This window comes from Idiomarina seosinensis (assembly GCF_003987275.1).
GTDB lineage: Bacteria > Pseudomonadota > Gammaproteobacteria > Enterobacterales > Alteromonadaceae > Idiomarina > Idiomarina seosinensis.
Map to the genome: position 1 here is coordinate 57,672 of NZ_PIQF01000002.1, position 56,467 is coordinate 114,138.

The window sequence follows — 56,467 nt, forward strand, 5'->3', positions numbered from 1 at the left end:
TCGTAACGGCCACCGGCACAGACTGTACCCTGAGCACCTAAAGCTGTAGTTACCCACTCAAACACGGTCCGATTGTAATAATCAAGGCCACGGACTAGGCGCTCATTTAAGCTATACTCGATGCCAGCTTCCCGCAAGCGCGCACATAGTTGATCAAAATGCTCACGCGACTCGTCGTCCCAGTACTCCGACAGTTTGGGTGCGTCCACTAATAACGCCTGTGTGGCAGCGTCTTTACTGTCCAATATCCGCAGAGGATTGGTCTCTAATCGACGTTTGCTGTCTTCGTCCAATTGATCCTGGTACTGCAGCAAGTAGTCATGCAAAGCGTCGCGGTAGTTTGCCCGAGCTTGGTTAGAGCCTAGAGAGTTAAGCTGTAACTCAACCTGATCGGCAATGCCAAAGGCTTTCCATAAACGCGCTGACAGCAAAATAACTTCTGCATCGGCATCAGCACCTTCCAACCCAAAGGTTTCGATACCAAACTGGTGGAACTGGCGATAGCGACCTTTTTGCGGGCGTTCATAGCGAAACATTGGTCCCATGTACCAAAGTCGCTGGATTTGATTATAGAGTAAGCCGTGTTGATTGCCCGCCCGCACACAACTAGCAGTCCCTTCTGGGCGCAGCGTAACACTGTCACCATTGCGGTCATCAAAAGTGTACATTTCCTTTTCGACAATATCGGTAACTTCGCCAATAGAGCGCTTAAATAGTGCTGTGCTTTCCAGCACCGGCATACGGATTTCACTATAGCCATAACTGGCTGCTACTTGACGGATAACCGATTCGACTTGCTGCCAGGCCGGACTTTGGTCTGGTAACAGGTCATTCATGCCTCGGATTGCCTGGATGGATTTTGCCACGGGTGGTACTTCCATTATCTGTTTGCTAGCTTACAAAATGAGCGCGTATTATAGGGACTTTACAACCACGGGTAAAACGCGTTGCTAAATTTCTTTTACATCAATTTGATGTTTTTTCACAAATTCGACGCGTTCACGGATTTGTTGCTCTAGTTGATCAACCAGATTTTTGTTATCCAGCCGCAATTTTTGACGCTCGCCTCCAATATAAAGCCCGCTTTTATTTTTTGCCCCAGCCAAACCCACTTCGGCGATTAACGCTTCGCCAGGACCATTAACCACACAACCAATCACGGAAACATCCATCGGCACAGTAATATCTTCCAGTCGCTGTTCCAGCTCATTAACCGTACTAATAACGTCGAACTCTTGCCGCGAGCAGCTAGGGCAAGCAATAAAGTTAATACCGCGGGCCCGGATGCGCAGCGACTTGAGAATATCAAAGCCTACTTTAATTTCTTCCACCGGGTCGGCGGCCAGAGAGACTCGCAACGTATCGCCGATACCTTCGGCTAACAACATGCCCAAACCGATTGACGACTTAACAGCGCCGCTGCGTTTTCCTCCGGCTTCAGTAATGCCAAGGTGCAGGGGTTGCTCAATCTTGTCGGCCAACAACCGATACGATTCGACAGCTAAAAATACATCCGAGGCTTTAACACTCACCTTAAAGTCGTGAAAGTCTAGTCGTTGCAATATTTCGACATGACGCATTGCTGACTCTACCAACGCCTCAGCTGTCGGCTCGCCATATTTTTCCTGCAGGTCTTTTTCCAGTGAGCCGCCATTAACGCCAATTCGAATGGGAATGTTTTTATCGCGAGCGGCATCTACTACGGCGCGAATACGATCTTCACGGCCGATATTCCCAGGATTAATACGCAAACAATCAGCACCGTACTCAGCCACTTTTAAGGCGATTCGATAATCAAAATGGATATCGGTAACTAATGGGACTGGGCTTTTTTGTTTAATTAATTTGAACGCTTCTGCGGCGTCCATAGTCGGCACCGACACGCGGACAATGTCTGCACCTGCCGCAGCCAACTGCTCTATTTGAGCCACCGTTGCCGCCACATCTGTGGTTTCGGTATTGGTCATTGATTGCACGGCGATTGGCGCGCTATCACCAATTGGCACATCACCGACATAAATACGACGTGACGGTCTACGCTTAATTGGAGTGTCGTGCATCATAACAGGTACTTCCTACAACTTAATTACTTAAAGGAATGGTAAATCGAGCAACGCGTGCTTGTCTGAAACTACTCAAATCGACCGTTTCACCCTGATAACTGATAGAAACGGCTTCTGGTTTGCAGACCGTAACAGAGAACGGCGCTTCGCCCGGCACTGGCATTTGGTACCCCTGAGCTTTAACACCAACTGCCTGAGTTTCACCGGCTGCATCATCAACTTTTACCCAGCACTCCTCGTTAAACTCAAAAACTAACTGTGGCTCAACTGCTGGCGAGGGCTCAGCCACCGGTTCGTTAACTTCGGCTAACTCGCTTTCCGTCGCGGCAGCATCGGTAACTGTTGTGGCCGAATCTTGTCCCGAGGTTTGCTGTTCGGGCTCTTGGTCTTCAGCTACTGGTTGATTGACCGACTCCAGAGCAGTATCAACTTGCTCAGTATCAGTAACCGTCATCGGTTGGTCGGATTGTTGTGGTTGTTCCGACCGCGTCTCAGGATCGTTCGCGGATAAGGAGGTACTGGTGTCACTGCTATCGACTTCGGACTCCAACAATGGCTCTGCTCTCTCTTGCGGCTGCTGCTCACCGCTGGATTGTTCAGTTACCGGTTGGTTAATTGTTGTGTTGGTACTGGACTGCGGCTGTTCAACAGCATCCTGAACATCGTCGCTCAATTGGTTAAAGCTTAAATCACTGTCTTGCCACCACCAAATTACCAGAGCAATAACGACCACGATGACGGCATAAGTGATCAGCATCAGTCGATTGTCGCTTTCTTGATGCTTAACTCGGCGGGAAAAACTTTGCATAGCCGTTGTATCGGGTTCTTTGATCCCTAGCTGCCGGTATGCGGCAAAGATTTTTTCATCATCAGCATCTAACAGTTTTGCGTAAGAGCGAAGGTAGCCCTTGATAAAAGTTGGGGTGGAGAATGAATCGTACTCATCGGCTTCGAGCAACTCGATAATTTGCAGTCGCAAACGCAGGCGGTCAGCTACTTCTCGCTGACTTAAGTTCTTCGCTTCCCTAGCTTCTTTTAAAAGATGACCGGGTCCTTTGACAGGTTCCTTCTGCTGTTGTGCGGTGGCTTCTTGATTGGTGTTATCTACCGCGTTTTCCTCAGTCTCATTCGATTGGTTATCAGCAGTCATGTTAATTGGGTATTTCCCTGTTAGTTCGCTACCCCCTTTCGCCTTGGCTTAGCGATGGGAAAGGCACTGTGCGCGGTTAGCTGCAACGGTCTGCTGGAAACGTTCTGCCTGATCAAACATAGCCAGCGCCTGTTGCGTATCACCGGACAAGCACAGCGCGATAGCGTAATTGTTATACAATGCGCCACTCTTAGGTTGCCATGATAACGCTTGTTGGTAAAGTAGCAACGCAGATTTGACGTTTTCTTTGCGTAAATACCACTGCCCTAAGGCTATTATAACGCTTTCTGCGCGCGGCGCATCGCTATAGGCTTTATCAAGATGAGTGCGCGCCCGCTCTAATTGGTCGCGCTTCATATATTCAATTGCCAGCTGCAGCCGGCTTTCTCCGGCTTCGCTAAGCTGCGCGTTTGGGGAACCCGCGCAACCAGCCACTAGCAGGCTCACCACGATAAACTTTTTCATTCAAACAATCCTTGTTCAAATTAAACGGCACCAATTAGAGCACTAGTATAGCTGTTAGGCGCTTTTCACGCCTATTTCGTCGCCGCGGGCAGCCTGCTGACGTTTTAAAATACGCTTGGTCCGGTCGATAACGTCGCCGACCAGTTGACCGCAGGCAGCATCGATATCGTCGCCGCGTGTTTTACGAACCATGACGGTAAAGCCATACTCCATTAAAACCTTGGCAAAACGGTCAATCCGCGAGTTACTGGAACGACCATAGCCGGAACCCGGAAACGGATTAAAAGGGATAAGATTAATCTTGCTGGGCGTGTCTTTTAAAGTGCGCGCTAATGCGTGCGCTTGATCGGTCGAGTCGTTGACATGATCCAACATGACGTACTCGATCGTCACTTTATGTTGCGCTTTTGACTGCTCAACGTAGCGCCGGCTAGACGCCAGAAATTCTTCAATATTATACTTTTTATTAATCGGTACGATTTCATTACGCAATTCATCGTCCGGTGCATGCAGCGATATCGCTAACATCACATCAATTTGTTCACGCAGTTTATCCAGAGCAGGAACTACGCCGGAAGTACTGACTGTAACCCTGCGTTTGGACAGGCCAAAACCGTAATCATCCAGCATAAGTTGCATCGCCGGAACCACATTGTTCAGATTAAGCAAGGGTTCACCCATGCCCATCATCACCACATTGGTTACCGGTTTAATTCCTGTCTTGCCGTAAGCACCAAGTAACTGGTTAACACGCCAAACCTGACCGATAATTTCAGCCACGTTCAGGTTACGGTTAAAGCCCTGTGCACCGGTTGAGCAAAATGTACATTCGAGTGCGCAACCAACCTGTGATGAAACACACAACGTGGCACGATCGCGTTCAGGAATCCACACTGTCTCAACGTCTTGCCCGTCAAATAGAGTCATTACAAACTTAATGGTACCATCAGAGGACTGCTGCTGTTCTCTAATTTCAGGCGCCCTAATCTCTGCAACTTGCTGTAACTTTTGACGCAATGCTTTGTTCAAGTTGGTCATTTCGTCAAAGTCGTCGACACAAAAATGGTACAGCCACTTCATGACCTGGTCGGCACGAAATGGTTTCTCACCGATGTCGCTGAAAAACTCTTTCAGTCCCTCGCGGTTTAGGTTGAGAAGATTCACTTTTTTGTCGATGGTATTGGTCATATAAATCCTGTTGTGGGCCTGCGGCGGTGTAGACTCACGCTTTGCGCTTGCGGTATGGGCTCCGGCTATGCCGTCGCGGCGTGGCGTGCCGCCTTTCGGCGCACGGGTTTAGGGGCTTCGCCCGTCAATAATTAAACACGAGCGTAGCGAGTCTATACCCGCGAAGCGCCACACCGCGAGGGCGCAGCCGGAGCCCACCCCGCGAACGAAGCGGGCCTATCTTTTAGCGTGTACGTGGGCAGATTTCTTCGTCGCTGAAGAAGTAAGCAATTTCACGTGCTGCTGATTCAACGGCATCTGAGCCGTGGACTGCGTTTTCGTCAATAGTTTCAGCATAGTCTGCGCGTAGCGTTCCTGCCAGTGCTTCTGCTGGGTTAGTAGCACCCATAATTTCACGATTTTTTAATACCGCGTCTTCGCCTTCCAGCACTTGTACAACGATTGGGCCAGACGTCATAAACTCAACTAGCGCGCCGAAGAAAGGACGCTCTTTGTGTTCTGCGTAAAAACCTTCTGCTTGCTCTTTGCTCAGGTGCATCATTTTAGCTGCAACAATGCGAAGACCCGCGCTTTCAAAACGAGTATAGATAGCGCCAACTAAGTTTTTAGCAACTGCGTCGGGCTTGATGATTGATAAAGTGCGCTCTAAAGCCATTTTCTTACTCCAAAAAAGGTTTTAACCTGTGATTAAATTTTCCGCGCGAATTATACGGGATATTTGTTTAAAAATCGACTACCGATTGATTGTTTCCAACTGCTTTCTGAGTTAGGATGACATTATTATATAGCCATATAGACGTCCATTTGACGTAAGGAGTTGTAAACATGGCCCAGGCAACATTAGGTGGCGGTTGTTTTTGGTGTATAGAATCAGCCTTTCTACAGGTTAAAGGCATTGAGAAAGTTCAGTCGGGATATACCGGTGGAGATACTGAGAACCCAACTTACAAACTGGTATGTACCGGCACCACCGGACATGCAGAAGTCGCTCAGCTAACCTATAACCCGGAGGTAATTTCTTACCGCCAAATCTTAGAAATTTTCTTTACCCTGCATGATCCGACACAGCTGAATCGACAAGGTAATGATGTTGGTACTCAGTACCGCAGCTCGATTTTTTACCACGACGACGAACAAAAGCATGAGGCTGAGCAAGTTATAAAAGAACTTGAAGAAGACGATGCGTTCGCTGATCCGATCGTGACAGAAGTATCAACGTTAGAAACGTTTTGGGCAGCTGAGGACTATCACGAAAACTATTTTAATCGTAATCCTGAAAACCCCTACTGTCAGGCGGTTATATCACCGAAGCTGGCGAAGTTTCGGAAAACGTTTTCCAGTTTGCTGAAATAGCTTGCGTCGCTGACGCAAGTCAACACTCAAGGCAGTTACGTCTATGACGCGACTGCCTTGAGCTTATTATAAACCTGCAAAATATGTTCTATGGCGTGCTCGACGTCTGCTTCGCTGGTTTGCCGACCAAAACTGAAGCGCAGCGAGGCGTGCGCCAACTGGTCGTTAATGCCAAGAGCTCTAAGCACGTGGGATGGTTCGACGCTGGCAGAAGTACAGGCTGACCCGGACGAAATCGCTAAATCTTTTAACGACATTAATAAGACTTCGCCTTCAACCCCGGCGAAACGCAAATTAACAATGTTAGGTACTCGATATTGGTCGCTGCCGTTAAGCTCAATGCCATCGGTTGCTAGTAGTGGTTGTAAAAACTTAGATCGTAGCTGCTCAAAGTACTCGATATCTTGCTGCATTCTGTTCGCCGCCACTTCTGCGGCTTCGCCCAGCCCCACGATCTGGTGAGTAGCAAGAGTTCCGGAACGCATTCCCCGCTCGTGTCCACCGCCATGAATTTGAGCCTCGATTCGTACTCTTGGTTGCCGACGAACATATAACGCACCAATGCCCTTAGGACCGTACATTTTATGCGCGGACAGCGATAGTAGATCAATTGGCAGGCGACTGACATCAATCGGTAATTTGCCGACGCTTTGCGCCGCGTCGACATGAAATAGAGTGTCATTATCACGGCAGATTTGACCAATCGCCTCAATATCCTGCTGCACCCCAAGCTCGTTATTAACATGCATAACACTGACCAAAACCGTGTCTGATCGCAATGCTGAGCGCAGTTCGTCTAAATCGATACGACCATCTTGATCAATCTCTAAATAGGTAACCTCGTACCCTTCTTTAACCAATTGAGTCGCTGGGTCTAATACCGCCTTATGCTCACTTTTGACGGTGATCAAATGTTTGCCTTTCTCTTTCAAAAAGTGCGCAACGCCTTTCAGCGCCAAATTGTCAGATTCAGTCGCTCCCGAGGTGAAAACAATTTCACGCGCATCGGCATGAATAAGATCGGCGACCTGATTGCGGGCTATATCAACTGCTTCTTCGGCTTGCCAACCATACCGGTGAGAGCGCGAGGCAGGATTGGCATAGACGCCATCGCTGGTAAGAAATTGCATCATCTTCTCGGCCACCTGCTTGTCGACCGGTGTGGTTGCCGCGTAATCCAGATAAATAGGCAATTTCACTGCGCAATGACTCCTTTAGTGTTTATCGGTAGTGCTAAATAACGTTAAGTTCTATTTTATCACTCGCCTGACGTTCGCTCATAAAAGCGACGTCTTTGCTATCCATCAGCTCCGCCAACGTAATGCCATTTAAGAACTCAGCAATGCGGTCGCTCAAACCTTCCCATAGTGAATGAGTTAAGCAGCGTTCACCTCCCTGACAATTGGCTTTACCCTGACAACGGGTCGCATCTATCGACTCGTCCACAGCATCAATAACCGCGCCAACAGAGATTACTTGAGCATTTTTACCCAACTGATAGCCGCCGCCGGGACCCCGAACACTATGTACTAAACCGCGTTTACGCAGTCGTGCAAACAGCTGTTCAAGGTAAGAAAGTGAGATACCTTGTCGTTCTGAAATATCGGCCAGCGGTACTGGATTTTCCTTAGCAAACATAGCTACATCCAGCATAGCCGTTACGGCATACCGGCCTTTTGACGTCAGGCGCATGATCTAATCCTCTTCGCTTCGCGTATTCGCCAAGTTTACTTTCCTGACTAAATTAGTCAAGTATTAGCATTTCTTGTCGATCGAAGCGAGAATGCCGCGCAAAATGTTAAGTTCGCTCTCTTCCGGTCGCGCCCGATTGTACAAGCGTCGCAACTTAGTCATCACTTGCCCTGGATGGCTTTTAACAATAAACCCAGTGTTATAAAGCGTTGTTTCAAGGTGTTGATAAAACCGTTCTAGCTCTTCAGCCCGCGGATAATCGCCGATATCTTGTTGTTGCTGATAACGCGATTGTTCGGCCTCTGCCTCAAGATGCTGCAAACGCAATTCATAACACACCGTTTGCACTGCCATCGCCAAGTTCAGCGAGCTGTAATCTGGATTAGTCGGGATATGCAAATGATAATGGCTCAATTGCAACTCTTCGTTGGTCAGGCCATTGTTCTCACGCCCGAATACAATCGCCACCTTATGCTTTGGAGCCTCCGACAATACTTTTGCCGCGGCCTCCCGCGGTCCTAAAACAGGCCAGTCCAAGGTGCGGTTACGAGCGCTGGTTGCTAATACCAACGAGCAATCACTAATGGCCTCTTGTAGGGTATCAACAGTGTTGGCATTGGCCAGAATATCAGTCGCTCCGGCAGCTAATGCAGAGGCGTGACTGTCTGGCGCTTGCACCGGATCGACCAGCGTTAATTGCTTTAAGCCCATCGTCTTCATCGCTCTGGCTACAGAGCCTATGTTGCCGGTGTGTGAGGTATTTACGAGTACAATTTTAATAGTATCAAGCATGATGTTTGGTCTGTTTGTTGACTGTCTGCTGCTGAATAAAAGTTGTGCATGATAGCGCATTACTGGTATTATCCGCGACCGAAAAATCGTTCTTTGACAGCACAGGTAATTTGAATATGCATCCGATGTTAAACATTGCGGTGCGCGCAGCGCGTGCAGCCGGCAAAATTTTAGTCAAGCAGTTTGATCAAGGTCAACCGATCGACGCAGTCTCGAAAGGCCCTAATGATTGGGTATCAGAGATGGACAAGGCGGCCGAACAAGCAATCATTAGCACTATTCGTAAATCGTATCCAGACCATGGAATTATTGCGGAAGAGAGCGGCCAACAAGCCGGTTCGGATAATGATTTCCAATGGGTTATTGATCCGCTGGATGGCACCACAAATTACCTGCGCGGTATCCCTCACTTCTGTATTTCTATTGCGTTGTTACATAAAGGCTCTGTGCAGCAGGGCGTGGTCTACGATCCGATTCGTGAAGAGTTATATACCGCATCACGCGGCGCCGGTGCGCAATTGAATGGCCGTCGTTTGCGGATTTCTCCGAAAGTTGAATTAAAAGATTCAATACTGGCGACAGGCTTTCCATTTAAGGCAAAACATAAGTTGCCGGAATACCAGCAAATGTTTAATAACCTATTTGAACATTGCGCAGACATGCGCCGTGCGGGCTCTGCCGCTTTAGATTTAGCCTATGTAGCAGCTAGCCGCCATGACGGTTTCTTCGAAATGGGATTAAAACCTTGGGATATGCTGGCTGGCGAATTATTGATTCGCGAAGCCGGAGGTATCATCTGCGACTTTAACGGCGGTCACAACTACGTACAAACTGGCAACGTAGCCGCCGGCGCACCTAAAGTCCTGAAGCAAATGCTGCCATTGATGCGTCTGTAAAAAGACGACTGTAACGTGCGTCCTTGACGCACGTTACAATTAAACCGCGTTATAGACGCGACTTACTGCAGGTCGATTTCTTCTAGATCCAGGTCGTAGGAATAATCGATTTCAGCGAGCTCTTCCCGCAGTTGGTATTTTTCTTTAATTTGTTCTATCTCACGCCACTTGCGCTTGGCTGCGCGTCCTTTAGATGACTTTTCACTGACTTTCTGAAGCTCTTCTGAATGATCCATACTTGCCTCTCAGCTTTTATAATTATCAATTTAGCGCACGCGAACCAATTGTCAGAAAAATGTTTCTGTTAACAATTAATTCACAACTAACTTAATACCATAACAGCGGTGAGATTAAAAGATATTTGTTACGAAAATGTTGCAAATTCATCATCTTTCGATGACCATTTTATTCCGAATCAAGGGAGCGACGAGCGGCATTCCATAGCAGCCGCCGAGGAACACGAATGGCTTCGCCCCATCGGCAAGCCGATGGTCGGATCCGTCGCACCTTTACCCGTCACCCTCGGTGCGGATAAAAAAACCTCCACCCGCGATCCCTCAGAGTCACGTTTTTAAAAACGATTGGTGTTAAATGCTCTGATGTCCATGGCTACCGGGAAGTCCCTTCAGATCTTGGGTAGCCTTCGGCTCGCCGAAGGGGCAGGAGGTCGTCGACAACTCCGATGGTCGGATCCGTCGCACCTTTACCCGTCACCCTCGGTGCGGATAAAAAAAAACCGCCATCCGCTATCTGAGAACCGAATAAAGAGCCTTTTTTCGGCATCCCCGATACCAATAACATCGTTCCCATTGCACACCGCGGACGCGAATAGCGGCATTCCAATTGGGCCGCCGAGGAACACGAATGGCTTCGCCCCATCGGCAAGCCGATGGCTACCCACGATATGAACAATATCCAGCAATCCCGAAATATCGATTTTTTAAAAACGATTGGTGTTAAATGCTCTGATGTCCATGGCTACCGGGAAGTCCCTTCAGATCTTGGGTAGCCTTCGGCTCGCCGAAGGGGCAGGAGGTCATCGGCAACTCCGATGGTCGGATCCGTCGCACCTTTACCCGTCACCTTCGGTGCGGATAAAAAAACCTCCACCCGCCCCCCGCGATGCCATCAAGCGCCCCAATTAATCGGCTGACGCCCTACGCTTTGCAGGTAGTCATTGGCTTTGCGGAAGTGGTGAGCGTCGAAAAAACCACGGTGGGCGGATAGGGGCGATGGGTGTACCGTTTTTAGAATGCAATGTTTAGAGCCATCAATCAGCTCGGCTTTCTTCTGCGCGTGGGCTCCCCACAACATAAACACGATATGCTGATGCTTATCAGCCAGTTTTTGAATCACCGTATCGGTGAAAGTCTCCCAGCCCCATTTTGCATGACTATGCGCTTTGCCCTGCTCCACCGTCAGTACCGTATTCAGTAACAAAACACCTTGCTCTGCCCAACGCGTCAAATCGCCGTTTTGCGGAGGCTGACTATCCGGGTAGTCAAGCTGAATGGCTTTTAAAATATTGCGCAGCGATGGCGGCAGCTTTACACCCTCTGGCACAGAAAAACTCAGCCCGTGGGCCTGGCCTGGACCATGGTACGGATCCTGACCCAGAATAACAACTTTTACGTTATCCGGCGGCGTCTGCGTTAATGCATTAAAAACGTCTTCTTGTTCAGGGTATACCGTGCCCTGCTGCCGCGCTGCTGCGACTTTTGCCATTAAATCGGTAAAGTACGGCTTGGTTTTTTCATTGCCAAGCAACGGTCTCCAACTTTGCTGTTTCTCTGGAATCACTTAAGCCTGCTTTGTTGTTGTAGTAGACTGATGCCATTATTGGCAATAATCGGACTTCACGCAACGTGCGAGTAATTCATTTTGTAACCGGCGGGTTTTCTGGGGGAGCAACCCAGGTAGCCGCAAACTTGGCGCAAATGCATAACCTATACCCACAAGTTGAACCAATACTTGTGTTACGTAAAAAGGCGCATATGCCAACAGCTAAGGTTGAACACCTTAAACAAATGGGTGTGCGTGTTCATATCGTTAATAACTGGTCGCACATAACCACTATTATGGCGTTAATTAGATTGTGCCTACAGTTGCGACCGGATATTTTTGTCGCCCACGGATTTAGCGAACATATTTGGGGACGCATAGCGGCTATTATCGCCAAGGTGCCTCATATCGTGCAGGTGGAACATAACACTCGGGAGCGCTATACACGCTTACGCCTAGCGCTTTCTCGCTGGTTAAATCGCTATACCGATGCACTGGTTGGTTGCTCGGAAGGTGTGCGCCAGGTCCTACTAAAACGAGGCTACCCGCAAGCTAAGTGCATAGCCATTAGCAATGGCATTAACACCCGACCTTTTGTTGAAACTCCCGCACCACTTGTCGAGCGTAAGCGACAAATCATAATGATTTCGCGGATAGCCAAACAAAAGGACCACGCCACGCTTATTCGCGCTGTTGCCCAACTCAAATCTGCCGGTATAGAATTGCCGCTACTATTGGTTGGCAAGGGCAAAAGTAAAATCACTAAACAGTTAACTGAGCTGACCCAAGCGCTGGGTGTTGACTCACTGGTTCAGTTTTGTGGTTATCGAAGTGATGTACCAAAACTGCTGAATGAAAGCCGCATTTTTGTACAATGCACCCACTACGAAGGTATGCCATTAACACTTATTGAAGCGATGGCGGCTGGCTGTGCGGTTATCGGTAGCGAGGTACCCGGGGTACAAGAAACCATTGAGGAAAACTTTAATGGCCTCCTCCATCGCCACGCTAGTGCCGATGACCTTGCGCAGAAAATAAAGCGATTACTCGATAACGATGATTTTGCGCAGCAGCTTGCTGTTCGGGCCCGTGAGCAGGCGCTTAGTGAGTATTCTCAAGAACAAATGAATCACCGCTACTATCAGTTATTCCAACAACTTATTAGCCACAACGGAAATCCTAATGCATTCTGACGTCCCTATTCTGCTGATCAATTTAGATCGCTCAAAACAGCGCTTACAGTCAGCAACTGAACAATTAAATCAATGGAGGTTGCCCTTTACACGAATTAGCGCGGTTGACGGCAAAAGTCTGGACGAGAATACAGTTAAGCGCGTATTTGATGAGGATAATGCTCGCTGCCGTTATCCCTACGACTTAACTATCGGTGAAATTGGCTGTTATCTGAGTCATGTAAAATGTTGGCAGTACATTGTTGACCACAAACTCGACTTTGCCGTTATTCTGGAAGATGATCTGTGCTTGAACGCCGATACACCCAAGGTGCTTGATCAACTGCGAAAAATAACAACGGAGTGGGATTATATAAAGCTCGCCTCACCTTATAAATTTCGTCCTTATCATATCGTAGAGCAATTAACTCAATCGAATCCCACCATTTCGTTGGTTCGCTATCGCCAAAAAATACCGTCGGGAACGGTAGCGCAAGTGATCAGCTATCGCGGCGCTCAGCGTTTATTACAGCAGCGCCCGCCGTTCTTTAGACCAATTGACGTAGACATTCAGTGGCAACACGAATTAACACTAGATACTTTTGGTCTATTGCCCTACATTGCCGATAATGCAGATGCGCCTAGCGAGATCCAGCAATTAGCCACACGCAAAGCGCTGAAACAACGACGCTGGGTAAAACTAAAAGAATTATTGCGCTTTAAATTAAAGATATAACACTATGACCTATTTTCTGAACAAACTGATAGCACGCAAGTTTCCTCGCAAACTTAAGGCAACGCCTTTACACGCGACTTTTAAAAGCCGTAATGGACTATTTGTACATATTCCCAAGGCTGCAGGCAGTGCTGTTTGTATGTCTTTGTTTGGACATCAGGTGGGGCATAAAAAAATTGCCGATTATTATTTTAGCGATTACCAAGGCACCGCCTCGCTATTTAAATTCGCCTTTGTTCGCCATCCGATAACTCGGTTTGAATCGAGCTTTCACTTTTTACGCAGCAACAGTCCTTTTCTAAGCGATAAAGGCATGCAACAACAGCTCGCTAAATTTGCTGATATTAATGCTTTTTGTGACGCCTTTTTAGCGGATCCCAAAAGCTACAGCAGCTTGCATTTTGTGCCTCAGTATCAATTTTTAAGCTATACAGGTAACCGCAAAGACAAGCAAATTGGGGTTGACTATATTGGCCGTTTTGAGTCTATCGACGAGGACTTTGCAACCGTTTGTCAGCAACTCGGCGTGAGCCGAGAATTACCGCAATTGAATGTCAATAAACAGCTCCAGCGGCTATCGCTGGATGCAGAACGCAGCGAGCGTTTACGAGAGTATTACGATACCGATTTTTATTTGTTCGGCTACAACTTATAAAAAAAGCCCAGTCTGAACAGGCTGGGCTTTTTCTTGAGAACAACAAGCTATTCGTCTTTATATTTATCAAACCAATGCAAAATATATGCGACTTTATTCATCAGGTTACTTGGCCGCGCGTAGATACCATGACCAGAATCCTGAATACGCACCATTGCGGTTTCGACCCCGGCAAGTTTAAGTGCCTGATAGTACTGCTCGGTCTCAGACATTGGCGTGCGGTAGTCATTCTCACCTGTTAGCAACATGGTTGGCGTCGTTACATTGCCGACGTAACTGATCGGTGAGTACTTCATGTAATGTTCCATGTTTTCCCATGGCAGGCCGGGGAACCAATACTGATAAAAGTAATTGTACATATCTGCGGTTAACACAAAGCTGTACCAGTTAATCACCGGCTTAGCGACCACAGCAGCTTTAAAGCGATCGGTATGACCAACAATCCAGGCGGTTAATACACCACCGCCACTACCACCGGTAACAAACAGTTGATCTTCATCGATAAAGCCTTTATCAATAACCGCATCAACACCGTCCATCAGATCGTCGTAATCATGGCTCGGGTAATTTTGGCTGATTTCATTCGCAAATTCGTCGCCATAGCTGGTGCTACCGCGCGGGTTGGTATACAACACCACATAGCCGGCTGCGGCAAATAACTGCACTTCCGCCGCAAACCGAGGTCCATAATTAGTATGCGGTCCGCCATGAATTTCTAGCATCAAAGGATATTCTTTGCTGGGATCAAAATTAGGTGGGTATGCAACCCAGCCTTGTAAATCCAGCCCGTCGACGCTCGATTTATAGTTAATTTCTTCAACCTTAGCCAGTTGCTTGTGGCCCAGCGCGTCTTCGTTCAGCTGTGTTATCTGCTGCGTATCACCGTCGTCCCAGATACTTAGCTCGGCAGGAAGCAGTGGGTTTGATAGTGTATAAAGAATTTCATCATTATCGGCTACTGAAAAGTCTCCACCACCGTAGGGACGACTATAGGACAAACCACCCACCCGGTCGGTCAGTGTTTCCATCTCGCCATCTAAATCGGTACGGGCCAGATAACCAAGGCCATGGTCGTCATAGCTAAAATAAATACCGTCGCCATCGCTATCCCACTCAAAGCCGGTAACGCTACGATCTAAATCTGCCGTGAGTAGCTTGCTGTCTGAACCGTCGGCGGCCATCACATAAAGCCGGGTTACCTGAAAACTTTTGCCATTGTCGTCATTTCCCAGGTAAGCGATATAGTCACCATTAGGAGATACTGAGGGCGAACGATCCGGTCCCTTACGATCGGTGACTTGCTTAATTTCACTGTTGCTTACGGATACTTGATACAACTCACTGTTGGTTGGTTGACGGAATGCATCCTCGCGGCGGTTAGCAGAGAACAAAATAGAATTACCGTCGGCACTCCAGTCCAACTCACCACCGTGGTTATAATCGCCTTCTGTTAGCTGCCGAGGTGTTCCACCTTTAGTCGGTACTACGTATATATGCTGGAAGCCATCGCGGGCATAACCACCGCCATCATAGCGATAGTTGTCTTTATCGATATATTTGGGCGACTCTGTCCAGTCCGCACCCTCGGGTTTCCCCGGCAGCGAAACAGGGGCCGGCTTCGCTTCAGGAGTGAACATAGAAAAGGCTAAGTGCTGACCATCCGGTGACCAGGATAAACCTGAGGGGGCCTGGGTTAAATCGGTGACCGCGGCGTGCTCGCCGCTATCTGCCCAATATATATGAATTTGCGGACTACCCGTTGCCGTAGAAACAAACGCCAGCCGCTTGCCATCGGGAGACCAGACAGGCTGGCTCTCATTCGCTTTATCGCCGGTTAACGGTCGAATATCGCCGTCGGGTAAGATTTTCCATAACCGACCCACTTTACGGTCATTATTAATATCCATCGACTGGCGAACAAACACGCTCCAGTCACCGCTTGGATGAATGGTTGGTGATGACGCATATTCCAGCGTGAACACATCTTCAAGTTGTAAGTGCTGTTGATGATCATCCGCCGACGCGGATGCAGACAACAGTACTCCCGCCAATATTGATAAAGTATATTTCATGGTGTGCCCTTTTATGACAGTGGAGCCAGAACTCTGCTTAAACATTTCATCAGTTGTAGCCTTCTATGTCTTTTTTAGCAAGGGACCAACAGAAAATTTCGATGGAACCACAAGCGATGTCGATTACTGGTACGCTGCCGCTATTTGTTGTTTTGAGAGGCTTCGATCTGCTGAATTTTTTTCCATAGCTCGTCAGCTTCCTGACTGATCATAGAGCTGCCTCGAATATCACCGTTGCGTTGCAAGTTCATCGACTTTTCCTGCAAACTTTGCAGTTCTTTTCTGAGTTTTTTGGTGGGATTTTTTTTGAATAAACCAAACATGTGATTATTCCATAAAGGTGTGGAGCCTTTGATTACGGAATATTTCGCCGTTTAGATTCAAAAAAGCCACGTTTTAGCGTGGCCTTTTTAAGGTACTTACTACAGCAAGAATTAGAAAGCGTAAGAGAAACTGACAGACGCGAAATCGCGGTCGGTTGTCGCGTCGTAATCGCCGCCACTAAATTGCGTGTAGCCTAAGCTCACTTTATAAGTAGTTAAGTAGCTCGCCGTCAGGTTAAGACCTAACGATTTACGATCTTCGATAAAGTTGCTGTTCGGTGAATAACCATCAACGTCGTGATTGAACTGAACCACTGGTGTTAAGCCCCAGCCCTGCCATACGTTGCTGTACTCAAACTGGAAGCGAGTGCGATAGCCCCATGAGTTTTCAGTGACAAAGCCGTCGCAGTTGCCCGCTGCCGCTGGACCCACTTCAGAAGGCAACAAACATTTACCAAACAAGGGTAAACGCCCATAACGTTGCTCTTCCAGCCCTGGCATGTCATGCACCTGATTCATCGCCAGTTCACCGACAAAGGTCATGCGGTCAGAACCCCATAAACGATCCAGGAAACGCACGAAGCTTGCTTGTGCCTGACTGACGTCTAAACGATCGTAACCATTGGCTAAACCACCCAGTTCAGTACTTTGAACACGGTCACCAAAAGTGCTTGGCACGTTAGGACGCAGACCTGCGGTCAAAATTTCTGTGGTATTAATTTGTACTGGCGTATCTTTACGGAAGCTGTATTCACCGGAAACCGACCACAACCCAAGATTCGTGCTAAAGCTCGCGCCATAGACTTCGGTATCTTCAGGGTATTCGATAACCAGACGCGGCCCGTCAACCGGATAGCCGTTAGGTGTTGCGTAGGTATAACCTGGATTCATCCGATCTTCGGCTGACATATACTGCTCTGGATCAACGGTCCAGTTATACGCCGAGATAATGGGTGTATTGTTGTGCAGATTTAAGAAGTAGAAACCGAATTCAGTGCCCAGATCCAGCGAGTAATAACGGAAGTTAACACCCCATTGACCGCTGTCGGAGGCTTCTAACATTGGATTACTGCCAATGTAAGCACCAGCCATTACCGATTCACGGTCACTTAATTCACTGCCAGGCTCATCCAATTGTGGGTTAAGAGTAACTTTACCGCAGCCAGGGCCGCCAATGATATCAACACTTGAGAAATAGGTACCACAGCCATCAAGCTTAGTGTTATCCCACTCGTACTGATAAAAGGCTTCCATGTTGATGTCATTGGTTAAGCCCATATTCACGCTAACCATACCAACCGGTAACAAAGCTTCTTTAATTTCAGCACCAGGGCGGCGTGCTGCGTTCACATCAAGCGGATTAATGTCATTGATACCGTTAAAAACGAAGGTGCTTTCACCCCAGCTCAAAACCTGCCGACCGACTCGCAAACTGGTTGGGATATCACCCATATCGAAGTTTGCCCAGACGAAGGCATCAAGCAGCTCGGCGCCGCTACCCTGAGAGTAATCATCAAAGATTTCATCATTTAGGGTGGTGTTAGGAATATAGTTATTGCCCGGATGTCCGTGTGCCATTTCTTCTTCTGACACCACATAGTCGTACCAGTAGTTAAAACGGATAAAGGCACCGTAGTCACCGCCATCGATACTCAAGTCGTGCACGCCCTTAAATACCGAGCTGACCAGATCGCCTTTATCGAAGTTCAGGTTGCCGTCGTCACCAACACTTGAGCCGGCGGTTCCACCAGCACGGTTGCCCGGATGGATTAAATGCAGAGACGGATCTTCCATGCGCCATGCGGCACCATAGGACAAGATAGAATCGAATTTGATATCGAAATCACCGACTTCAAAATCTGCTGCCTGGGTCGGCAGTGTAACGGCCAGCGCAATGGCCGACGCTAGAGGTAATTTTTTTAGCATAGTTGTTCTTCTTTTCATTGTGAGCCACCTACTATTTTTAACTTTTACGGCGGTTATGACTGAATCATGTCCGATGAGTTAAAAATATGCAAGTGTATCGGCGCGAAAAGTGAGGAAAATGACGCTGCCTTTTATCAGAGTTTTAATACAGGCAGCGTCTTAACAGGCAGGAGAAGTGCGATTACAGCTTTTGCTCTAATTCTGGCAGCACTTCAAATAAATCAGCGACTAAGCCATAGTCGGCAACCTGAAAGATGGGTGCTTCTTCGTCCTTATTAATAGCAACGATGATTTTAGAGTCTTTCATGCCCGCTAAATGCTGGATAGCGCCGCTGATACCGACAGCAATATACAACTGAGGGGCGACAATTTTACCGGTTTGTCCAACTTGCATATCGTTCGGTACAAAGCCCGCATCAACCGCAGCTCTTGATGCGCCAACCGCAGCACCGAGCTTATCAGCGATATCTTCAAGCAGTTTGAAGTTCTCGCCATTTTGCATACCGCGGCCACCGGAAATAACGATTTCAGCCGCGGTCAGATCAGGCCGCTCTGACTCAGCCAGCTGTTCGCCGACGAACTCAGACTTATCGTTATCAATCGCATTATCAATACTTTCGACGTTACCACTACCGCCTTCGGCCGCCACAGCGTCAAACGCCGTTGCACGGACAGTGATGACCTTAATCGCATCTTCAGACTGCACCGTGGCAATCGCATTACCTGCGTATATCGGACGCTTAAAGGTATCGTCACTTTCAACGGAGATAATGTCAGATACCTGGGCTACATCCAGCAGCGCCGCTACGCGTGGCATAAAGTTTTTACCCGTTGTGGTGGCCGGCGCAAGCACATGGCTATAACCCTTGCCCAATTCTGCAACCAAAGCACCCACGTTTTCGGCTAACTGATGCTCATAAACAGCATTGTCGGCCAATAATACTTTGCTGACGCCTTCGGCTTTGGCGACATTTTCTGCAACTGTTGAACAACCCATGCCAGCGACCAAAACGTGAATATCACCACCAATTTTTTGTGCGGCTGCCAAGGTCTTCAGCGTTGCCGGATCAACGGCGTTATTGTCGTGTTCTGCAACTACTAAAATACTCATAGTACTTTGGCCTCGTTTTTCAATTTTTCGACAAGTTCATCGACGTCAGCCACTTTCACACCTGCACTGCGTTCTGCCGGTGTCTCAACTTTAAGTAACTTAACGCTGCGCTTAACTTCGACACCTAGATCGTCAGTGCTGATAGTTTCCAGAGGCTTACGCTTGGCCTTCATAATGTTTGGCAACGAAGCGTAACGTGGCTCATTAAGGCGCAAGTCGGTAGTAACAATGGCTGGCAGGTTCAGTTTAACCGTTTGCAGACCACCATCAACTTCGCGCGTGACGTTAATAAAGCCGTCACCCACTTCTACTTTTGATGCAAAAGTACCCTGCGGCATACCAGTTAATGCACCCAGCATTTGTCCGGTTTGGTTGTTATCCGAGTCGATCGACTGTTTACCCAGTATTACCATATCCGGGCCTTCTTTCTCGACCACACCTTTTAAAATCTTGGCTACTGACAGCGAGTCCGGCATATCATCGGTCTCGACTTGAATAGCGCGGTCAGCGCCCAACGCCAATGCAGTACGCAGTTGTTCCTGAACTGCTTTAGGCCCAATCGACACCACCACAACCTCATCCGCTGTACCCGCTTCTTTAAGCCGTACCGCTTCTTCTACCGCGATTTCGCAAAACGGGTTGAGGGCCATTTTGACATTGGCCAAATCGACATCTGACTGATCTGGCTTAACGCGTACCTTGACGTTGTAGTCAATAACGCGCTTCACCGCGACAAGTATCTTCATGTTAACTTCCTTTTGTTGGAACTTTTGTAAAAGTTACTCTTGTGATTTGCTGTTAGATAGTCGTTATTATCCTTAACTAGCATCGATCTCACAAGTTATGCGACAATTTAGTTTATCGAATGTAAGGGAGAGTTTACGTTTTGAACTGGGAACAGCAATACCGCCGCTTAGTAAAACTATCACGAGAGCTCTCTCCATACCCGGACTCCGCTAAGGATGACGAGCACCTTGTCAGCGGTTGCGAGGCTAAGGTCTGGTTATACGTGGACAATTCTGATCCGGATGCGGTGGTGATTCGGTTTGATAGCGGATCGCGCATTATTAAAGGTCTGTTAGCCTTGATTCAACAACGCTTAGACGGTAAGCCCCAACAAGCTATCCGGCAATTTAATATCGATGCTTTATTTCGCGAAGAAGGCCTCGAAGGCCACCTAACCCCCTCACGCACAAACGGCCTCACCCAGGTCGCCCGCGAGCTTTCGCGACGGGCTTGATTGACGGGGTGGCCGATGACCTCCTGCCCCTTCGGCGAGCCGAAGGCTACCCACGATATGAAGGTGTTTTCCGGTAGCCGTGGGCATTGGTGCATTTAACACCGATGGTTGTTCAAAAACGGGATTCTGAGGGATCGCAGATGCCGGGTGGAGGTTTTTTTATCCGCACCGAGGATGTCGGGTGAAGGTGCGACGGATCCGATCATCGGGGTAACCGATGACCTCCTGCCCCTTCGGCGAGCCGAAGGCTACCGACGATATGAAGGTGTTTTCCGGTAGCCGAGGGCATCGAGATTTTAACACCGACCTTGGTTCAAAAAGCAGCATCCCCAGCCATCCTGGATATCGTTCAGATCGTGGGTAGCCATCGGCTTGCCGATGGGGCGGAGCCATTCGTGTTCCTCGGCGGCCGCTATGAAATACCGCTATTCGCGTCCACGATGCCGATTTTTATCGGGTATCACAGCCGACGTAAGATAACGGCGACGGCGTGCATGGCGAAGCTGCAGGTGACGGTCATGGCGGCGCCGAAGCCGCTGGAGCAATTCATGGGTGCGCTCCCGCTACCGGGCTTTTGCAGGGTAACTTCTCCGGCTTGCTCGCCACTGACGATGGGATAGCGCAGTTGCTCCTCGGAATATATGCAGTCGACACCCCATTTGCGTTTGGGGTTCTTTGAAAAACCATAATTACGGCGTAGATCGGAACGAACCTTGGCTAATAATGGGTCCTGTTTAGCTTTGGCCAAATCTGAGACCCGGATTTGAGTGGGATCGATTTGCCCACCAGCGCCACCACAAACCACCAGTCGTATTTTTCGACGTTTACACCAGGCCACCAACGCCGCCTTGGTTTTAACACTATCAATGGCATCGAGCACAGCATCGGCGCCAGTCAGGTGTTGATCAAAATTGTCCGCTAATAAAAAGTCATCAATAACGGTCACCTGGCATTGAGGATTGATCGCCTTAACACGCTCAGCTAGCACTTCTGTTTTTAGTTCCCCTACCGTATCGAAGGTTGCTGGCAACTGGCGGTTGATATTACTGACGCAAATATCGTCCAGATCGATGAGAGTAAGCTTTCCGACGCCACTGCGCGCCAGCGCCTCAACTGCCCACGAGCCAACACCGCCCAGGCCAGCCACCACAATATGGGTTTGGGTAAAAGCAGTTAATGCGGTTTTGCCGTAAACACGTTCGGTACCGCCAAAGGCTTCTGCTGTTTTATCGCTCACGAACCTGCTCACTCACATCATAAAGAATTAAACACACCTGATAGACCTCGCCGCGGGTATTATGCAGCGGAATAATAGTCAGATTTTGATACATCCACTCGCTATACCCGCTGACCGGCCGACTGTTGCGAAAGCGAAACACATAAGGCCGCTGTTCCCAGGTAATAAATACCCGTGCATCAAGCTCCCAGACTCGCTCTACTTTGCGCTCCAGCCACGCCTGATCGACTTCAGGGCACATTTTAAATAGGTTTTTATCGCGCACCTGACTGGGCCGCAGACCGCTGTGGTTCTGCATAAACTCATTCCACATATTAATCCGATAGTCCCTGTCCAGCACGACGATGCCGACATCAATCGCACCGAGGATACTCATTTTGGCGTGCAACTCATCCATTTCGGTCATGTTAGTCCTCCTGCCCCGCCAGCCAATGTGCTAATTGCTGATCAAGCACTTTAACAGCGTCAGCCGGGAACAATAACAGTAAATCAAAACCTACCTGATGTTGCTGCAGTTGATAACCAATTTCGATGGCCAGAATATTTTGCCAACGCTGCTCTGACTCTTTCAACAGTTCGCTAACCGCTTTATGTTCACCCAACAACACAGGTTGTGAGGCGGTAAAGTCGACATGTAATTGTTGCCCTAGACCATTCAGGCAAGCCGACGAGATAATAGAAGCAATATCCATTAGTGCTTCTATTCGTTGCTGCCGTAAAGAGCCACTAAGCTGACTACCTAATAGCTGGCAGACATCGTCAATCGATGTGTCACTAAATAAGGTGAGTGCTTCGCCAAGAATACCGCTGCCCGCAAAGCCCTGGCTAATGGCTGACACGCGTTCAGTGTTGTCGATAGTTTGCAGCGCCATATGTAATTCCGACGGAGCAATAAAATTGACATTAGGCACCGGTAATTCAATAAAAGTATCTAAAACTCGCGCTAAATGGTCACCAGCCTGGCCCATCGCCACGTTACTGACTTCGCGATAAACATCCAGCGGATTCTCGGGCTGGTCTTGTTGCTCGTCCACCAGTTGCAAGTGACCGGAAGCTGGCTGGTACAGACCGAACTGCTGCAACAACTCACGCAGTTCGCCACCTCCCATCGGCTTTTTCACGAACGCCATGGCGCCCAACTCTGTAACACGACTATGAGCTTGTGGCTGAATGTCGCCGGACACCACAATCACCAGACACTGAAGCTGCTGCTGTTGAATGGCTTCTAATGTTTGGTAACCATCCATCACCGGCATATTTAGGTCCAGGAACAAGACTTCGGCGTTACCGGCCTTGACTCGATCTAATGCCTGCTGCCCATGCTCAGCCTGATAGACTTGAGCATCCCAATCCTTAGGCAGGGTTCGTAGTAATTGCTTGCGCGCCATCCCTGAGTCGTCGCAAATAGTGACTCGCAATGTCATAACTTTCTCTATACTGCAAACGGATATTTAATCGGCGGGTGAGACTTATAATCGCTGACTGAAAAGTCATCGCGACTGACCCAGGTCTCAATATCCTGCAACGATTTAATTGCTGGATTAATGGTCAACTTTGGCGCCGCATAAGGCTGCCGCTTAAGCTGTACATCACGCATCTGCGATAGCTGGTTCTCATAAATATGGGCGTTAACAATTTTATGGTACGCCATGCCCGGCTTGTGACCGGTGATTTGAGCCACCAGCGCCAGCAACACAAAGCACTGTATTTGATTAAAATTAAGACCTAGCGGCACATCGCAACTACGCTGGTAAGACGTTAAGTGCAGAGTATCGCCTAATAACGAAAACGTGTGTGTGTGCATGCACGGGCGCAGACATCCTAGCTCAAATTCGCCGGGGTTATAAAAGCTGATAATTTCGCCTCGATCATCGATTCCTCGGGTTAAATTATCGATAACTTTTTGCAGCTGATCTAAGTGGCTACCATCAGGCTTTTGCCAGGAGCGTCCCTGCACGCCATAAACCCTCCCCATATCATCTTCGCCTTTACGGTGAGGATTATTCAGCCACGCCTGGTTTTCGTTGGCATTAGCATTCCAGGTGTTACAGCCTATCTCGCGAAACTGGGCTGCGCTGTCATAGCCTCTTAAGTAGCCTAATAATTCTGCTATCGCGGCTTTGTAAAAGCTTTTTCGGGTAGTAATTAGCGGAAACTCGTTATTGCCAACATCATATTCCAGATCGGCATTTACAACCGTTAGGCAATTAATTCCCGTACGTTCATTATTAACCCACGTACCTTGTTCAACAATGCGGCGGCAAAGCTCTAAATATTGATGTTCAGGGCGATTAATCATAACTGCTCAGCCTGCTGTTTTTTGCCCGCGTTAACAATTAACGCAATACCCAAGATAATCATTGGTATGGTCAACCACTGACCCATGGACATACCGAGGGATAGCAACCCAAGATGGGCATCTGGCTCACGGAAAAACTCGACGACAAAACGTGCTACGCCGTAGCCGAGCAGAAATAATCCACTGACCGCGCCGACTCCACGAGGCTTTTTCTGATACCACCACAATAAGCCAAATAATAACAAACCCTCGAGTATAGCCTCGTAAAGTTGTGACGGATGACGCGGAACAGGGCCACCACTCGGGAACACGATTGCCCAGGGCACGTCTGTTGAGCGGCCCCATAGTTCGCCATTGATAAAGTTACCGATACGGCCGAAAAATAGCCCCATCGGTACCAGCGGTGCGATAAAGTCGCTGACCTGTAGAAACTTCCGTTGCTTAAAGCGGGCGTAAAGATACATGGCGCCAATGACACCGAGCAGGCCGCCATGGAATGACATCCCCCCTTCAGTGATCATGAACAAATAAAGAGGATCCTGAATAAAGCGTTCAAATTGATAAAACAGGACGTAACCAAAGCGACCGCCGATAATAACGCCTAAAAAGCACCAAAACAGTAAATCCGAGAACTGCTGTTTATTCCAATGCTGACTGCGTTCAGCCTGACGATTACCCCACCAATAGGCAAACGCAAACCCCGCCAAATAGGCAAGCCCATACCAACGAATAGCAAGTGGGCCAAAACCAATGATAACCGGGTCTATTGCTGGAAACTGCCAAAAATCCGTCGGGGGCACTGTTCTCTCCTACTTTATTAATAAGTTAATAGCGACCACCACTAAAAAAGCGGCAAAGAAGCGACGTAATAATTTAATCGGCAATCGGTGCGCCAATTTTGCACCGACCGGGGCCAGTAGTACCGAAGCCATCGATAGAGCAACCCAGGCCTGCACATTAATTAAGCCTAATGCACCATCGCCGGCGTTAGACACCCAGCCACTGACAATAAACATGACCACCGAACTACAGCCAATAACGAAGCTGCCCAGCGACGAGATCGCTATCGCCTGATGTACCGGTAGCCTAACTCGTTGCAAAAATGGCACCGTAAGCGCACCACCACCAATACCGACCAACCCTGACAAGGTACCAATCGCTGTTGCCCCTACTGCCAGCAAGCGTTTTGATACTGTTGTCTTAGGCTCGCCCTCAGGAACTGGCACCAACATACGAATCGATAATACCACTAACACCAGCGCGAAAATCACTTTCAGCCAGTCCGGATTGACGACCGTAACCAGATAAGCCCCAAGCACAGCACCAACTGCTAGCCCTGGCAGCACTCTAATTAACCAAAAGTTATCCAGCAAGCCGGTGCGCGCGTGTGTTAGTGCTGCCGATGCAGTGGTCATACAAATCGTTGCTAAGCTGGTTGCGATGGCACTAGGCACCACCAGCTCTGGACTGACCCCAACAATTGGCAGCAAGTAAATCAATAACGGAACCACCACCAAACCACCGCCGATACCAAGCAATCCAGCCAGCAGCCCCGCCAGAGCGCCGCCCCCCAAGTACCAAAGCCAAAGGCCAAGTTCCATCTTATTTACCTGCCCTTACAAAGCCACCGAGCCCAATACTTTCCATTTTATTCGAAATCATTTTTCGAATCTGTTCGGGATGTCGAGCTTGCAGTGCTTTTGCCAACATAACCTGCAAGGTACTTGAGCGGACGTTGCGTAAGATCCAACGCACTCTATCGATGTTATAGCTGTTCATACTGAGCTGACGATAACCCATTGCCACCAATAGCAAGGCTCCGCCTGGATCGCCGGCCAGTTCACCGCAGACGCTGACTGGCTTACCCAGTTCCTCACACCGCCGGGCGATTTCGTCGAGACTGGCCAATACCGCGGGATGGTAGGCATCGTACAAATTTGCTACGCGTCGGTTATTACGGTCCACCGCTAGCAAATATTGCGTCAAATCGTTAGAGCCGACGGAGAAAAAGTCGACTTTACTAGCCAGTGCAGGTAACTGATAAATAATCGCCGGAACTTCTATCATCACACCAAGCTGCGGCTGCACGAGATTAATACCGACCGCACACCCCTGCTCTTCAGCCACTTCAAAATAGGCCTGTTTAATTAGCCGCGAGGCTTCTTCGACTTCGCTAACACTGGTCACCATTGGCAGTAAAATACGTAAATTACTACGACCAATACTGGCGCGAAGCATGGCTCGTACCTGCACCAAAAATATTTCCGGATGATCGAGTGTTAGCCTAATGCCGCGCCAGCCTAAAAAAGGATTGTCTTCTTGCAGCGATAAATACGGTAAGGGTTTGTCTCCGCCAACATCAAGCGTCCTCATCACCACTGGCTTATCGGGAAACTGCTCCAGCACTTCGGTGTACATCTCGACCTGCTCATCTTCGGTCGGCAACTGGTCACGCATCATAAAAGGTATTTCAGAGCGATACAGACCAATGCCATCGATGTTCAGTCCTTGTAAATAGGACTGTTTCAGATCTAACCCAAGGTTCAGGTGTAAACTGACACGTTGGCCGTCCTGAGTTTCGGCGGGCAAGTGCGCATGTTGGCTAACAACCTGCTTAAGTTCTTCTTCCTCTTCAGCCAGGTGCTGGTATTGCTCTCTCACCTGAGGTGGAGGGTTTATGTATATTTCTCCGGTGTAGCCATCAACAATCAGCTGCTTCTCAGCAAAAAAGTGCAGTTCGATGTCATCCACACCAAGCACCGCTGGTATACCCACGCTCCGGGCCATAATAGCTGCATGAGAGTTGCTCGACCCCCGCAGCGAAATAATACCTGCGATCTTTTCCTGAGGTAACTCAGCCAGCATTGACGCTGTCACTTCATCGGCAATTAAGATGCCATCTTCGGGAAATTGCCGAGCCTTGCGCTGTCGTTTTTGCAGGTGCAGTAAAACTCGCTGACCAATGTCGCGCACGTCGGTGGCACGCTCGCGCAAATAGGAGTCGTCCAGAGCTTCAAACTGGTCAATAAACTGCTCAACTACATGCTTCAGTGCCGTTTGCGCACGCCAGCCATCGTTGATCATTGACTCAACAGCATTACCCAGGCTGGCGGCGTCCAGCATTCCCTGATAAACATCGAATATCGCCAGAGTGTCATCCGGCACTTGTCCCAACATCCGTTCTGACAGATGTTTTAAATCGGCTCTGGTCCGCGCTACGGCCTGTCGAAATTTCCGAATTTCATGTTGGGGTTTGTCTGTGCGCTGCGGCGATATTTCTTTAAGTGTGACTTCCGGTCGCGATACATAAGCATCACCAATAGCCACTCCGGGCGAACCGGGCAGTCCTTGCAAACTATGAATCCAGGGCGAGTTTTCGTTGGCCAGCAGGCCTTTAGAGCTAGCGTGTGCAATAACCACTGCTAACTGAGCAGCCAGTGTCACTACAAAGGCTTCTTCTTCTCGGGTAAAGCTTCTAGCCTCACTTTGGTGGACCACGATAATACCCAGCACTTTACGCCGGTGAATAATCGGTGCTGCTAATAACCCTCGGTATTCCGATTCATTCGTTTCTGTCAGTTTTTTGTTGGCTGGATGCCGACTGGCGTCGGCAATATTCAGTGGTTCTTCTCGCTGTGCCGCCAACGAAATAATGCCTTCACCAAAATCGACTCTGACTTGCTCACCCTGCGCGGCACTGAGTCCATCACTGGCGGTCATAACAAACTGATGAGTATCGTCATCGGCAATAAACACGCTGCAGCTATCTGTACCCAGAGCTTCTCGAACTTGACCCACCATCGTATGCAGCGCCAGCTTAAAATCTGGCGACTTATTGACGGTTTCTACGATTCGCTGCAGTGTTATCAACATAACTTAGCGTCTTCGTTTATTAGCACGGTGGTGACGTGACGAGCGTCCGCCGCTGGAAAAAGGCATCGCGTGACTGACAAATTCTTTCATCACACGCCGATAGACATCGCGCTTAAATGACACTACCTGCCGCACGGGGTACCAAAAACTGACCCAGCGCCATCCGTCAAACTCCGGGTGACCGGATTTTAATACGTCAACGTCTTCCTCACGGCATTTTAGCCGTAATAAAAACCATTTTTGCTTCTGACCAACACACATGGGCCGTTGTTCGCGTCGAATAAGCCGTTTTGGCAATCGGTAGCGCAACCAGTGACGGCTGGTGTACAGAATTTCAACCTGCTCTGGCTTTAACCCGACCTCTTCCCAAAGTTCGCGGTACATCGCCTGTTCAGGAGTCTCGCCGTCATCAATTCCACCTTGTGGAAATTGCCAGCTGTGCTGGTTAATTCGGCGAGCCCAAAATACCTGCCCATGCCCGTTACAGATGACGATTCCCACATTTGGCCGGAATCCTTCTGCATCTATCACTCGAGCATCCTCAATTATTCTCTGTTAGCATTGATTTTTCCATAAAGGCCCGCGTTGGGCAAACGATTTACGGGTAAATATGACAATGGCTCTTTCTCGTCCTGACACCATTGATGAATTATTTGAGCGCGCCAGTGCTCTGGCTGGCCAGCGTTTTGCTGATCTGGCGGCAAACGCGCGGCTACCTATTCCAAAAGATCTGCGCCGCGACAAAGGGTGGGTTGGGATGTTACTTGAACATTATCTGGGCGCCACCGCTGGTTCAAAACCGATTCAGGACTTTCCGGAACTGGGCGTTGAGCTCAAGACCCTGCCCGTCGACGCAGCCGGTAAACCGCTGGAAACTACGTTTGTTTGCGTTGCTCCCTTAACTCAGCTTGATGGAGTAAACTGGAACACCAGTAATGTGCGTAATAAATTACAATGTGTCTTATGGTTACCCATAGACGGACGTCGTGAAATACCGTTGGCCGACCGAGTGGTCGGTAGTGCGTTTATCTGGCAGCCATCGGCTGAGCAACAGTTGGTACTGCAAAATGATTGGGAAGAGCATATGGACCGGATAGCGCTGGGTCAGGTCGAGTCGATAAGTGCACGCCAGGGCACGGCCCTACAAATAAGGCCTAAAGCCGCCGACGGTTCCGTAGTAACCGACGCTATTGGTCCTGATGGTGGCCTAATAAAGGTACGCCCACGCGGTTTTTATCTGAAAAAGAGCTTTACTGAACAAATTATCCAACAGGTGTTCAATGCAATTTAATGTCACTCCATACGCCAAGCGTAACGCCATTGCCTTTTGTGGCATCGGACTATTGTCGTTGGTGCTACTTATGTTTATTCATTTAGTGCTGGAGCAGGTACCTACCGGTATTACCGTCATTTTTGGAGCCACTGCTTTCATCTTTATGCTGTTGGGAGTGGGTAAACTGATTGAGCCACCGGTGTCGTTGGTCATCACTCCTGATCAGATTCGTTACTTGCATCGGCGTGGCAGTTGGGAAATCAGCTGGGACAATATTATCCGTTATGACGTTCCTCGTTTGAGCCGTATTCTGGACTTGGAAGATGCGCCATTCTTAGGCTTTCGTCTGTACAATGTAGACGAAGTACTGAACTCGATATCACCACGTCTGGCGTCTGCCTTATTGTTTGAGCAACGTCAGCTGCTAACTATGGCATTGCGTCATGAACGCCCTGACCAAAACGACTATTCTCAATATTTTGATATTCCCAATCAATACGTCAGTCCCTCAGGTACAGTTTATAAGGGTCTGATTGCATCTTTTGGCTTACGCATGGAACAAATGCGTGACCTGTTAGGTTATGACCTGTATGTCAGTGCAACGGCGTTGGATAGGGAGGTCTATGAGTTTAAGGCGCACCTACAGAAATTGCAGGCCAGCCGCAATGAAGCGACTGACGCTACTCCGGACTAATCATACTGTGGAATCGTAAAGGCTTCTATCTGAGGCCGCTGAAAGTAGTAACCCTGCATTAACTCAACACCGCTATCGCGTAGGTACTTGTATTCATCTTCGGTTTCTACGCCCTCGGCGATTAACAAAATGCCTAACTCTTCAGCCAGACCGTGCATTGCTTTGAATAAGGCCTGTTTAACACGATCTCGATGGATATCGCGAACCAGCTTGATATCCATTTTTAAAATATCAGGCTGGAAATCTGCCAATAAGTTGAGTCCCGCATAGCCTTCGCCAAAATCATCAATAGCAGTTAAAAAGCCGTGCTTACGATATTCTTTAAAGATATCGACCAAGAAATCATTGTCTTTTACCCGTTCGTGCTCGGTCACCTCAAAGATAATTCGCTCACGCGGGAACCCCGTTTTGCGTGCGGTTTTTAAGGTTTTCGACAAACAGGTCTCAGGATCGTAAATGGCATTTGGCATGAAATTTATGCTCAACATCGACGGCAGTTCGATTGCCGATGCTGTCTCTATTGCCCGCATCCGACAGGTTTGATCAAAAGTGTATTTGTTGGCTTCAGTAACGCGCGATAGAACTTCACCAGCCCCTTCACCGTTACTGCCACGGACCAAGGCTTCGAACGCAAATACGTCCTTGGTTTTAACATTTACGATGGGCTGAAAAGCCATTTTAATATCAAAACCCAACGGGGTCTCGCAATCACATGATGGGCACGCCGCCATTTATTTCCTCCTCGCTCGTGCTCAATTTATAAACACGTTACTGTATGAAACGAACATTATACACACGAAGATCAATTTAACACTTTAGAAAAAATAGGATTGCGCTAATCTAAAAATAGTGGCATTAAGCGACTGGATTTTCTATTTGCTGGAGATTTTGATGCAAACATTGGGATGGAAAGAATGGGGGTCGCTTCCGCAACTGGGTATCGAACGTATTCGCATGAAAGTAGATACCGGTGCCAAGACCTCCTGCTTACACGCCTTTAAATTAGAGCCTTTTGAACGCGATGGACAGCAATGGCTAAACGTTTATATGCATCCTCATCAGGACTCATTGTATGAGCATTCGTTTCAGGTTCCTGTCTACGAACAACGTGAAGTTACCGACTCTGGGGGACATACCGAGGTCAGGTATGTTATTCGTTCACAATTAAAACTCGGCAAGTTTGACCAAACCGTCGAATTAACGTTAACTAACCGGGACACCATGAAATTTAGAATGTTGCTTGGCCGACAAGCTATGCGTCATAACTTTATGGTTGATCCGGCAGCCGCCCACTTACTAGGAGAATAGCCATGCGAATTGCCATTTTATCGCGCAACAGCAACCTTTATTCCACTCGCCGTCTGGTTGAAGCAGCCCATGAACGCGGCCATGATGTGGACGTGATGAATCCGCTAAGTTGCTACATGAACATTAATGCGCGGGAAAACTCAATTCACCGGCATGGTAAAGAACTGCCTCACTACGACTGTGTGATCCCACGAATTGGCGCATCGATCACTTTTTACGGTACGGCCGTATTGCGCCAGTTCGAGATGATGGGTACCTACCCACTTAACGAATCCGTAGCAATCTCACGTAGCCGTGACAAACTGCGTTCTATGCAGTTACTGTCGCGCAAAGGCATTGGTTTGCCGATTACCGGCTTTGCTGATCAACCCAAAGACATTCCCGATCTGATCGACATGGTCGGCGGCGCGCCTTTGGTCATCAAATTACTGGAAGGTACTCAGGGCATTGGTGTTGTGTTAGCAGAAACAGCCCAGGCAGCAGAAAGCGTCATCGAAGCTTTCATGGGTATGAAATCGAACATAATGGTGCAGGAATACATTCGCGAAGCCGGCGGTGCAGACATCCGCTGCTTTGTCATTGGTGATAAAGTTATCGCCTCCATGAAGCGTCAGGCGAAAGAAGGTGAGTTTCGATCTAACTTACACCGAGGCGGTAGTGCCAGTCTGGTAAAACTTACCCCTGCCGAGCGTCAAACGGCAATAAAAGCCGCCAAAACGATGGGCTTAAACGTTGCCGGTGTCGACATCTTACGCTCTAATCATGGACCGCTGGTCATGGAAGTTAATTCTTCGCCTGGGCTGGAAGGCATCGAATCAGCCTCTGGCAAAGACGTGGCCGGACAGATTATTACTTTTCTGGAAAAAAATGCAAAAGCGCATAAAACGCGCACTAAGGGTCAAGGTTAATGGTGCCGCGCAGCCCCAGTCGCAAGCCAGTTACTGCTTTTGAACTGGCTGGAGAGCGAATCGAGCCCGGCTCACACCAGCATATTCTGTTACCGGCGGTGCGGCTTTATAACGACGCGCCGTTGGATCTTCGCATTGATGTGTTTCACGGCACCCGGCCAGGTCCAGTTATGCTGCTGTGTGCAGCCATCCATGGTGATGAACTGAACGGTATTGAAGTGTGTCGGCAAATAATTGACCAGACCGACGCATTGAAGCTGCATGGCACGTTAATTGTGGTTCCCATCGTTAATCTATTTGGTTTCATTCAGCAGTCCCGTTATTTACCGGATCGGCGCGACCTTAACCGTTGTTTCCCCGGTTCTGAACGCGGAGCCTTAGGCTCACGCATGGCGTACTTGTTTAGCGAAGAACTGGTCAAAAAATCGACTCACGTATTGGACCTTCATACCGGCGCAATTCATCGCAGTAATTTGCCGCAAATTCGTGTTGATGTAGAAAACCAGTCAGCTCTGGACATGGCAAAAGCCTTCGGCTCGCCGGTTATTCTGCATTCGAAAGAGCGAGATGGCTCCTTGCGCGCTTTCGCAAATGAATTGGGTATCCCGCTGATTTTATATGAAGCGGGCGAAGCCTTGCGCTTTGATGAGTCTTGTATTAACGCTGGTGTTACTGGTGTGCAGAACGTTATGAAGTACTTAAAAATGCTTAAAGGACGACGTAAAGGCAAGCGAATTACACCCGTTATTGCCCGCCGCTCGACCTGGGTACGGGCGGAGAAAGATGGCTTAGTATTACGCAAAGTTGAGTTAGGCCAGACCATTCAAAAAGGCCAGGTATTAGCACATAGCGTCAGTCCTCATGCAAAAGGCGCCGACGTTATTAGTTCACCGGTACGGGGAATTATTATTGGGTGCAGTAATATTCCTGTAGCAAATGAAGGTGAAGCGCTATTTAACGTCGCCCAGTTTGAAAAGGAAGATATTTCGGAGGCCACCGAAGTGGTTGGCTCCTTCACCGAAGAGTTTGACAATAAAACGAACTAATGAATACCGCTATCGATTTTAATCAGGGCTTGCGTCACTGCGATAATCAACTCAGCATTTTTAGCGCTGTACTGGAACAATTTCGGCAGCAATATAAACTGGGTCTCAACATCCAGTCGATGTTGAATGATGCTCAGTACGCGCAACTTCAATTGCATACACTAAAGGGCTTAGGAGCAACCATTGGTGCGCAACAGTTAAGCGCAGGAGCGCTAGGTGCGTATCAAAATTGGTCAACGCTGGAGCCGGATGAGCGACAAAAAAACCTGTTAACACTCGAAACTCGGTTACAGCAAGTGATACAACAAATTGATCTGTATCTAAATAGTAATTTGTCGTTAAAAAATTAACCACAGACGGCTTATTTTTCGATAAACTGAGCCGATATAACAATAACTATAAAACATTTAACAGGTGTTATGTCTGGTAAGCCGTCCGAAAACGTTCGCTTGCAGCGTGATGGGAACGATATTTATGTCTTTATTCCGGCATCGAATAAATCCATCAAGCCAGAGCATTTAAAACAGGCCTTTCAGTTGTCTGAGTTTGCCAGTGCGCGACTGTTGGACACCAATATTTTTGAGGCCGTTGCCAAGCATTTTTCTGAGTGGTTGCAGCGTGAACAATCCCCTGAAAAAAATTACAGCGAAGAAATCGCCCAGGTTATCGACGCTGAACTGTCAGTTACCTTAGACGATGACGACATGCAGGCCACCGCTGAAGTAACCACCCCATATGGTGGCGAACCAGTTAGTCGACCGCAACTACTAGCAGAGTTAAAAGCTTGCGGCATATCCACCGGGATCCAGCGCAGTGGTATCGATCAGGTTTTACAGCATTGCATTGAGGCGCCTCCCGGCACCACTATTGAAGTTATTATCGCTCGTGGACGTCCGCCTAAAAATGGTAAAAACGCCCGCTTTGAACGATTAGTTGAGGATGCCAGGCAACGGGTGCTGCGGCCGCAGGAGCGGGCTGACGGTACCGTTGATATGCGCGACCTCGGCAAACAAATAACCGTTGATGTCGGTGACCCGTTGATGCGCCGCCTTCCGCCGGAGGGAGGCCGTGACGGTTTTACCGTTAAAGGCGAAAAACTGCTGGCCGAAGCGGGTGATGACCAGGCGTTGGTTGAGGGGCAAGGATCGCAGTTCAGTGAAGAGCAACCGGATATACTGATCGCAACAAAGCGCGGGATGCCCTGGTTTACTCACAACTCGGCCAACGTAGACGATGTTTTGACCTTAAAATCCGTTGATGTTTCTACCGGCCATGTCGACTTCAAAGGCTCGGTTATTGTTTCGGGTAGTGTTACTGAGGGAATGCGCGTTACTTCCTCCGGCGATATTACTGTCGCCGGATATGTCGATTCCGCTGAGCTAAGAGCAGGTGGCAATATCACCGTGCGTAAAGGCTGTATTGGACACATCTCTAAAGAAGACGAACAGCTGGTATTAGACAATGAAAATTTTATACCAACACTGTCCAGCAAATTATCCAGCGAGGGATCCATTTGGTGTGCCTATGCACAATATGCCTATCTGGAGAGTGGCACCGGGCTAACTGTCGATAAACAGCTAACTCACTGCCATGTTATTACCTCGGGTCAGGCAGAAATAGGCGGTAATGATAAACAAGCCAGAGGAAAAATTATTGGTGGTACTTTTGAAACCTGTGCTCCGGTATTTGCTGGTCAGCTAGGCGCGCGAGCAGGCACCCGAACCCGTTTTGTGTTATCACCTCCGCCCGCGGACGAGCAAACCTTAGATGCACTCTCTAGCCTGACCGAGAGCTTTAAGTCGACGTTGAACAAACTAAAACGCCTGCAACTTGGATTAAAACGCTGTCAGGCGTTAGAAGATGACAGTAAACGAAAACAGCATAGCCAAACACTGATTAAGGCGATTCGCATAGAGCAAAACAAACTAAAGGCTTGCAAGGACGACATTGCGGTCATTAAAGCAAGTACCGAAAATCACCCCACGCTTCGGGTTATAGCCGGAAAAGAAGTCTTCCCGGGCGTTAAATTTGTCTACAACAATAAAAAGCTGCAGATGAAAGAACGGCGTGGTGGTACACTCTTTATGCTTCAGGATCATCAATTAAGAATGGATATTTTACGCTAACCTATGCCTGCACAAACAACCTCTCAGGCGGTCGCCAAACTATTACAGCGGCAGCCTCAGCAGCCGTGGTTATTTGATCAACAAGACGGTCATCCACTGCTGGTTATAAACCCCGACGGTCAAGCGTTGACCGACCTGCCCGCTGCTGCCTGGTGTTTCCATGCCGGTCACGCACAACACTGGTCAGTGCATTACTGCCAACCTGAGCCGCCAGCATTAGAAAGTTATCAGGGAGTGTTGTTAATTGTCGCTAAAGAGCAGCCGCTTAACCAATACGTATTGCAACAGCTATTATCGTTGGCACCAGGCCGTCCTATCTGGTTAGCTGGCGAAAAACGAGGTGGTGTCGCATCATTGGTCAAAAAGCTTCCAAAAGGCTACCAAGCGGCACAAAAAGTTGCCTCTGGTAATCACTGCCAGCTTTATCAAACCAGTATTTTGGAGCCAACCACAGCGCCGCCACTAGACAGTTATTTGCACTCAGTCAATGTAGAGCTGCCTGATTGTAAACTGCAGCTACAAAGCCTGCCCGGTGTATTCAGTCGCGAGCGACTTGATGCCGGTACCGAGCTATTACTTACTGCATTGCCGGCCAAATTACCAGGACCGATTACTGACTTTGCCTGCGGCAACGGCGTAATTGCGGCGGTGCTGCAGCAACGCCAACAACCGCAATTAACTTTAACCGATGTTAATCCAATGGCAATTGCCGCCGCGCAAATTAATTTAACCGGGGCAAACTGTACATTTTACCTCAATGACGGATTGCCTGAAGAATTACCACCGCAGAACTGCATCGTCAGCAACCCGCCCTTTCACACGGGTCTAAAAACAGATTACAGTATTGCTCGTCAGTTCATTCAAAGTGCTTATGCTAAGTTGCGAAATAAGGGTCAGCTCTACATCGTAGCGAATCGATTTTTACCCTGGCCTGACGCTATTCAGCAGGTGTTTGGAAACTGCCAGACAATTGCTGATAACGGTAAATTTTGTGTTTACCATGCACACCGCAAGTAATCGAAGGGCAGCGTCATTTAACGGGTGCAGATCACTTAACCATTTGATAACATGTCGCTATAAATTAACGGACTGATTACGCCGGTTTCCATGCAGACGATCTCCCTAAAACGCGGACTCATTGCAGTTGTTTTAATTGTAACAACGGCAGCGTTGGCTGTGGGCTTCAGCATTAATGTAATCAGTCAGGTATCGCAATACAAAAATTCAATGGTCGCGCGCGTTTCTTCCTATGCAAAAATCGTCGCCGGCAACGCCACCGAGAGCGTGGCACTAAACGACAACAATGATGAGTCACAGCGGTTAGCGCCATTATCCCATAGTAAATTTGTGCAACATGTCCATATCTACCGGGTTGATCCTGGTAGCGGCGAGTTGTCTTTCTTTTCCAGTTACAACAAGGAAGGTTTAGCCCCAATTCCGGCTAAATTTTCTAAAGTTGAGCAACTTACAACGCCAAATATCAAAGACGCCTACATCGAGGTTTCTGAACCCATTATTTTAGATAACTCGGTGATTGGTTACGTTTATCTGCGCGGCGCTACCAGCGAAGTCCGTTTATTTATGTGGCGGGCCATCGCGATTGCCGTTGGCGTATTTCTAATAACCCTTATCGCTTGCTGGTTAATCACCCTGCAGTTGCGACAACGGATTAGTCGCCCCCTTGACCGCATTGTCGATATAGCCAGCCAAATCGCGCGCGACAAGAATTACACGTTACGAGTGCCAGACTCGACCATTGCTGAATTTAATGATCTGGCCCAGTCACTCAACATCATGCTCGAGCGGATTCAGCATCAGATAACCCGACAGCAAAGAGCAGAACGCGAAGCAAGCCAGTTAAATGCAGAACTTGAACAACAAGTGACCCAGCGTACTAAGGCCCTGCGTGAATCCAATCAGGAGTTACTGGCGACACTGGAGCAGTTGCACCAATATCAAGGACAGTTAGTCGAATCGGAGAAAATGGCTTCACTGGGTGATATGGTAGCGGGCATTGCACACGAAGTTAATACGCCGATCGGACTGTCGGTAACCGCGTCGACGCTGTTGCAGGACAAGCTTGCAGTGATGCAGGAGAAGTTCGATGAAAAACGTATCTCAACCAATGAGTTTGCCCGTTTTCTGGATGACTGCGGCGAGAATTTAGCCATTATTTATCGCAACCTGAACCGTGCGGCAGAATTGGTAACTAGCTTCAAGCAGGTGGCCGTTGACCAATCCTCAGAGATTGACCGAACCATCGAAATTAGAACTTTTATGCACGATGTGCTGACCTCGGTAAAACCCCGACGTTTGGACCATGAGAAATTTCCAATTAATGTTCATTGCCCTGAGCAGCTATCGGTGACCACTAAACCAGGTCCGCTCAATCAAATACTTATTAATTTAATTATAAATTCAATGATACACGGCTTCGACGGCAAAGAGTCTGGTACTATTGATATCAATTTTGAGATGGTCGGAAGCGAACTCGAGATTACCTATCGAGATGACGGCAATGGGGTGCCCTTTGATATTCGCCGCAAAATATTTGATCCCTTCGTCACCACCAAACGCGGTTCCGGCGGCAGTGGTTTAGGCTTACACTTAGTCTATAATCTGGTGACTCAGGTGCTGGGAGGGAACATTCACTTTTTCAGTGAAGAGAAACACGGTGTTGAATTTATCGTCCGATTCCCGGTAACGGTCATTAAAACATCGAATAGATAACGACAATCGATCGCATTTACTCGGCTTTCGCTTGAAAAATTTTGAACGAAAGTCATAATATGACGTCAACAACCTATAATTATTCGTCAGCGCTAGCAGGTTTTACCAGGATAGACGCTAGCCTACTATTTGCCAGGAATGCGGAACGCTATGAACGCCAGATTATTAATTGTGGAAGACGAGGTTGTCACCCGCCAAACGTTAACCCGCTTATTTCAACAAGAAGATTACGAAGTTTTTGACGCGGCTGATGGCCTGCAGATGGAAAACATTATGCGCCAAGAGCGCATCGACGTGGTCATCATGGATGTTAACTTACCCGGTAAAAATGGATTGGAACTAGCGGAATCGCTGCGTGAACGGGACAATATCGGCCTTATCTTTTTGACCGGACGCGATAGCGAAGATGACCGCTTGCTCGCGTTAGAGTTAGGGGCTGATGATTATTTAATTAAACCATATAACCCTAAAGAACTGACTATTCGGGTGCGCAATTTATGCCGCCGTATAGAAGCTTCACGCAACAGTAACCCGGTAGAAACTGACAGTGTTCAATTCCATTTTCATGGTTGGTGCCTGAATAGCGATAGTCGCTGCCTATATTCACCTGATAATCAAATGTTTCGGTTACCAAAAAGTGAATATCGGGCTTTAGAATTATTCCTAAATAATGCGGGACGCATTTTGGATCGCGAAACATTGGTTAAACGAATGCTCGACCGTGAACTGAGACCGAACGACCGGACCGTCGATGTCGCCATTCGCCGTATCCGTCGTCATTTCGAATCGCACCCGGAAACTCCTAACCTAATCACCACGATACACGGTGAAGGTTACCGGTTTATTGGAGAGGTCACGCAGGAAGCTCAATGAGCTTCCTCGTCCAGCCATTGTTGCAGCTGTTGACGGTGGGGGATGACTGAATCTGCCCATTCAATCAACAGCCGCTCTGCCTGTGGCCATTCCCAGCTTTCTTTTTCCAGCTGTTCCATTAACGCCGCCAGTTTGATCAAACCGACCGAGTTACAGGCTCCTTTTACTTTGTGCGCCTGACTGCGCAGCTGCTCTTCATGTTTTTGTTTAGCGGCCTCGTGCAATAAATTGGCGTAGCTTTGTATTATTTGATCAAAGGTTGTAAGCGTCGACTTTAACCCCTCGTCCCCTAAACTTTCGCGGTACTGAGTTAATAATTGCTTATCCAGAATTTCTTGCTGCGCCATTATTGCTGCTCCTTAAAATCCAAAATCCTATCGTGTGCGTAAACTTTGATTCAGTCAACCGATACTGATAATCGATTAATTCTGATTAAATTTTAGCTTCGGGAATGAAATCATCCATGCATCTACGATACAATAGCGGATTCGACAGTTATGCTTGATACTTTACAAACAGATCGGAGTTCTAAACGAATGCCTAATAGCATGCCCGACGTAGCTAACCAAAGCCAGGCGCAGACCGAAGGTACCCTGGATTGGGTTGGCATGAGCAATATTGAAGTGCCTCTAATGGTCGCCGCTTCTGATGCCGCTGAGCGTCCAGTTGCAGCTCATGTGGAGGCATTCGTTAATTTAAAAGACCCGAAGACCAAAGGCATTCACATGTCGCGTCTTTACTTGTTGCTGGATAAATTGTCGACTGACGGTGAACTTAGCCACGCGTCGCTGAAGCAACTACTGCTCGACTTTATTGAGAGCCACAACGATATTAGTGATCAGGCCTTTATTAAGTTTGATTTCGATTATCATTTACGCCGTGAGTCTTTAATAAGCCGCAAAAAAGGCTGGAAAGCTTACCCGGTTACTCTAACTGGTCGCTATGATGCGGGTAAACTCTCATTGGAACTGGCAGTAGACGTACCTTACTCATCGACCTGTCCATGTTCAGCCGCTCTGGCTCGACAGCTGATTCAAGAGGCCTTTGTTGATAAGTTCTCTGATCAAGAGGTGGTGGACAAGGCGACTATCCATGAATGGCTTGGCTCAACTGAGGGAATCGTGGCAACGCCTCATAGTCAGCGTTCAACCGCGCAAGTTAAAGTAAAGCTATCGGAAGAACTGGAAGAATTTCCGATTGTCGCGCTTGTCGACGCCGTTGAAGCGGCCTTAAAAACTCCGGTTCAAGCAGCCGTTAAGCGCGAAGATGAACAAGAGTTTGCGCGTCTGAATGGACAAAACTTAATGTTCTGCGAGGACGCCTCACGCCGACTGAAACATCAGCTTAACCAAATGCCAATTTTTAAAGACTTCTGGCTACGCGTTAATCATTACGAATCGTTGCATGCTCACGACGCGGTAGCTATCGCGACAAAAGGCATCGAAAGTGGTTACCGCTCCTAATTTCTAATAGCGACAAAGACGAGGCCCAGTCACTTAAAAGGTACTGGGCCTTTTTTATGGCATGCCCTTTGCATTTAATTTGATACAAAGTTTGATCTGTCAATTTTTTGCTGAGGTGAGTTATGGAATTCGTGCTTTTATTATTTGTTGTGGTGTTAATTGCCGTAGCGCTTATCGCCAGCCGCATGTCTGAAAATTACGTGCCCTACCCGTACAAGCTGAAAGATATGAGCTTTTGTACACCCCAGGAAGCACAGTTTATGACGCTACTGGATAAAGCGGTTGGCAATGATTTTCGTATTTTTACTAAAGTACGCTTAAGTGACATAGTCGCTGTTAAGAAAGGTGTTTCCGGCAGTGTTCAGAAAGACGCACAGAACAAAGCCAATCAACGCATTCTAGACTACGTGCTATGCGATATCGAAACCATGGAAATTAAAGGCGTTATCGAACTAGAGCCAGCGACTAGTAACCTGCAGCAACAAAAACGTAACCTGTTTTTAAAGAATACTCTGGCCGCTGCTGGTCTTCCGTTCTTGCGCTTTAAAGCCAAGCCTGGTTATCGAGTTGCTGACCTGCACGACTACATTCACGGTAAAATTCGTCAAGCAGAACATATCCGCGCAGCGACACCTACCACCTCGCACGATCAGGACAGCAAAGATTCACAGCAGTCGTCGCCAGTTGCCGCGTAAGCCAATTTTCGGCATTATGAGGCAATGAGTGCGAATCACTGGTATGAATTTTTAACCTCCTCCTGGGTACTGGCGGCTCTGGCCTTATTGCTGGAGCGTTGGTTACCCTGGCCGGAACAATGGCATCCACTGGCCATTTTCCGGCTATTTGCCAACTACCTGCAATACAAAGTTAATAAACCTGGCTATGCCGCTAATCAACAACAAGTTGCAGGGTGGTTGGCTTTAATCACCTTATTAGTTCTTAGTTTAACCCCCACCGCAATCGTTATTTATGCTGCTGAATTTTCACAAATTATTGGCGCATTAGTATTGTTAGCTTGTTTGCGACAATCGAACTACCTTAAAACTCTGGATAAGGTGCATAGACTCGCCACTAAGAGGCAAAAGGGTGCCGCTCGTGCCTGGCTAGCGCGCATTGATTATCGCGACACTCATGAGCTTAGCTTGCACGGGCTTGCAAAAAGTACTCTGGAATTAAGAGCCCTTAGCATTCTTCATCACCGGATGGTGCCGATTAGTGCATTTCTAATCGGCGGCCCTATCTTATGTCTGGGATTAAGGCTAGTTACCGAGTTAAGTCAGCTCTGGCCAACTGAGCAACGTCGCTATCGTCATTTCGGACTGGCGACACGCGCGGCTTATGCCATGACCGTTTGCTGGGTTACCGCTGTAGTGGCGCTGCTAGCGTCGGCTTTATGCGTTGTTAAACCATGCCGCAAACGCCTGTCCCTACAAGCGACTCAGGGCTGGCTCTGGACCACTGGCTGGTGGCTGGATTCACTCAGTCGTCTGCACAACGTTTCATTGGGTGGCCCGATTAAAACTCAGGGAGTAAGAATCGCCCGACAGCGCTTCCCGGGGCGGCCTGCTGAACAGGTCTGGCAGGCTGCGGCGGCGGCCATCATGCGCTGGCAGTGGTTACCAACAATCATCGTAACAACGGGTATTGTCCTGTCGTACATTTATCGACCCTGAGATTCAGTTGGTATATAATATGCGCCTAATTAACAACCCTAAATAGCTATGAAAACCATTGACGTAATTGGTATTGGCAACGCGCTGGTAGATCAAGAGTTCGAAGTGTCGGACGAGTTTCTGCAGCAGCATCAGTTAGAAAAGGGCATGATGGCCCTAATTGAAGAGCAAGACCAAAACAGATTAATCGCTGAATTGAGTAAACTTGGTGATTTGAAAAAACAATGTGGCGGTGGTTCAGCGGCCAATTCACTGGTAGCCTTTGCCCAATTTGGCGGTAACGCTTTCTATTGTTGTAAAGTCGCCGACGACGAAGCTGGTCAGTTTTATCGACAAGATCTAGAACAGGTTGGTATTCGTACTAACCTTGAGCAACAACAGCACCCCGGTACTACCGGTCGTTGTCTGGTGATGGTAACTCCTGATGCAGAGCGCACGATGCGAACGCACCTGGGTATTACCGCCGATTTATCTACTGCCGAACTGGATCGGGACGCTATTGCTGCTGCCGAGTACCTCTATATCGAAGGGTATTTGATTACTTCGGAAATTGCCCGTGGCGCTATTGCTGAAGCAAAGCGCGTCGCTCGTGAAAACAATACCAAGTTGGTGATGACCTGCTCTGATCCAGCGATGGTCAAATATTTTCGCGATGGCATTGACCAAATACTTGATGGCGGTGTCGACCTAATGTTCTGCAACCGTGAAGAAGCCGAATTATTGACCGGTGAAGCCGATCCAGAAACAGCGGCTAAAGCTTTGTTAAAACTAGCTAACACGGTGGCAATTACATTAGGCAAAGACGGTGCATTAATCGTCGATAACGAGCGTCAGGTTCATATACCCGGAGTAAAAGTTAAGGCCGTTGATACTAACGGAGCAGGCGACATGTTTGCCGGAGCCATGTTATACGGATTAACCCAGGGCATGTCGTTGGCAGATGCCGGCCATTTGGCCAGTCATGCTGCTGCTGAATTAGTGACTGAGTTTGGTGCACGTCTCGATAAAGAGCGCCAACAACAACTGATTAAACGCTTATTCAATCATTGAGAGAGCTATTATGAGTTTGAACGATCCAAAGCACACTGACTATAAAGTCGCGGACATTAGTTTAGCCGACTGGGGCCGCAAAGAAATCGCGATTGCTGAATCTGAAATGCCAGCGCTGATGACTATTCGCCGCAAATATGCCGCAGAAAAGCCGCTGCAAGGGGCTCGCATTATTGGCTGTATTCACATGACGATTCAAACGGCTGTCCTAATTGAAACGTTGTTGGAACTTGGCGCGGAAGTGCGCTGGTCATCGTGCAACATCTTCTCCACTCAAGACCATGCTGCCGCAGCAATGGCTGCAGCCGGTGTTCCTGTTTTTGCCTGGAAAGGCGAAACCGAAGAAGAATATGAATGGTGCCTGGAGCAAACCTGTCATAAAGACGGTAAGCCTTGGGACGCTAATATGATCTTGGATGACGGTGGCGACTTAACGTTAATGATCCACGACAAGTTCCCACAGATGTTAGAAAAAATTCATGGCATCACTGAGGAAACCACCACCGGTGTTCACCGCCTGCTGGACATGTTGGAAAAAGGTACACTTCGGGTTCCTGCTATCAACGTGAACGACGCGGTGACGAAATCTAAGAACGATAACAAGTACGGCTGTCGCCATTCGTTAAATGACGCGATAAAACGCTCCACTGACCACTTGATGTCCGGCAAAAAAGCCCTCGTCATTGGTTATGGGGATGTTGGCAAAGGTTCTGCTGCCAGCTTACGCCAGGAAGGCATGATCGTTAAAGTGTCGGAGATTGATCCAATTTGCGCAATGCAAGCCTGTATGGACGGATTTGAAGTTGTCTCTCCGTACATTGGTGGCGTTAACGATGGCAGCGGCAGCACTATCGATAAGGCGTTGTTAGAAAATACTGACCTACTGGTTACCACCACCGGCAACATGGATGTCTGTGACCGCCACATGCTGGCCGCGATTAAGTCGACGGCGGTTGTCTGCAACATTGGTCATTTTGATAACGAAATTGATACTAAGTTTATGCGCGATAACTGGCGCTGGGAAGAAATTAAACCTCAGGTTCATAAAATTTACCGCTCGGACGACGACAAAGATTATATCCTGTTGTTGGCCGAAGGCCGCTTGGTAAACCTGGGTAACGCGACCGGTCACCCAAGCCGTATTATGGACGGTTCTTTTGCAAACCAGGTATTGGCACAACTGCATCTGTTCGGACAAAAATTTGCTGATATGACTTTGGAACAGCAAAAAGAGTACTTGCGCGTAGAGGTACTACCTAAGCAACTGGATGAAGAAGTAGCTCGTTACATGGTCCAGGGTTTTGGTGGCGTTATTACTAAGCTTACTTCTGAACAGGCAGGCTACATCCATGTTGACGTGGATGGCCCGTTCAAAACTGATGAGTATCGCTACTAATGATAGATAACGACATCGTTTATCGCGAAATAACGGCTGCCGATTCGGCGGCCGTTATTGATTTAGCTAACCAGGTTCATGGCGACAATTACCTAAATAGCGAATCGTTGGCAGCACTGCTAGAAGGCGGCACTGTTGGTAACAAAAAGCTTAATTTCTTAGCCGAGAAACAGGGGAAAGTGGTTGGCGTACGTTTGACGCTAGCGCCCGGTAACTGGTCTATTGACCAAGCCTGCACGCCTGAGGAATGGCCCGTTGAACCCGAGCATATTTGTTATTTTAAGTGTGCAGCAGTTGCCGAAAGCGCTCGCGGCTTAGGTATCGGCAAACAGCTTTTGCAAAAAAGTATTAATGCCGCAGCAGACCTTGGCTGTCGCGCTGGACTTGCTCATATTTGGCTGCAAAGTCCGGCAAACAGTGCTTATGAATATTTTTCCCGGTGTGGTGGCGTGCTGGTTAATCGCCATCCCGATCGTTGGTTACAAGCTTCCCTTGAAGACGGCTACTACTGCCCTGTTTGTGATGGCAACTGTCGTTGTGACGCGGGCGAAATGATTCTGATGTTTGATACTTAAGTGTTATGTATGATCCGCTTAGTGATAAACATTTGCCCCCAGCGCAGCATGCCGTAGACAGTTATTGGGAAAAGCACACAAAAGTACGCTGGCCGGACACGGCATCGATGCCGAAACATTCTGATGTGTTAATCATCGGCGCCGGCTATACCGGACTTAATGCTGCCAAGACCCTAGCCGAGAGTTATCAACAACAAGTCACCGTTATTGATGCAAACCGGATTGCCTGGGGATGCTCCAGTCGTAATGCCGGCTTCGTGATGAAAAGTACCGGCCGCCTGGGTCTGTCACAATGGGCCGACCGGCTTGGTGACAAGACGGCAAAGGCTATCGCCGACGAACACCAGACAGCATTAGAGCTGGTGAAGCAGTGGATAAGCCAGTCTCCTGACCAATGTGATGTTCAGCGCGGCGGCTACATTAAGCTGGCACACCGAGCTAAAGCAATTGAGCCGTTACGGCAACAGTATCAGACCCTTAAACAGTTTAACCAGCCAGTGTCCTGGCTGTCCGGCGAACAGCTCAGTGAGCAGCTAAACAACCGCCATGCGCTGGCCGGACTCAAGTTTGATGACTGCGTTAGTGTTAACCCGTTAAAACTAGCTGCAGTGACTGCTCAGCAAACCGCTAAAGCTGGCGTCGACCTAGTGGAAAACTGTAGTGCGTTATCGGTAAAGCGGCTCGCTGACGGCTGGCAAGTAGAGACTACGGAAGGCGCTGTAAGCTGCAGCAAGTTGTTAATTTGTACCAACGCTTACACTGCTAATAAGTTAGTTCCCGCCTTAACAGGCCGCTCTCTTCCCGCCCTTTCCAGTATTATTACCACGCCGCCGCTAACGCAGCAGCAGTTGGCCGATACAGGCCTAACGCCGGCTCAATCTTATATGGATACGCGGATACTAAAATATTATTTCCGTTTACTACCGGATAACCGATTATTGATGGGCGGACGCGGAGCAATACGCGGTAAACAAGCCCACCATCCTAGTTACGCCAAGCAACTCCTAAAAGCGCTCAAGCAATCGTTCCCCGGACTAGCCACAATTGACCACTGGCAACACTTTTGGAGTGGCTGGGTTAGTGTGTCTTTAGATGACTACCCGCGAGTCGGGGCTATCGGCGACAATTTATATGCGGCTATGGGGTATTGCGGAGCTGGAGTCAGTTTTAGCAGCCTGGCAGGAAAACGGTTAGCGCAGGCAGCCATGGGTGAGGAGTTACCGCGACTGCCTTATTATCAAAGCCCGCTAAAACGTTTCCCTATGCCGTCCATGCGTCGTGTTGGTCAGTGGGCATACTATCATTATGCCCGCCTGACCGAATGAAGGAGCGCCATCGAAGCCGCTGTTTAAAGACCGAACACCGTTTTTTCGCTGTTTAGCATGCGACTAATAAATAAAGCTAATAGGTAAGCAAACACCAAGGTCGTTAATGCACTAACGCCAATTCCAAACCAGTTAACAGCTTCTCCACGAATCAGTGATAAAAATGCCTGGTGCTGACCCGTAAGTGGCAGGTAGTACAAAATAGGAGTTTTCAAACGGGCAAATTCAACACCAAAAGACGCAGCCATTGGAATGATTAACAAAAAGCTTATGTAAGTCTGTGCCTCTTTGAAGTTTTTCGCCCTAAATGACACAAACAGCTGCAACGTCGTCGCCAACAGCGCCAGCGGTATCAATAACACGAACATCAATATGATCATGAACGCTGAGAACTCGACACTCATACCGATTTCTTGTAATGGCACAAACTGAAAAATGACCGGTATTAAAATCAGTGACAAAGCTCCCCCAAATATCGCAAAGCTAGCTGCCGCCAATGTTTTACCCCAGACGATCGACTCGGTACTTAACGGTTGCGATAATAATAGCTCTAAAGAGTTGCGCTCTCTTTCACCGGCGCTAATATCAATAGCCACGTTCATTCCTGACCAAAAAACAGAAAGCAAAATAAACACCAAGACACTACCCATGATCAGTGCTGCTTTTGAACCTCGCGTAGCAACGTCCTGCTTACTTAGGTTAATGGGCTGTACCACTCGTGGGTCAAGCCCCCGTAGCAATAAACGATAGTTGGTAACCTTGGCCGCATAACTCTGGACCGCTCGTTCTACTCTTTTGATTTCCGTTTGTTGTTTTTGCGCTGACCAATCGGCTCTTAAAATGACAGTAACCGGTTCTGCTGACTTCAGCTGCTGGTCCCAGCTTTCGGGAATCGTTAACTTAATCGGATTAACGGTATCAGGCCACGGTTCCTGCCGCTGAACAACACCTTGAGTTTTAAGGTGTTCCACCAACTGAGGCGCGTGCTGTTTCCCGTCGATGGTAATCTCAACGTCGGAGGGGTCGGTCAGTTGATTGATTAAAAAGAAAAACGCAACGGCCATTAACATGGGCCCAAAAAATGCGTAAGACATTGCCGCCAATACCGAACGCTTATCACGAAGGGCATCACGAAATTCCTTTCGCCAAATGGTTACTATCTTACTCATTATGCTGCAATCCCCTCGTCGCTACCTATTATTTTGACAAACGCCTCTTCCAGCGCGGATTCGCCGGTCATCTCGCATAACTCTTCGGGGGTTCCCTCGGCGGCAACTCTACCATTTGCCATGACGACTACGCGGTCACATAGTGCGGCGACTTCTTGCATGACATGACTCGAAAACAAAATACAGGTGCCCTGCTGTCGCTGTTCTCGTAGTATATCTCGCAAAATACGAGTACTCATTACATCCAGTCCGCGGCTTGGTTCGTCTAAAATAAGATGCTTGGGGTCATGCACTAACGACTGCGCCAACGCGACTTTCATACGCTGACCCTGAGAAAACCCAGCTGATCGGCGGTCACTTAACGACTGCATATCGAGCTGTTCAATGACTTTATTAACTCGTTGTTCAAGGTGGTCGCCAGATAAGTTGTGCAGCGCCGCGAAATAAGTTAGCTGCTCGCGTACTGTCAGTCGTTCATATAAACCAAACTTATCGGGAAAAATGCCAATTTGCCGACGGGCGTTAATCGGATCCTGGTTCGCATCAATCTGGTTAATTAAAGCCTCGCCGCTTTGTGCCTGCAAAAGCCCGTAGATAATTCTTAAACAGGTTGTTTTACCTGCTCCGTTCGGACCCAACAAGCCAGTAATTTTCCCGTCGGGCGCAGAAAAGGTAAGTTTATCAAGCGCCTGGATATCCTTAAACGATTTACTAAGCTGTTTAACTTCAATCACGATTATAACCCCTCGCCGTTGACATTCAGCACGAACGGCTGTGGTATTCTATTTTTTAAACATTCGGCATTGAGTTGCTGCACGCTACCCTGCTCAATAAAATTAGCTATCAACGTATTGGCGCAGGTATGGCTCGCAATGGTATGACTTGCATGTTCAGCCACAATATGGCGACTGTTTGGCAACGTTCTCGCGGCGATATCTCCCCAGCGCGGCGGAGTTACAGGATCCTGCGTTCCCGATAGCAACAGAACAGGCTTTTCAGACTTTACTGGTTTGTCCCAGTCGTCAGCTACCGGCTTAGACTCCCAGCCCGCACATAGAGCCTTAAAAGCGTCACCAGTGCGGCCACCGATAAAATCGTTATTAGCGTCTTGTTGAAATAACGAATCAGTGGCTCGCGGTAAGTCCTCGCTACATACCACTGACAACATCAAACCAAGGTAAATTGAATTTTGCGTGGCAATGGTGGTACCACCCATCAGCCCTAAAACTGGTTTGAAATTATTTTTTGCGGCCGAGTGAATCGCGTAAGGTAATAATTGCCTCGTCATTGGGCTGTATAGTGCCATTCGAATGATAGAGCTAAACCGCCCTGGTGTTAGTCGAATGGTTAGTGGCTGATGAGACAACGGGTCGGTGGTTTCTAAAATGACTTGCTCATTGCCCAAACGACTCATAACTTGCTGATAGTCATCTCCCAGCTCGGGGAATGCGTCGCTGCACGACAGTTGCTGCTGGCAGTCTTCTAATAACTGGTCAAACGCAAGGCTACCGTGCAGCCCAAAGGGGCCAATAATCACCTGTGGGGGCGCCACTGCGTCCAAAGTCGCTGTGCGAACCGAGTCAGGATAGAGTTGTAGATATTTTAATGCCGCGCGCGAGCCATAAGAGCCGCCGTACAAATTAAATTGCTCAACGCCCAGTTCTTTGCGAACTCGTTCAAAGTCACGAATGCTGTTATGAGTTGAGTACTGTAAGGTATCAGTGTCAGAAAAATTGGCCAGACACTTGCGGGCAGTTTCAGTCAGATTCTGCTCTTCATCGGACTGAATGAGTTCATCGGCGTGCGATATGTCGCATTCCAAAGGATTACTTTTACCGGTGCCCCGTTGATCGATAAGCACAATATCCCGCTGCGGGCGGACAGCATCAAAGATGCGGGAAATCATTGGAGCAAGCTCGGTCGCAGCCTGTCCGGGCCCGCCGGCTAATATCAACAGAGGATCGGGTTTTGCACCCTCGCTAATAGCCGGCAAGATAGCGTAGTGGATCTTTATCTGCTTAGCGCCCGGTTGCTGATAGTTTTCCGGCACCGGTACATAACCACAGGTGAGTTGTTCCTGAATACCATCGATAAAACAGCTACCAGAAGACGGTTCCGCTAAATTATCTGGCGTGGCTTTGGCTACCGCCGACAACAACAATGCCATCGGTACAATGAGTATAAAGCTCCAACGAGTTCGCATTTTCTTTCCCTGTCAATATGCTGCTATTGAGTTATGTTACCCAGCCTGAACCATATAGCAAAGAAGTTATGCGGATTAATTGTTAGCAAATATGAAAAAGGCCTCCCGTAGGAAGCCTTTTTTCATTATTAAAACGTCTCGCCGTTAGTTAAAGGCCAGCACGCTCTTTAATTTCGCTTGCGATTTTGGTGCCGCCGTGGCCATTCGCTTGCGCCCATTCATAATCACCTGACGCTTTCAGATCTTCAACTGACAGGCGACCAACCATAAACGTGCCAATATCTGTTGAGCCATTGCTCATTGCGAACTGAAGCAGGCTTTGACCGTTACACTGAATACCAGAGTACACGTCGCGGATACGAACGCGTGAGTCACGAAGTTTCTTACGCATACGCATAGTGTCGTCGCCTTGCACGTAAGTACACAGACTTAACGCTAATTCATTTGCTTCTGCGGTTTTCGAATATGTTACCCCAGTCGCAGCAACCGCTGCAATCAGCGAGCCTAATAATAGTGCTTTCATTAATGTGACCTCTACCACTCATCAATTGCTCAAATTTTCATCAGAATGATACTACGATTTAACCCCATCATCAATGCCCTGTTTAACCCTAACTCTATGATATATTAACAATTTATTAACTTACCTTTTCGAGAATAAGGGTAGTATAGGCGGGCTGTTCTGGGCTACTGGGGGCAACTTCTTGCCGCTCAACCTCAACCCAATCAGCTATTTGAGTGTAGTCTGGGAAGTAAGTGTCGCCGGCAACATCCAGTTCGATTTTAGTAACATAAAGCCGGTCTGCATACGGCAAAAAAATTTCATAAATTTTTCCGCCACCAATAACCATGACCTCTTCCACCGGTCCGGCAGCCGCTAATGCCTGCTTAACCCCAGAGACCCAGACCACTTGATTATCCTGGCTTTCAGCAAGATGGGACTGACTTGATAAAACAATATTTTTACGGCCCGGTAAGGGTCGCCCCAAAGACTCAAAGGTTTTTCGCCCCATAACAATTGGCTTACCTAAGGTAATTTTTTTGAAATACTTTAATTCACCGGGGATATGCCAGGGCATTTTATTGTCTTTACCAATAACCCGATTATTAGCCATCGCGGCGACAAGTGAAACTTTCATTAAATCTCCTTTTTAGGCTTCGGCTACCCCTCTCGGTGTGGTGTGGGTCCTACGGCCGGTGTGGCTTGCAGCCTTCGGCGCAAGGGTTTAGGGGCTGCGCCCGTCAAACCAAGAGCGCAGCGACTCTACACCGGCCGTAGGCCCCAACCCGCGCAAAGCGCCCAACCCTGCCTTAGGCCCAAACCTGCGAGCGCAGCGAGCCCTAAGCTACCGTTCGTAAACGACTTCGACGTCGTAGTCGTCATCATCAAAATCATCATCGTCGTCATCGTCTTCGGCCTGCTCCATGGCCTCTTCATGATAACTATCCCATTTAAAGTCTACCGGGTCAGCCTCGGTGGCTCTTTCGGCTTCTTCGTGAGGCGACGGCATTGTCTCGATAAACGCCATAACATCACGACACAGTTTGTCCGTATCACGTCCTTCCAAAGCTGCAATTTGATAAACGGGGCCATCCCAATCCAGCTCTTTTACTAACGCATCGACAAGCTCCTGACGTTCTTCTTCAAGCACCAGATCAATTTTATTAATAACCAGCCAACGTGGTTTATCGGCCAATTTAGGACTGTACTTTTCCAGCTCATCAATAATAATTCGCGCTTGTTCGGCAGGGTCAGTTTCGTCGTAAGGCGCTAAATCCACTAAGTGCAACAATAACCGGCAACGTTCCAGGTGTTTTAAAAATTGAATGCCTAGCCCAGCTCCTTCTGCGGCGCCCTCAATCAAGCCAGGAATATCTGCGATAACAAAGCTCTGATGAGCAGCTGGACGCACGACACCAAGATTTGGCACTAGCGTTGTAAATGGGTAGTCAGCAACTTTTGGTTTGGCCGCGGAGACAGAGCGAATAAAGGTCGACTTACCAGCATTTGGCATACCCAGTAAGCCCACATCAGCTAGTAGCATTAACTCCAGCTTTAACTGCCTGATCTCGCCCGGGGTACCGTCTGTTTTTTTCCGCGGCGCACGGTTAACACTGCTTTTGAACCGTGTATTACCTAATCCGTGAAAGCCACCTTTAGCCACGATCAGACGTTGCCCGTGTCGGGTTAAGTCTCCCAGAACTTCCCCGGTATCCTGATCCATGGCACGCGTACCCGGAGGCACATACAAGGTTATATCTTCGCCACGTTTTCCAGTACAGTTTTTCCCCATACCGTTTTGCCCACGCTGGGCACGGTGAAACCGTTCAAAGCGGTAGTCAATTAGGGTATTGAGGTTTTCATCCGCTTCTAAATAAACATCGCCGCCATCACCGCCATCACCGCCGTCAGGGCCGCCTTTAGGAATATATTTTTCGCGGCGGAAGCTAATAGTACCATTACCGCCATCACCCGCTTCGACGCGGATCTCTGCTTCATCGACAAATTTCATTGATTACTTACTTTGGTTAAATGCTTTGTATAAAATTCTAGCACATATGAAAAAGCCCCGCCGATTTGGCAGGGCTTCTATAATCCGACGCTTAATTTAGAAAGCGACAGTTTATCGCAATTTATTAGTCAGAAACGACGCTAATATATTTACGATTTTTGCTGCCTTTTGTTTCAAAAGACACTTTGCCTTCGCTTGTCGCGAACAACGTGTGGTCTTTGCCCATACCTACGTTGCTACCAGCATGGAACTTAGTACCACGCTGACGAACCAGGATGTTGCCTGCTAAAACAGACTCTCCGCCGAAGCGCTTTACACCAAGACGTTTACTCTCTGAATCGCGACCGTTTTTAGTAGAACCACCAGCCTTTTTATGTGCCATGTCGTTACTCCTTAATTAGCTGTTGATACCAGTGATTTTCACTTCTGTGAACCACTGACGGTGACCTTGTTGAGTACGAGAGTGCTTACGACGACGGAACTTGACGATTTTTACTTTATCGCCACGACCGTGATCGACAATCTCTGCCTTCACTTTGCCACCTGATACGAACGGAGCACCGATTTTTACATCGCTGCCGTCTGAAACCATCAAAACCTGGTCGAATTCAACTACGTCTCCGGTAGCTGCTTCCAGTTTTTCCAGGCGGACGATTTGGCCTTCAGTCACACGGTGCTGCTTACCGCCACTTTGGAATACTGCGTACATAGTAATCTCCACAACCCTTATGGGCATCCGAATTTAAATCAGGCCGCGAATTGTACGCAAAAGCTAAAATGAACGCAAGCAGTTATTTCGGCTATTTGCCCGCGTGGCGGGCGGCTTTTTGCTCGCTCCGCTCGCGGCTATTTACAACGGCGCTACGCTTGTTAAGGCTGTTTCGAGCAAAGCAATGTCGTAAATAGCCGGCGCAAGGCGTCAAACAGCCACTTGCGCAGCAAGGTAAATAGCCTTACACACTTTCAGTGTTAAGCGAAAGTGTGTACTATGTCGGCTCCGTTAAATTTTGTAAAAAAACAGATAGCTATGATGGATATGCAGTCCATTAATGCGTTAGCCAAGCAAGACATGCTGGGTGTTAATGCGCTAATTGGTGAACAACTTACGTCGGACGTGGCGTTAATTAATCAGCTTGGGCTTTATATCGTTAATAGTGGCGGCAAACGTTTACGCCCTTTATTAACGGTTATCGCGGCCCGCGCTCTAGGCTACGACGGCGACCACCACCACAAGCTGGCAGCGATTATTGAATTCATTCATACCGCTACTCTCCTGCACGATGATGTCGTTGATGAATCAGAGCTCCGGCGCGGCCGCAAAACCGCTAATGCCGTATTTGGTAACGAAGCATCGGTGTTGGTGGGCGACTTTCTATATACTCGCGCGTTCCAAATGATGGTACAGCTGGATTCCCTGGAAATACTGAGTATTTTAGCTGATGCCACCAACATTATTGCCGAGGGTGAGGTTCTGCAGTTAATGAACTGCAATGAACCGGACACGTCTGAAACCCAGTATTTTGAAGTGATTTACGGTAAAACCGCAAAACTATTCGAAGCTGCAACTCAGCTTGCCGGAATCCTCACCAAACAACCATCTGCAATTACCGCTTCGATGGCCGACTATGGCCGCTACCTAGGTACCGCGTTTCAATTGGTCGATGACTTGCTGGACTATACGGCTGATACAGAGACTATGGGGAAAAATGCCGGTGACGATTTAGCCGAAGGCAAACCGACTTTACCGCTGCTTTACGCCATGTGGCATGGCAATGAGACAGAACAACAGTTGATTCGAAAAGCAATCGAAAATGGTGATGGACGTGAGCACTTACAAACGGTGCTTAGCGCAATGGAGAGAACTGGCGCCCTAACTTACACTAGAGATAAAGCCTTAGAAGCAGCCCAACAGGCAAAAAATGCGTTGGCTGATATTCCGGAATCTGATTACAAACAAGCGTTGTTATCGTTGGCTGATTTATCGGTGAATCGAATTAATTAGCGGTGTGGGGCTCCGCCGGTTTAGGCCTTCGGCGGTTTAGGCGCTTCGCGCGTTAAACCCTCGCGCCGAGGGCAGCAAGCTACACCGCGAGTACGTAGCACGAGCCCAAACCGGCCGAAGGCCCCAAAACGCCGATTATTTAACGAATTCAACACCCTTCTGGATATCGCCTTTCAGGCCATCCAGCATGTCATCCATGCACTTTTTCTCGAAGGCACTGATGTCGCCATACGGCAGAACTTCTTCTGCGCCGTTTTTTCCAAGACGTACTGGCTGCGCGAAGAAAGTCGCGTGATCGCCAGGTCCTTCAACATAGGTGCACTCAATAGTGTCCTGACCTTGCAAGCCTTTAACTAACGACAAGCAGAACCGAGCCGCTGCCTGACCCATTGATAAGGTTGCTGAACCGCCGCCCGCTTTTGCTTCTACAACTTCAGTGCCGGCGTTTTGAATACGGTGTGTTAAGTCTTTAATCTCTTGCTCCGTAAACTCAACATTCTCTACCTGGGATAGTAATGGCAGAATCGTTGTACCACTGTGCCCACCAATAACCGGAACATTCACGTTCTCAGGATTTAAACCACGCAATTCAGCAACGAATGCTTCTGAACGGATAACATCCAGTGTTGTTACCCCAAACAGACGACGTTTGTCGTAACAACCATTGTTCTGCAGAACTTGTTTGGCAATTGGAACCGTTGTGTTTACCGGGTTAGTGATAATACCAACACAGGCGTTTGGACAATTGTCAGCAACACCCTGAACCAGGTTTTTTACAATACCGGCGTTCATGTTAAACAAGTCAGAACGGTCCATCCCAGGTTTACGCGGGACACCTGCTGGAATCAAAACGATATCGCTGCCAACAAGTGCTGACGCTAAATCGTCTTTGCCGAAGCCCTGAACTTTGACGTCCGTAGGAATGTGACTTAGATCAACAGCCACTCCTGGTACTACTGGTGCTACGTCGTATAAAGATAACTCAGTACCCGCTGGTAATTGAGTTTTTAGAAGTAATGATAATGCCTGGCCGATACCACCGGCCGCACCTAATACGGCTACTTTCATCTCAGACTCCATTTGACTGTTTGATAAGGTATTGCATAAAGATAGAATAGTTATGCAATATTTGGCGCAAAACTGTACTCTAATAGGGTAAAAATTACAAATTTAAACGACAGCTCGGGAAACTCGATAAACCATGACTCAAGAGAAACTACTCGACGCTTTTAAAGCGTTACTTAAAGAAGAACGCTACGGCTCACAGACCGAAATTGTAAACACCCTTAAAGCTCAGGGCTTTAATAATGTCAGTCAGTCTAAGGTTTCGCGAATGCTCAGCAAACATGGTGCCGTGCGAACCAGGAATGCGAAACAAGAAATGGTCTACTGTTTACCCTCGGAGATTAGCGTACCCTCTGCAAAAGCGCCATTAAACCAACTGGTACTGGATATTCAGCATAATGATGTCATGATCATCATTCGCACCAGTCCCGGCGCCGCTCAGTTAATCGCGCGATTACTCGACTCGGTCGGTAAGAAAGAAGGCGTACTTGGCACCATTGCTGGTGACGACACTATTTTCATCGCGCCGCTAAAAGTCTCTGAAATTGACTTTACCTTAAATAAGGTTAAAGAGTTGTTTGCCACTCACTCGGTAGTATCCGAACCCTGATTATGCTCCGGCTGCGCCGGATAGCTGTGCTGGTTTAAAAAGTCCGGCGATGGCACAAAAAAACTGGCGTTGGTCACTGCTTGGGTATAATCAAGCAACGGGTCGTAATTACCCTGCTCGTCTTCGTAATAACGCTGCTTTAACCAGTCGTTCACTGCTTTAGGCTGTTGGCTTAAGTAAAGAGCTAATAACCCTTGCTCACGCAGGTCGCCCCAGGGCATATTTTGTCGTAGCAACGGAATGGGCTGCTCATCGTCGCTTATCAAACGAGTCTTACTGGCGTGTGTAACACCTTCTATTTCAGCTTCCGGAAGTCGCTCGCCAGTCACTTTATCACGACCCATTATTTGCTGCTGTCTATCGCCGCCCAAATGGTCCCAGTGGCGCAAGTCATGCCGAAATTTTTGTAACAACAAATAGCTGCCGCCGGCAAACTCCTG

At 48.3% G+C, this 56,467-nt stretch carries 61 protein-coding genes (2 of these 61 only partly in view); 25 read left to right on the forward strand and 36 right to left on the reverse strand.

Annotated features, from left to right (window positions below):
* The 6 genes from hisS to ndk all read right to left on the reverse strand — a co-directional run.
* On the reverse strand, window positions 1-866 hold the 5' portion of the coding sequence (hisS, locus tag CWI81_RS06585; RefSeq protein WP_126784997.1) for a histidine--tRNA ligase. It extends 412 nt beyond the left edge of the window; 866 of the gene's 1,278 nt are visible here — the first part of the coding sequence; it begins with the start codon at window positions 864-866; its stop codon lies off the left edge, out of view.
* Between the two features lie 84 nt (window positions 867-950).
* Window positions 951-2,063 carry a flavodoxin-dependent (E)-4-hydroxy-3-methylbut-2-enyl-diphosphate synthase gene (gene ispG, locus CWI81_RS06590; protein ID WP_126784525.1) on the reverse strand — a complete coding sequence of 371 codons (1,113 nt, stop codon included), beginning with the start codon at window positions 2,061-2,063 and terminating at the stop codon, window positions 951-953.
* Between the two features lie 19 nt (window positions 2,064-2,082).
* The gene (locus tag CWI81_RS06595; protein ID WP_126784526.1) at window positions 2,083-3,213 is read right to left on the reverse strand and encodes a RodZ domain-containing protein; all 1,131 of its coding nucleotides are present in this window, start codon (window positions 3,211-3,213) and stop codon (window positions 2,083-2,085) included.
* 48 nt (window positions 3,214-3,261) lie between these two features.
* On the reverse strand, window positions 3,262-3,678 hold the full coding sequence (locus tag CWI81_RS06600; RefSeq protein ID WP_126784527.1) for a tetratricopeptide repeat protein: 417 nt from the start codon (window positions 3,676-3,678) through the stop codon (window positions 3,262-3,264).
* Between the two features lie 54 nt (window positions 3,679-3,732).
* Window positions 3,733-4,866 carry a dual-specificity RNA methyltransferase RlmN gene (gene rlmN / locus CWI81_RS06605; protein ID WP_126784528.1) on the reverse strand — a complete coding sequence of 378 codons (1,134 nt, stop codon included), beginning with the start codon at window positions 4,864-4,866 and terminating at the stop codon, window positions 3,733-3,735.
* A 223-nt stretch (window positions 4,867-5,089) separates the two neighbouring features.
* Entirely contained in the window at window positions 5,090-5,521 is a 432-nt protein-coding gene (gene ndk, locus CWI81_RS06610; protein ID WP_126784529.1) for a nucleoside-diphosphate kinase, read from the reverse strand.
* Window positions 5,522-5,691: 170 nt separating this feature from the next.
* Here ndk and msrA point away from each other — a divergent pair, with 170 nt between their 5' ends.
* Window positions 5,692-6,219, forward strand: a complete 528-nt coding sequence (gene msrA, locus CWI81_RS06615) for a peptide-methionine (S)-S-oxide reductase MsrA (RefSeq protein WP_126784530.1) — start codon at window positions 5,692-5,694, stop codon at window positions 6,217-6,219.
* Window positions 6,220-6,260: 41 nt separating this feature from the next.
* Here msrA and CWI81_RS06620 read toward each other — a convergent pair whose 3' ends face one another.
* From CWI81_RS06620 to trmJ, 3 genes are all read right to left on the reverse strand, one after another.
* Window positions 6,261-7,418, reverse strand: a complete 1,158-nt coding sequence (locus tag CWI81_RS06620; protein WP_126784531.1) for an IscS subfamily cysteine desulfurase — start codon at window positions 7,416-7,418, stop codon at window positions 6,261-6,263.
* Between the two features lie 34 nt (window positions 7,419-7,452).
* Window positions 7,453-7,911, reverse strand: coding sequence for a Fe-S cluster assembly transcriptional regulator IscR (gene iscR, locus CWI81_RS06625; protein ID WP_126784532.1), 459 nt, complete (start codon window positions 7,909-7,911; stop codon window positions 7,453-7,455).
* Between the two features lie 63 nt (window positions 7,912-7,974).
* Window positions 7,975-8,703: a tRNA (cytosine(32)/uridine(32)-2'-O)-methyltransferase TrmJ gene (trmJ, locus tag CWI81_RS06630; protein WP_126784533.1), complete on the reverse strand. Its 729-nt coding sequence runs from the start codon at window positions 8,701-8,703 to the stop codon at window positions 7,975-7,977.
* Window positions 8,704-8,819: 116 nt separating this feature from the next.
* Between trmJ and suhB the strand changes: the two genes are divergently transcribed.
* Window positions 8,820-9,599, forward strand: coding sequence for an inositol-1-monophosphatase (suhB, locus tag CWI81_RS06635; RefSeq protein WP_126784534.1), 780 nt, complete (start codon window positions 8,820-8,822; stop codon window positions 9,597-9,599).
* Between the two features lie 62 nt (window positions 9,600-9,661).
* On the opposite strand, the gene CWI81_RS06640 is transcribed toward suhB, so the two are convergent.
* Window positions 9,662-9,835 carry a DUF3545 family protein gene (locus CWI81_RS06640; RefSeq protein ID WP_126784535.1) on the reverse strand — a complete coding sequence of 58 codons (174 nt, stop codon included), beginning with the start codon at window positions 9,833-9,835 and terminating at the stop codon, window positions 9,662-9,664.
* A gap of 892 nt (window positions 9,836-10,727) precedes the next feature.
* A complete protein-coding gene (ung, locus tag CWI81_RS06645; protein WP_126784998.1) occupies window positions 10,728-11,396 on the reverse strand; it encodes a uracil-DNA glycosylase in 669 nt (222 codons plus the stop codon).
* A 68-nt stretch (window positions 11,397-11,464) separates the two neighbouring features.
* Here ung and CWI81_RS06650 point away from each other — a divergent pair, with 68 nt between their 5' ends.
* The 3 genes from CWI81_RS06650 to CWI81_RS06660 are packed head-to-tail and all read left to right on the forward strand — an operon-like array spanning window position 11,465 to window position 13,944.
* Window positions 11,465-12,574 (forward strand): glycosyltransferase, encoded by a 1,110-nt coding sequence (locus CWI81_RS06650; RefSeq protein ID WP_241970376.1) that lies wholly within the window; start codon window positions 11,465-11,467, stop codon window positions 12,572-12,574.
* A complete protein-coding gene (locus tag CWI81_RS06655; protein ID WP_126784536.1) occupies window positions 12,564-13,289 on the forward strand; it encodes a glycosyltransferase family 25 protein in 726 nt (241 codons plus the stop codon). Before CWI81_RS06650 ends, CWI81_RS06655 begins: the two co-directional genes overlap by 11 nt.
* Before the next feature lie 4 nt (window positions 13,290-13,293).
* Window positions 13,294-13,944, forward strand: a complete 651-nt coding sequence (locus CWI81_RS06660) for a sulfotransferase family 2 domain-containing protein (RefSeq protein WP_126784537.1) — start codon at window positions 13,294-13,296, stop codon at window positions 13,942-13,944.
* A gap of 47 nt (window positions 13,945-13,991) precedes the next feature.
* On the opposite strand, the gene CWI81_RS06665 is transcribed toward CWI81_RS06660, so the two are convergent.
* The 5 genes from CWI81_RS06665 to CWI81_RS06685 form a co-directional block, all read right to left on the reverse strand.
* The gene (locus CWI81_RS06665; RefSeq protein ID WP_126784538.1) at window positions 13,992-16,016 is read right to left on the reverse strand and encodes a S9 family peptidase; all 2,025 of its coding nucleotides are present in this window, start codon (window positions 16,014-16,016) and stop codon (window positions 13,992-13,994) included.
* A gap of 140 nt (window positions 16,017-16,156) precedes the next feature.
* Window positions 16,157-16,339, reverse strand: a complete 183-nt coding sequence (locus CWI81_RS06670; protein ID WP_126784539.1) for a DUF6435 family protein — start codon at window positions 16,337-16,339, stop codon at window positions 16,157-16,159.
* 111 nt (window positions 16,340-16,450) lie between these two features.
* Entirely contained in the window at window positions 16,451-18,283 is a 1,833-nt protein-coding gene (locus CWI81_RS06675) for a DUF1302 domain-containing protein (protein ID WP_241970377.1), read from the reverse strand.
* A 163-nt stretch (window positions 18,284-18,446) separates the two neighbouring features.
* On the reverse strand, window positions 18,447-19,376 hold the full coding sequence (locus tag CWI81_RS06680; protein WP_126784540.1) for an electron transfer flavoprotein subunit alpha/FixB family protein: 930 nt from the start codon (window positions 19,374-19,376) through the stop codon (window positions 18,447-18,449).
* Window positions 19,373-20,122 (reverse strand): electron transfer flavoprotein subunit beta/FixA family protein, encoded by a 750-nt coding sequence (locus CWI81_RS06685; protein ID WP_126784541.1) that lies wholly within the window; start codon window positions 20,120-20,122, stop codon window positions 19,373-19,375. Before CWI81_RS06685 ends, CWI81_RS06680 begins: the two co-directional genes overlap by 4 nt.
* A 140-nt stretch (window positions 20,123-20,262) precedes the next feature.
* Between CWI81_RS06685 and CWI81_RS06690 the strand changes: the two genes are divergently transcribed.
* Window positions 20,263-20,616, forward strand: a complete 354-nt coding sequence (locus tag CWI81_RS06690) for a SufE family protein (RefSeq protein ID WP_126784542.1) — start codon at window positions 20,263-20,265, stop codon at window positions 20,614-20,616.
* A gap of 460 nt (window positions 20,617-21,076) precedes the next feature.
* On the opposite strand, the gene tcdA is transcribed toward CWI81_RS06690, so the two are convergent.
* Genes tcdA through rppH form a run of 8 tightly spaced genes read right to left on the reverse strand, consistent with a single transcriptional unit; the run spans window position 21,077 to window position 28,556 of the window.
* Window positions 21,077-21,853, reverse strand: a complete 777-nt coding sequence (tcdA, locus tag CWI81_RS06695) for a tRNA cyclic N6-threonylcarbamoyladenosine(37) synthase TcdA (RefSeq protein WP_126784543.1) — start codon at window positions 21,851-21,853, stop codon at window positions 21,077-21,079.
* Window positions 21,843-22,259 carry a PAS domain-containing protein gene (locus CWI81_RS06700; RefSeq protein ID WP_126784544.1) on the reverse strand — a complete coding sequence of 139 codons (417 nt, stop codon included), beginning with the start codon at window positions 22,257-22,259 and terminating at the stop codon, window positions 21,843-21,845. The genes tcdA and CWI81_RS06700 overlap by 11 nt, the downstream gene beginning before the upstream one ends.
* Before the next feature lies 1 nt (window position 22,260).
* Window positions 22,261-23,277, reverse strand: a complete 1,017-nt coding sequence (locus CWI81_RS06705; protein ID WP_126784545.1) for a response regulator — start codon at window positions 23,275-23,277, stop codon at window positions 22,261-22,263.
* 8 nt (window positions 23,278-23,285) lie between these two features.
* Window positions 23,286-24,152 (reverse strand): thymidylate synthase, encoded by an 867-nt coding sequence (locus tag CWI81_RS06710; protein WP_126784546.1) that lies wholly within the window; start codon window positions 24,150-24,152, stop codon window positions 23,286-23,288.
* Window positions 24,149-24,952, reverse strand: coding sequence for a prolipoprotein diacylglyceryl transferase (gene lgt / locus CWI81_RS06715; RefSeq protein WP_126784547.1), 804 nt, complete (start codon window positions 24,950-24,952; stop codon window positions 24,149-24,151). Before lgt ends, CWI81_RS06710 begins: the two co-directional genes overlap by 4 nt.
* A 9-nt stretch (window positions 24,953-24,961) precedes the next feature.
* Window positions 24,962-25,753, reverse strand: coding sequence for a sulfite exporter TauE/SafE family protein (locus tag CWI81_RS06720; protein WP_126784548.1), 792 nt, complete (start codon window positions 25,751-25,753; stop codon window positions 24,962-24,964).
* Between the two features lies 1 nt (window position 25,754).
* Window positions 25,755-28,025, reverse strand: coding sequence for a phosphoenolpyruvate--protein phosphotransferase (gene ptsP, locus CWI81_RS06725; RefSeq protein ID WP_126784549.1), 2,271 nt, complete (start codon window positions 28,023-28,025; stop codon window positions 25,755-25,757).
* 3 nt (window positions 28,026-28,028) lie between these two features.
* Window positions 28,029-28,556 carry an RNA pyrophosphohydrolase gene (gene rppH / locus CWI81_RS06730; RefSeq protein WP_126784550.1) on the reverse strand — a complete coding sequence of 176 codons (528 nt, stop codon included), beginning with the start codon at window positions 28,554-28,556 and terminating at the stop codon, window positions 28,029-28,031.
* A gap of 79 nt (window positions 28,557-28,635) precedes the next feature.
* Between rppH and mutH the strand changes: the two genes are divergently transcribed.
* Together mutH and CWI81_RS06740 are read left to right on the forward strand one after the other, a co-directional pair.
* A complete protein-coding gene (gene mutH, locus CWI81_RS06735) occupies window positions 28,636-29,316 on the forward strand; it encodes a DNA mismatch repair endonuclease MutH (RefSeq protein WP_126784551.1) in 681 nt (226 codons plus the stop codon).
* Window positions 29,306-29,992: a DUF2982 domain-containing protein gene (locus tag CWI81_RS06740; protein ID WP_126784552.1), complete on the forward strand. Its 687-nt coding sequence runs from the start codon at window positions 29,306-29,308 to the stop codon at window positions 29,990-29,992. Before mutH ends, CWI81_RS06740 begins: the two co-directional genes overlap by 11 nt.
* Here CWI81_RS06740 and CWI81_RS06745 read toward each other — a convergent pair.
* Entirely contained in the window at window positions 29,989-30,723 is a 735-nt protein-coding gene (locus tag CWI81_RS06745; protein ID WP_126784553.1) for an EAL domain-containing protein, read from the reverse strand. The two genes, CWI81_RS06740 and CWI81_RS06745, sit on opposite strands and share 4 nt — an antisense overlap.
* Window positions 30,724-30,883: 160 nt before the next feature.
* On the opposite strand from CWI81_RS06745, the gene CWI81_RS06750 reads away from it, so the two are divergent.
* From CWI81_RS06750 to CWI81_RS06785, 8 genes are all read left to right on the forward strand, one after another.
* Window positions 30,884-31,300, forward strand: coding sequence for an ATP-dependent zinc protease family protein (locus CWI81_RS06750; protein ID WP_126784554.1), 417 nt, complete (start codon window positions 30,884-30,886; stop codon window positions 31,298-31,300).
* 2 nt (window positions 31,301-31,302) lie between these two features.
* A complete protein-coding gene (gene rimK / locus CWI81_RS06755; protein WP_126784555.1) occupies window positions 31,303-32,208 on the forward strand; it encodes a 30S ribosomal protein S6--L-glutamate ligase in 906 nt (301 codons plus the stop codon).
* The gene (locus CWI81_RS06760) at window positions 32,208-33,254 is read left to right on the forward strand and encodes a succinylglutamate desuccinylase/aspartoacylase family protein (RefSeq protein ID WP_126784556.1); all 1,047 of its coding nucleotides are present in this window, start codon (window positions 32,208-32,210) and stop codon (window positions 33,252-33,254) included. Before rimK ends, CWI81_RS06760 begins: the two co-directional genes overlap by 1 nt.
* Window positions 33,254-33,604, forward strand: a complete 351-nt coding sequence (locus CWI81_RS06765; RefSeq protein ID WP_126784557.1) for an Hpt domain-containing protein — start codon at window positions 33,254-33,256, stop codon at window positions 33,602-33,604. Before CWI81_RS06760 ends, CWI81_RS06765 begins: the two co-directional genes overlap by 1 nt.
* A 69-nt stretch (window positions 33,605-33,673) precedes the next feature.
* Entirely contained in the window at window positions 33,674-35,380 is a 1,707-nt protein-coding gene (locus CWI81_RS06770; protein ID WP_126784558.1) for a DUF342 domain-containing protein, read from the forward strand.
* Between the two features lie 3 nt (window positions 35,381-35,383).
* Window positions 35,384-36,397, forward strand: coding sequence for a class I SAM-dependent methyltransferase (locus CWI81_RS06775; RefSeq protein ID WP_126784559.1), 1,014 nt, complete (start codon window positions 35,384-35,386; stop codon window positions 36,395-36,397).
* A gap of 90 nt (window positions 36,398-36,487) precedes the next feature.
* Window positions 36,488-38,110 carry a HAMP domain-containing sensor histidine kinase gene (locus CWI81_RS06780; protein WP_126784560.1) on the forward strand — a complete coding sequence of 541 codons (1,623 nt, stop codon included), beginning with the start codon at window positions 36,488-36,490 and terminating at the stop codon, window positions 38,108-38,110.
* Window positions 38,111-38,260: 150 nt separating this feature from the next.
* The gene (locus CWI81_RS06785; protein ID WP_157983299.1) at window positions 38,261-38,983 is read left to right on the forward strand and encodes a response regulator; all 723 of its coding nucleotides are present in this window, start codon (window positions 38,261-38,263) and stop codon (window positions 38,981-38,983) included.
* On the opposite strand, the gene CWI81_RS06790 is transcribed toward CWI81_RS06785, so the two are convergent.
* Entirely contained in the window at window positions 38,977-39,330 is a 354-nt protein-coding gene (locus CWI81_RS06790; protein ID WP_126784562.1) for an Hpt domain-containing protein, read from the reverse strand. The two genes, CWI81_RS06785 and CWI81_RS06790, sit on opposite strands and share 7 nt — an antisense overlap.
* A gap of 189 nt (window positions 39,331-39,519) precedes the next feature.
* Between CWI81_RS06790 and folE2 the strand changes: the two genes are divergently transcribed.
* From folE2 to CWI81_RS06825, 7 genes are all read left to right on the forward strand, one after another.
* Window positions 39,520-40,446 carry a GTP cyclohydrolase FolE2 gene (folE2, locus tag CWI81_RS06795; protein ID WP_126784563.1) on the forward strand — a complete coding sequence of 309 codons (927 nt, stop codon included), beginning with the start codon at window positions 39,520-39,522 and terminating at the stop codon, window positions 40,444-40,446.
* A gap of 122 nt (window positions 40,447-40,568) precedes the next feature.
* Window positions 40,569-41,141: a DUF2726 domain-containing protein gene (locus CWI81_RS06800; RefSeq protein WP_126784564.1), complete on the forward strand. Its 573-nt coding sequence runs from the start codon at window positions 40,569-40,571 to the stop codon at window positions 41,139-41,141.
* A 24-nt stretch (window positions 41,142-41,165) separates the two neighbouring features.
* Window positions 41,166-42,119, forward strand: a complete 954-nt coding sequence (locus CWI81_RS06805) for a cobalamin biosynthesis protein (protein WP_126784565.1) — start codon at window positions 41,166-41,168, stop codon at window positions 42,117-42,119.
* A gap of 48 nt (window positions 42,120-42,167) precedes the next feature.
* Window positions 42,168-43,169, forward strand: coding sequence for an adenosine kinase (locus CWI81_RS06810; protein WP_126784566.1), 1,002 nt, complete (start codon window positions 42,168-42,170; stop codon window positions 43,167-43,169).
* A gap of 10 nt (window positions 43,170-43,179) precedes the next feature.
* The gene (gene ahcY, locus CWI81_RS06815) at window positions 43,180-44,565 is read left to right on the forward strand and encodes an adenosylhomocysteinase (RefSeq protein WP_126784567.1); all 1,386 of its coding nucleotides are present in this window, start codon (window positions 43,180-43,182) and stop codon (window positions 44,563-44,565) included.
* Complete coding sequence (locus CWI81_RS06820; RefSeq protein ID WP_126784568.1) at window positions 44,565-45,140, forward strand: GNAT family N-acetyltransferase; 576 nt, start codon at window positions 44,565-44,567, stop codon at window positions 45,138-45,140. The genes ahcY and CWI81_RS06820 overlap by 1 nt, the downstream gene beginning before the upstream one ends.
* A gap of 107 nt (window positions 45,141-45,247) precedes the next feature.
* Window positions 45,248-46,465 carry an NAD(P)/FAD-dependent oxidoreductase gene (locus CWI81_RS06825; RefSeq protein ID WP_241970378.1) on the forward strand — a complete coding sequence of 406 codons (1,218 nt, stop codon included), beginning with the start codon at window positions 45,248-45,250 and terminating at the stop codon, window positions 46,463-46,465.
* Window positions 46,466-46,488: 23 nt separating this feature from the next.
* Here CWI81_RS06825 and CWI81_RS06830 read toward each other — a convergent pair whose 3' ends face one another.
* From CWI81_RS06830 to rplU, 8 genes are all read right to left on the reverse strand, one after another.
* Entirely contained in the window at window positions 46,489-47,634 is a 1,146-nt protein-coding gene (locus tag CWI81_RS06830) for an ABC transporter permease (RefSeq protein WP_126784570.1), read from the reverse strand.
* Window positions 47,634-48,368: an ABC transporter ATP-binding protein gene (locus CWI81_RS06835; protein WP_126784571.1), complete on the reverse strand. Its 735-nt coding sequence runs from the start codon at window positions 48,366-48,368 to the stop codon at window positions 47,634-47,636. The genes CWI81_RS06830 and CWI81_RS06835 overlap by 1 nt, the downstream gene beginning before the upstream one ends.
* A gap of 2 nt (window positions 48,369-48,370) precedes the next feature.
* Window positions 48,371-49,837 carry an alpha/beta hydrolase gene (locus CWI81_RS06840; RefSeq protein WP_241970379.1) on the reverse strand — a complete coding sequence of 489 codons (1,467 nt, stop codon included), beginning with the start codon at window positions 49,835-49,837 and terminating at the stop codon, window positions 48,371-48,373.
* A 148-nt stretch (window positions 49,838-49,985) separates the two neighbouring features.
* A complete protein-coding gene (locus CWI81_RS06845; protein WP_126784572.1) occupies window positions 49,986-50,360 on the reverse strand; it encodes a DUF3718 domain-containing protein in 375 nt (124 codons plus the stop codon).
* Between the two features lie 115 nt (window positions 50,361-50,475).
* Window positions 50,476-50,976: a type 3 dihydrofolate reductase gene (gene folA, locus CWI81_RS06850; protein ID WP_126784573.1), complete on the reverse strand. Its 501-nt coding sequence runs from the start codon at window positions 50,974-50,976 to the stop codon at window positions 50,476-50,478.
* A gap of 207 nt (window positions 50,977-51,183) precedes the next feature.
* The gene (gene cgtA / locus CWI81_RS06855) at window positions 51,184-52,350 is read right to left on the reverse strand and encodes an Obg family GTPase CgtA (protein ID WP_126784574.1); all 1,167 of its coding nucleotides are present in this window, start codon (window positions 52,348-52,350) and stop codon (window positions 51,184-51,186) included.
* A gap of 124 nt (window positions 52,351-52,474) precedes the next feature.
* On the reverse strand, window positions 52,475-52,732 hold the full coding sequence (gene rpmA / locus CWI81_RS06860) for a 50S ribosomal protein L27 (protein ID WP_126784575.1): 258 nt from the start codon (window positions 52,730-52,732) through the stop codon (window positions 52,475-52,477).
* Between the two features lie 15 nt (window positions 52,733-52,747).
* A complete protein-coding gene (gene rplU / locus CWI81_RS06865) occupies window positions 52,748-53,059 on the reverse strand; it encodes a 50S ribosomal protein L21 (protein WP_126784576.1) in 312 nt (103 codons plus the stop codon).
* Window positions 53,060-53,380: 321 nt separating this feature from the next.
* On the opposite strand from rplU, the gene ispB reads away from it, so the two are divergent.
* Window positions 53,381-54,352, forward strand: coding sequence for an octaprenyl diphosphate synthase (ispB, locus tag CWI81_RS06870; protein WP_126785002.1), 972 nt, complete (start codon window positions 53,381-53,383; stop codon window positions 54,350-54,352).
* A gap of 135 nt (window positions 54,353-54,487) precedes the next feature.
* Here ispB and mdh read toward each other — a convergent pair whose 3' ends face one another.
* Complete coding sequence (gene mdh / locus CWI81_RS06875; protein WP_126784577.1) at window positions 54,488-55,420, reverse strand: malate dehydrogenase; 933 nt, start codon at window positions 55,418-55,420, stop codon at window positions 54,488-54,490.
* A gap of 133 nt (window positions 55,421-55,553) precedes the next feature.
* Between mdh and argR the strand changes: the two genes are divergently transcribed.
* Window positions 55,554-56,027 carry a transcriptional regulator ArgR gene (argR, locus tag CWI81_RS06880; protein WP_126784578.1) on the forward strand — a complete coding sequence of 158 codons (474 nt, stop codon included), beginning with the start codon at window positions 55,554-55,556 and terminating at the stop codon, window positions 56,025-56,027.
* Here the strand turns inward: argR and CWI81_RS06885 are convergent.
* Window positions 56,003-56,467, reverse strand: the 3' end of a protein-coding gene (locus CWI81_RS06885) for a Dyp-type peroxidase (protein WP_126784579.1). Its footprint extends 501 nt past the window's final position; only the last 465 of its 966 coding nucleotides appear in the window; its start codon lies off the right edge, out of view; its stop codon occupies window positions 56,003-56,005. The two genes, argR and CWI81_RS06885, sit on opposite strands and share 25 nt — an antisense overlap.

Excerpts from the sequence above, each read along its gene's own strand:
- mdh (WP_126784577.1), bottom strand. The coding sequence starts at position 55,420 with ATGAAAGTAGCCGTATTAGGTGCGGCCGGTGGTATCGGCCAGGCATTA.
- rpmA (WP_126784575.1), bottom strand. The coding sequence starts at position 52,732 with ATGGCACATAAAAAGGCTGGTGGTTCTACTAAAAACGGTCGCGATTCA.
- CWI81_RS06830 (WP_126784570.1), bottom strand. The coding sequence starts at position 47,634 with ATGAGTAAGATAGTAACCATTTGGCGAAAGGAATTTCGTGATGCCCTT.
- rplU (WP_126784576.1), bottom strand. The coding sequence starts at position 53,059 with ATGTACGCAGTATTCCAAAGTGGCGGTAAGCAGCACCGTGTGACTGAA.
- CWI81_RS06740 (WP_126784552.1), top strand. The coding sequence starts at position 29,306 with ATGCAATTTAATGTCACTCCATACGCCAAGCGTAACGCCATTGCCTTT.
- CWI81_RS06700 (WP_126784544.1), bottom strand. The coding sequence starts at position 22,259 with ATGACCGAAATGGATGAGTTGCACGCCAAAATGAGTATCCTCGGTGCG.
- CWI81_RS06675 (WP_241970377.1), bottom strand. The coding sequence starts at position 18,283 with ATGAAAAGAAGAACAACTATGCTAAAAAAATTACCTCTAGCGTCGGCC.
- CWI81_RS06790 (WP_126784562.1), bottom strand. The coding sequence starts at position 39,330 with ATGGCGCAGCAAGAAATTCTGGATAAGCAATTATTAACTCAGTACCGC.
- CWI81_RS06780 (WP_126784560.1), top strand. The coding sequence starts at position 36,488 with ATGCAGACGATCTCCCTAAAACGCGGACTCATTGCAGTTGTTTTAATT.
- CWI81_RS06640 (WP_126784535.1), bottom strand. The coding sequence starts at position 9,835 with ATGGATCATTCAGAAGAGCTTCAGAAAGTCAGTGAAAAGTCATCTAAA.
- folE2 (WP_126784563.1), top strand. The coding sequence starts at position 39,520 with ATGCCTAATAGCATGCCCGACGTAGCTAACCAAAGCCAGGCGCAGACC.
- mutH (WP_126784551.1), top strand. The coding sequence starts at position 28,636 with ATGACAATGGCTCTTTCTCGTCCTGACACCATTGATGAATTATTTGAG.
- CWI81_RS06805 (WP_126784565.1), top strand. The coding sequence starts at position 41,166 with ATGAGTGCGAATCACTGGTATGAATTTTTAACCTCCTCCTGGGTACTG.
- CWI81_RS06765 (WP_126784557.1), top strand. The coding sequence starts at position 33,254 with ATGAATACCGCTATCGATTTTAATCAGGGCTTGCGTCACTGCGATAAT.
- rlmN (WP_126784528.1), bottom strand. The coding sequence starts at position 4,866 with ATGACCAATACCATCGACAAAAAAGTGAATCTTCTCAACCTAAACCGC.
- CWI81_RS06600 (WP_126784527.1), bottom strand. The coding sequence starts at position 3,678 with ATGAAAAAGTTTATCGTGGTGAGCCTGCTAGTGGCTGGTTGCGCGGGT.
- CWI81_RS06595 (WP_126784526.1), bottom strand. The coding sequence starts at position 3,213 with ATGACTGCTGATAACCAATCGAATGAGACTGAGGAAAACGCGGTAGAT.
- argR (WP_126784578.1), top strand. The coding sequence starts at position 55,554 with ATGACTCAAGAGAAACTACTCGACGCTTTTAAAGCGTTACTTAAAGAA.
- CWI81_RS06810 (WP_126784566.1), top strand. The coding sequence starts at position 42,168 with ATGAAAACCATTGACGTAATTGGTATTGGCAACGCGCTGGTAGATCAA.
- CWI81_RS06820 (WP_126784568.1), top strand. The coding sequence starts at position 44,565 with ATGATAGATAACGACATCGTTTATCGCGAAATAACGGCTGCCGATTCG.
- CWI81_RS06800 (WP_126784564.1), top strand. The coding sequence starts at position 40,569 with ATGGAATTCGTGCTTTTATTATTTGTTGTGGTGTTAATTGCCGTAGCG.
- CWI81_RS06655 (WP_126784536.1), top strand. The coding sequence starts at position 12,564 with ATGCATTCTGACGTCCCTATTCTGCTGATCAATTTAGATCGCTCAAAA.
- CWI81_RS06775 (WP_126784559.1), top strand. The coding sequence starts at position 35,384 with ATGCCTGCACAAACAACCTCTCAGGCGGTCGCCAAACTATTACAGCGG.
- CWI81_RS06785 (WP_157983299.1), top strand. The coding sequence starts at position 38,261 with ATGAACGCCAGATTATTAATTGTGGAAGACGAGGTTGTCACCCGCCAA.
- CWI81_RS06845 (WP_126784572.1), bottom strand. The coding sequence starts at position 50,360 with ATGAAAGCACTATTATTAGGCTCGCTGATTGCAGCGGTTGCTGCGACT.
- CWI81_RS06660 (WP_126784537.1), top strand. The coding sequence starts at position 13,294 with ATGACCTATTTTCTGAACAAACTGATAGCACGCAAGTTTCCTCGCAAA.
- iscR (WP_126784532.1), bottom strand. The coding sequence starts at position 7,911 with ATGCGCCTGACGTCAAAAGGCCGGTATGCCGTAACGGCTATGCTGGAT.
- CWI81_RS06685 (WP_126784541.1), bottom strand. The coding sequence starts at position 20,122 with ATGAAGATACTTGTCGCGGTGAAGCGCGTTATTGACTACAACGTCAAG.
- CWI81_RS06750 (WP_126784554.1), top strand. The coding sequence starts at position 30,884 with ATGCAAACATTGGGATGGAAAGAATGGGGGTCGCTTCCGCAACTGGGT.
- ndk (WP_126784529.1), bottom strand. The coding sequence starts at position 5,521 with ATGGCTTTAGAGCGCACTTTATCAATCATCAAGCCCGACGCAGTTGCT.
- cgtA (WP_126784574.1), bottom strand. The coding sequence starts at position 52,350 with ATGAAATTTGTCGATGAAGCAGAGATCCGCGTCGAAGCGGGTGATGGC.
- CWI81_RS06760 (WP_126784556.1), top strand. The coding sequence starts at position 32,208 with ATGGTGCCGCGCAGCCCCAGTCGCAAGCCAGTTACTGCTTTTGAACTG.
- CWI81_RS06840 (WP_241970379.1), bottom strand. The coding sequence starts at position 49,837 with ATGCGAACTCGTTGGAGCTTTATACTCATTGTACCGATGGCATTGTTG.
- CWI81_RS06745 (WP_126784553.1), bottom strand. The coding sequence starts at position 30,723 with ATGGCGGCGTGCCCATCATGTGATTGCGAGACCCCGTTGGGTTTTGAT.
- CWI81_RS06670 (WP_126784539.1), bottom strand. The coding sequence starts at position 16,339 with ATGTTTGGTTTATTCAAAAAAAATCCCACCAAAAAACTCAGAAAAGAA.
- rimK (WP_126784555.1), top strand. The coding sequence starts at position 31,303 with ATGCGAATTGCCATTTTATCGCGCAACAGCAACCTTTATTCCACTCGC.
- CWI81_RS06680 (WP_126784540.1), bottom strand. The coding sequence starts at position 19,376 with ATGAGTATTTTAGTAGTTGCAGAACACGACAATAACGCCGTTGATCCG.
- ptsP (WP_126784549.1), bottom strand. The coding sequence starts at position 28,025 with ATGTTGATAACACTGCAGCGAATCGTAGAAACCGTCAATAAGTCGCCA.
- CWI81_RS06705 (WP_126784545.1), bottom strand. The coding sequence starts at position 23,277 with ATGACATTGCGAGTCACTATTTGCGACGACTCAGGGATGGCGCGCAAG.
- ispB (WP_126785002.1), top strand. The coding sequence starts at position 53,381 with ATGGATATGCAGTCCATTAATGCGTTAGCCAAGCAAGACATGCTGGGT.
- suhB (WP_126784534.1), top strand. The coding sequence starts at position 8,820 with ATGCATCCGATGTTAAACATTGCGGTGCGCGCAGCGCGTGCAGCCGGC.
- ispG (WP_126784525.1), bottom strand. The coding sequence starts at position 2,063 with ATGATGCACGACACTCCAATTAAGCGTAGACCGTCACGTCGTATTTAT.
- msrA (WP_126784530.1), top strand. The coding sequence starts at position 5,692 with ATGGCCCAGGCAACATTAGGTGGCGGTTGTTTTTGGTGTATAGAATCA.
- CWI81_RS06710 (WP_126784546.1), bottom strand. The coding sequence starts at position 24,152 with ATGATTAATCGCCCTGAACATCAATATTTAGAGCTTTGCCGCCGCATT.
- ahcY (WP_126784567.1), top strand. The coding sequence starts at position 43,180 with ATGAGTTTGAACGATCCAAAGCACACTGACTATAAAGTCGCGGACATT.
- folA (WP_126784573.1), bottom strand. The coding sequence starts at position 50,976 with ATGAAAGTTTCACTTGTCGCCGCGATGGCTAATAATCGGGTTATTGGT.
- trmJ (WP_126784533.1), bottom strand. The coding sequence starts at position 8,703 with ATGCTTGATACTATTAAAATTGTACTCGTAAATACCTCACACACCGGC.
- CWI81_RS06665 (WP_126784538.1), bottom strand. The coding sequence starts at position 16,016 with ATGAAATATACTTTATCAATATTGGCGGGAGTACTGTTGTCTGCATCC.
- CWI81_RS06770 (WP_126784558.1), top strand. The coding sequence starts at position 33,674 with ATGTCTGGTAAGCCGTCCGAAAACGTTCGCTTGCAGCGTGATGGGAAC.
- CWI81_RS06720 (WP_126784548.1), bottom strand. The coding sequence starts at position 25,753 with ATGGAACTTGGCCTTTGGCTTTGGTACTTGGGGGGCGGCGCTCTGGCG.
- CWI81_RS06825 (WP_241970378.1), top strand. The coding sequence starts at position 45,248 with ATGCCGAAACATTCTGATGTGTTAATCATCGGCGCCGGCTATACCGGA.